Annotated in this window: 46 protein-coding genes and 1 tRNA gene (1 of these 47 cut by a window edge); 24 read left to right on the top strand and 23 right to left on the bottom strand. The window is 29.9% G+C overall.

Going from position 1 to position 47,389, the window contains the following annotated elements:
• Positions 1–15: 15 nt before the first annotated feature.
• A complete protein-coding gene (locus tag CALAG_RS07710; RefSeq protein ID WP_015233171.1) occupies positions 16–624 on the bottom strand; it encodes a LysO family transporter in 609 nt (202 codons plus the stop codon).
• Positions 614–913: a hypothetical protein gene (locus tag CALAG_RS07705; RefSeq protein WP_015233170.1), complete on the bottom strand. Its 300-nt coding sequence runs from the start codon at positions 911–913 to the stop codon at positions 614–616. Before CALAG_RS07705 ends, CALAG_RS07710 begins: the two co-directional genes overlap by 11 nt.
• 188 nt (positions 914–1,101) lie before the next feature.
• Between CALAG_RS07705 and CALAG_RS07700 the strand changes: the two genes are divergently transcribed.
• Complete coding sequence (locus CALAG_RS07700; protein ID WP_015233169.1) at positions 1,102–1,632, top strand: hypothetical protein; 531 nt, start codon at positions 1,102–1,104, stop codon at positions 1,630–1,632.
• Between the two features lie 185 nt (positions 1,633–1,817).
• Positions 1,818–2,327 carry a DedA family protein gene (locus tag CALAG_RS07695; protein WP_172633889.1) on the top strand — a complete coding sequence of 170 codons (510 nt, stop codon included), beginning with the start codon at positions 1,818–1,820 and terminating at the stop codon, positions 2,325–2,327.
• A gap of 10 nt (positions 2,328–2,337) precedes the next feature.
• Here the strand turns inward: CALAG_RS07695 and CALAG_RS07690 are convergent, their stop codons facing one another.
• Positions 2,338–3,219 (bottom strand): fumarylacetoacetate hydrolase family protein, encoded by an 882-nt coding sequence (locus CALAG_RS07690; protein WP_015233167.1) that lies wholly within the window; start codon positions 3,217–3,219, stop codon positions 2,338–2,340.
• 158 nt (positions 3,220–3,377) lie between these two features.
• On the opposite strand from CALAG_RS07690, the gene CALAG_RS07685 reads away from it, so the two are divergent.
• From CALAG_RS07685 to CALAG_RS07675, 3 genes are all read left to right on the top strand, one after another.
• A complete protein-coding gene (locus CALAG_RS07685) occupies positions 3,378–4,088 on the top strand; it encodes a creatininase family protein (protein WP_015233166.1) in 711 nt (236 codons plus the stop codon).
• Positions 4,089–4,277: 189 nt separating this feature from the next.
• Entirely contained in the window at positions 4,278–4,997 is a 720-nt protein-coding gene (locus CALAG_RS07680; RefSeq protein WP_015233165.1) for an ABC transporter ATP-binding protein, read from the top strand.
• 19 nt (positions 4,998–5,016) lie between these two features.
• Positions 5,017–6,429 carry a hypothetical protein gene (locus CALAG_RS07675; protein WP_015233164.1) on the top strand — a complete coding sequence of 471 codons (1,413 nt, stop codon included), beginning with the start codon at positions 5,017–5,019 and terminating at the stop codon, positions 6,427–6,429.
• 12 nt (positions 6,430–6,441) lie between these two features.
• Here CALAG_RS07675 and CALAG_RS07670 read toward each other — a convergent pair whose 3' ends face one another.
• The 3 genes from CALAG_RS07670 to CALAG_RS07660 form a co-directional block, all read right to left on the bottom strand.
• Positions 6,442–9,090 (bottom strand): ATP-dependent helicase, encoded by a 2,649-nt coding sequence (locus CALAG_RS07670; RefSeq protein WP_083859975.1) that lies wholly within the window; start codon positions 9,088–9,090, stop codon positions 6,442–6,444.
• A gap of 58 nt (positions 9,091–9,148) precedes the next feature.
• On the bottom strand, positions 9,149–9,931 hold the full coding sequence (locus tag CALAG_RS07665) for a CBS domain-containing protein (protein ID WP_015233162.1): 783 nt from the start codon (positions 9,929–9,931) through the stop codon (positions 9,149–9,151).
• A 173-nt stretch (positions 9,932–10,104) separates the two neighbouring features.
• Entirely contained in the window at positions 10,105–11,115 is a 1,011-nt protein-coding gene (locus CALAG_RS07660; protein ID WP_015233161.1) for an alcohol dehydrogenase catalytic domain-containing protein, read from the bottom strand.
• 191 nt (positions 11,116–11,306) lie between these two features.
• Between CALAG_RS07660 and CALAG_RS07655 the strand changes: the two genes are divergently transcribed.
• A complete protein-coding gene (locus tag CALAG_RS07655) occupies positions 11,307–12,788 on the top strand; it encodes a dihydropteroate synthase-like protein (RefSeq protein ID WP_015233160.1) in 1,482 nt (493 codons plus the stop codon).
• Positions 12,781–13,752 carry a mevalonate kinase gene (gene mvk / locus CALAG_RS07650; RefSeq protein ID WP_015233159.1) on the top strand — a complete coding sequence of 324 codons (972 nt, stop codon included), beginning with the start codon at positions 12,781–12,783 and terminating at the stop codon, positions 13,750–13,752. Before CALAG_RS07655 ends, mvk begins: the two co-directional genes overlap by 8 nt.
• A gap of 102 nt (positions 13,753–13,854) precedes the next feature.
• Here the strand turns inward: mvk and CALAG_RS07645 are convergent, their stop codons facing one another.
• A complete protein-coding gene (locus CALAG_RS07645; RefSeq protein ID WP_157463233.1) occupies positions 13,855–14,094 on the bottom strand; it encodes a MoaD/ThiS family protein in 240 nt (79 codons plus the stop codon).
• Between the two features lie 54 nt (positions 14,095–14,148).
• On the bottom strand, positions 14,149–14,865 hold the full coding sequence (locus tag CALAG_RS07640) for a hypothetical protein (RefSeq protein WP_015233157.1): 717 nt from the start codon (positions 14,863–14,865) through the stop codon (positions 14,149–14,151).
• A 75-nt stretch (positions 14,866–14,940) separates the two neighbouring features.
• On the opposite strand from CALAG_RS07640, the gene CALAG_RS07635 reads away from it, so the two are divergent.
• The 3 genes from CALAG_RS07635 (at position 14,941) to gcvT (ending at position 17,655) form a co-directional block, all read left to right on the top strand.
• The gene (locus tag CALAG_RS07635; RefSeq protein WP_015233156.1) at positions 14,941–15,891 is read left to right on the top strand and encodes an aldo/keto reductase; all 951 of its coding nucleotides are present in this window, start codon (positions 14,941–14,943) and stop codon (positions 15,889–15,891) included.
• A gap of 89 nt (positions 15,892–15,980) precedes the next feature.
• Positions 15,981–16,523, top strand: a complete 543-nt coding sequence (locus CALAG_RS07630; protein WP_048816914.1) for a ferritin family protein — start codon at positions 15,981–15,983, stop codon at positions 16,521–16,523.
• A gap of 16 nt (positions 16,524–16,539) precedes the next feature.
• Entirely contained in the window at positions 16,540–17,655 is a 1,116-nt protein-coding gene (gene gcvT / locus CALAG_RS07625) for a glycine cleavage system aminomethyltransferase GcvT (RefSeq protein ID WP_015233154.1), read from the top strand.
• A gap of 1 nt (position 17,656) precedes the next feature.
• Here the strand turns inward: gcvT and gatB are convergent, their stop codons facing one another.
• The 7 genes from gatB to aspS are packed head-to-tail and all read right to left on the bottom strand — an operon-like array spanning position 17,657 to position 25,775.
• Positions 17,657–19,090, bottom strand: coding sequence for an Asp-tRNA(Asn)/Glu-tRNA(Gln) amidotransferase subunit GatB (gene gatB, locus CALAG_RS07620; protein WP_015233153.1), 1,434 nt, complete (start codon positions 19,088–19,090; stop codon positions 17,657–17,659).
• Positions 19,083–20,510, bottom strand: a complete 1,428-nt coding sequence (gene gatA / locus CALAG_RS07615) for an Asp-tRNA(Asn)/Glu-tRNA(Gln) amidotransferase subunit GatA (RefSeq protein WP_015233152.1) — start codon at positions 20,508–20,510, stop codon at positions 19,083–19,085. The genes gatB and gatA overlap by 8 nt, the downstream gene beginning before the upstream one ends.
• Positions 20,510–20,803, bottom strand: a complete 294-nt coding sequence (locus CALAG_RS07610) for an Asp-tRNA(Asn)/Glu-tRNA(Gln) amidotransferase subunit GatC (RefSeq protein WP_015233151.1) — start codon at positions 20,801–20,803, stop codon at positions 20,510–20,512. Before CALAG_RS07610 ends, gatA begins: the two co-directional genes overlap by 1 nt.
• A 36-nt stretch (positions 20,804–20,839) precedes the next feature.
• Entirely contained in the window at positions 20,840–21,886 is a 1,047-nt protein-coding gene (locus tag CALAG_RS07605; protein ID WP_015233150.1) for a phosphate signaling complex PhoU family protein, read from the bottom strand.
• Between the two features lie 59 nt (positions 21,887–21,945).
• On the bottom strand, positions 21,946–23,505 hold the full coding sequence (locus CALAG_RS07600) for a radical SAM protein (RefSeq protein ID WP_048816845.1): 1,560 nt from the start codon (positions 23,503–23,505) through the stop codon (positions 21,946–21,948).
• 1 nt (position 23,506) lies between these two features.
• Entirely contained in the window at positions 23,507–24,439 is a 933-nt protein-coding gene (locus CALAG_RS07595; RefSeq protein WP_048816844.1) for a TerC family protein, read from the bottom strand.
• Between the two features lie 10 nt (positions 24,440–24,449).
• Positions 24,450–25,775, bottom strand: coding sequence for an aspartate--tRNA(Asn) ligase (gene aspS / locus CALAG_RS07590; protein ID WP_015233147.1), 1,326 nt, complete (start codon positions 25,773–25,775; stop codon positions 24,450–24,452).
• Positions 25,776–25,875: 100 nt separating this feature from the next.
• Between aspS and CALAG_RS07585 the strand changes: the two genes are divergently transcribed.
• From CALAG_RS07585 to CALAG_RS07565, 5 genes are all read left to right on the top strand, one after another.
• Complete coding sequence (locus CALAG_RS07585; protein ID WP_015233146.1) at positions 25,876–26,205, top strand: hypothetical protein; 330 nt, start codon at positions 25,876–25,878, stop codon at positions 26,203–26,205.
• A gap of 19 nt (positions 26,206–26,224) precedes the next feature.
• Complete coding sequence (hisS, locus tag CALAG_RS07580; RefSeq protein ID WP_015233145.1) at positions 26,225–27,529, top strand: histidine--tRNA ligase; 1,305 nt, start codon at positions 26,225–26,227, stop codon at positions 27,527–27,529.
• 64 nt (positions 27,530–27,593) lie between these two features.
• Positions 27,594–28,121, top strand: coding sequence for a cysteine hydrolase family protein (locus CALAG_RS07575; protein ID WP_015233144.1), 528 nt, complete (start codon positions 27,594–27,596; stop codon positions 28,119–28,121).
• 47 nt (positions 28,122–28,168) lie between these two features.
• Positions 28,169–31,090 (top strand): alpha-mannosidase, encoded by a 2,922-nt coding sequence (locus CALAG_RS07570; RefSeq protein WP_015233143.1) that lies wholly within the window; start codon positions 28,169–28,171, stop codon positions 31,088–31,090.
• A gap of 34 nt (positions 31,091–31,124) precedes the next feature.
• Positions 31,125–31,613, top strand: a complete 489-nt coding sequence (locus tag CALAG_RS07565) for a hypothetical protein (RefSeq protein WP_015233142.1) — start codon at positions 31,125–31,127, stop codon at positions 31,611–31,613.
• Here the strand turns inward: CALAG_RS07565 and ppsA are convergent.
• Positions 31,610–34,003: a pyruvate, water dikinase gene (ppsA, locus tag CALAG_RS07560; RefSeq protein WP_015233141.1), complete on the bottom strand. Its 2,394-nt coding sequence runs from the start codon at positions 34,001–34,003 to the stop codon at positions 31,610–31,612. The genes CALAG_RS07565 and ppsA overlap by 4 nt on opposite strands.
• Before the next feature lie 154 nt (positions 34,004–34,157).
• Between ppsA and CALAG_RS07555 the strand changes: the two genes are divergently transcribed.
• From CALAG_RS07555 to CALAG_RS07545, 3 genes are all read left to right on the top strand, one after another.
• The gene (locus tag CALAG_RS07555) at positions 34,158–36,644 is read left to right on the top strand and encodes a tRNA(Met) cytidine acetyltransferase TmcA (protein ID WP_015233140.1); all 2,487 of its coding nucleotides are present in this window, start codon (positions 34,158–34,160) and stop codon (positions 36,642–36,644) included.
• A 79-nt stretch (positions 36,645–36,723) separates the two neighbouring features.
• On the top strand, positions 36,724–37,203 hold the full coding sequence (locus CALAG_RS07550; protein ID WP_245529243.1) for a flavin reductase family protein: 480 nt from the start codon (positions 36,724–36,726) through the stop codon (positions 37,201–37,203).
• A 50-nt stretch (positions 37,204–37,253) separates the two neighbouring features.
• On the top strand, positions 37,254–37,790 hold the full coding sequence (locus CALAG_RS07545; protein WP_015233138.1) for a class I SAM-dependent methyltransferase: 537 nt from the start codon (positions 37,254–37,256) through the stop codon (positions 37,788–37,790).
• Here the strand turns inward: CALAG_RS07545 and CALAG_RS07540 are convergent, their stop codons facing one another.
• Positions 37,791–39,374 carry an AMP-binding protein gene (locus CALAG_RS07540; RefSeq protein WP_015233137.1) on the bottom strand — a complete coding sequence of 528 codons (1,584 nt, stop codon included), beginning with the start codon at positions 39,372–39,374 and terminating at the stop codon, positions 37,791–37,793. It lies immediately after the preceding gene.
• A 144-nt stretch (positions 39,375–39,518) separates the two neighbouring features.
• Here CALAG_RS07540 and CALAG_RS07535 point away from each other — a divergent pair, with 144 nt between their 5' ends.
• Positions 39,519–40,034, top strand: coding sequence for a hypothetical protein (locus CALAG_RS07535; RefSeq protein ID WP_015233136.1), 516 nt, complete (start codon positions 39,519–39,521; stop codon positions 40,032–40,034).
• Here the strand turns inward: CALAG_RS07535 and CALAG_RS07530 are convergent.
• Together CALAG_RS07530 and CALAG_RS07525 are read right to left on the bottom strand one after the other, a co-directional pair.
• Positions 40,031–40,813: a tRNA (adenine-N1)-methyltransferase gene (locus CALAG_RS07530; protein ID WP_015233135.1), complete on the bottom strand. Its 783-nt coding sequence runs from the start codon at positions 40,811–40,813 to the stop codon at positions 40,031–40,033. The genes CALAG_RS07535 and CALAG_RS07530 overlap by 4 nt on opposite strands.
• 14 nt (positions 40,814–40,827) lie before the next feature.
• Complete coding sequence (locus CALAG_RS07525; RefSeq protein WP_048816843.1) at positions 40,828–41,778, bottom strand: NAD-dependent epimerase/dehydratase family protein; 951 nt, start codon at positions 41,776–41,778, stop codon at positions 40,828–40,830.
• Between the two features lie 114 nt (positions 41,779–41,892).
• Here CALAG_RS07525 and CALAG_RS07520 point away from each other — a divergent pair, with 114 nt between their 5' ends.
• Positions 41,893–42,177, top strand: a complete 285-nt coding sequence (locus CALAG_RS07520; protein WP_015233133.1) for a hypothetical protein — start codon at positions 41,893–41,895, stop codon at positions 42,175–42,177.
• Positions 42,178–42,234: 57 nt separating this feature from the next.
• Positions 42,235–42,319: transfer RNA gene (locus CALAG_RS07515), tRNA-Leu, on the top strand.
• Here the strand turns inward: CALAG_RS07515 and rimI are convergent.
• Positions 42,320–42,751: a ribosomal protein S18-alanine N-acetyltransferase gene (rimI, locus tag CALAG_RS07510; RefSeq protein WP_281086589.1), complete on the bottom strand. Its 432-nt coding sequence runs from the start codon at positions 42,749–42,751 to the stop codon at positions 42,320–42,322.
• Positions 42,752–43,089: 338 nt separating this feature from the next.
• On the opposite strand from rimI, the gene CALAG_RS07505 reads away from it, so the two are divergent.
• Entirely contained in the window at positions 43,090–43,422 is a 333-nt protein-coding gene (locus CALAG_RS07505; RefSeq protein WP_015233131.1) for a hypothetical protein, read from the top strand.
• The gene (locus CALAG_RS07500; RefSeq protein ID WP_083859971.1) at positions 43,395–44,336 is read left to right on the top strand and encodes a NosD domain-containing protein; all 942 of its coding nucleotides are present in this window, start codon (positions 43,395–43,397) and stop codon (positions 44,334–44,336) included. Before CALAG_RS07505 ends, CALAG_RS07500 begins: the two co-directional genes overlap by 28 nt.
• Before the next feature lie 145 nt (positions 44,337–44,481).
• Here CALAG_RS07500 and CALAG_RS07495 read toward each other — a convergent pair whose 3' ends face one another.
• The gene (locus tag CALAG_RS07495) at positions 44,482–45,288 is read right to left on the bottom strand and encodes an MBL fold metallo-hydrolase (RefSeq protein ID WP_015233129.1); all 807 of its coding nucleotides are present in this window, start codon (positions 45,286–45,288) and stop codon (positions 44,482–44,484) included.
• Positions 45,289–45,352: 64 nt separating this feature from the next.
• Complete coding sequence (gene prpB, locus CALAG_RS07490) at positions 45,353–46,270, bottom strand: methylisocitrate lyase (protein WP_015233128.1); 918 nt, start codon at positions 46,268–46,270, stop codon at positions 45,353–45,355.
• Positions 46,271–46,441: 171 nt separating this feature from the next.
• Between prpB and CALAG_RS07485 the strand changes: the two genes are divergently transcribed.
• Positions 46,442–47,272: a putative RNA uridine N3 methyltransferase gene (locus CALAG_RS07485; protein WP_015233127.1), complete on the top strand. Its 831-nt coding sequence runs from the start codon at positions 46,442–46,444 to the stop codon at positions 47,270–47,272.
• Between the two features lie 15 nt (positions 47,273–47,287).
• Here CALAG_RS07485 and CALAG_RS07480 read toward each other — a convergent pair whose 3' ends face one another.
• Positions 47,288–47,389 carry the final stretch of an MBL fold metallo-hydrolase gene (locus CALAG_RS07480; RefSeq protein ID WP_015233126.1) on the bottom strand. Its footprint extends 516 nt past the window's final position, so 102 of the gene's 618 nt are visible here — the last part of the coding sequence; its start codon lies beyond the right edge, outside the window; the stop codon is at positions 47,288–47,290.

Genomic DNA, 47,389 nt, shown 5'->3' with positions numbered 1-47,389 from the left:
ATTTTATATGTTCATTTAATGAAGTATAATTGTAAATGGAAGAATAAAGGGAAGTATTATGGTTATAATCAATCCCTGCAATATTGCAGATGAACTGTTTTCTATCCCAGAGTATTTAATAATAACTCCTAATGTAGTGTCCATTGTGGTAGCTCCTCCCATCGCTATTGATGGAGTCCCAAAAAATGAATATATCAATGGGAATAAAGATAGCGTATACGCTTCTCTTAACAAGTTTGATACAAACCCTATTACACCAAAATATGGATTATAAAATGAAACGAATGGCCCTATTAAGGAATACCACCCAGAACCAAGTGAAATAGATAATGAATAATTTAATCCTTGTCTCAATATTAATGATATCAAAAATCCTGCAATTATATCACCTATAATTACCGATAATGTTAATAAAATTCCATTTCTTATTCCTTTAATTGCTGTTCTTAATAGATCTCTAAATGATACGCCTATAACTATACCGATAATTCCCAACAATATGTAAAGCCAATAAACTGCTATTGTTTCAACATCATATATTGGAAATTTAACAAATATCCCTAATAATAACCCCGAAGTAAATACTCCCAATGGGGGTAAAAATTCTTTAAATCTATTTTCCATGTCTCCCACCCATTATTATAGATGCTATAATAACACCAAGAAATCCTGGTATTATGGAATATAATACAATTGAATAAATCAAACTTATCCCTTCATTTCCTGTTAAATATCTTGATATATAGTCCCCAGCTGTTATTGCCATAAAGAATATTAAATCCAAAACTGATATTGTTGTTAATAAATTCAATGTTTTTACTACTTTTCTATTAGCTTTTTTGCTTAAATTTATTGAAACTCCTATTAAAATTCCTACTAGAAGAAAGGAATATAATAATACATCTGATATCATATTATTCCCACTCCTTTCTATTTTCTCCTCCTAATCTTTAGGCTTTCCACTTTTTAACTCTAATTTTTCTGCATGCCTTTCGCTATCATTGCATCATTTTGTAATTAATATCATTATTTTTATCCAAAACATTAAATCTAAGCAAAGCTTATAAACTCTGTAATACATGTAATACATAGGTGACAGATATGTCAGAAGATAATCAGAATAACGAGGAAAAGAAACAAGAAAAAACATATACGATTAGAGGTTTAAATGAAGATTTATATGAAAGCTTCACAAAAGCAGCAAAAGAAATGGGAACTACTGTAGGTGAATTAATGAATCAAGCAATGAGCCAATTTCTAGTTACGCTAGAAGCTGGTAAAGATGTAGGAAAGAAAATAAGCGAGAAAGCAAGCAAAGCAAGTTCTACCTTAGTAAAAGGACCATTTGATGCCTTTAAACAATTGTTATCTTATATAGGGGAATTCGATATAGTAAGTAATATAACTGAACTGACAGTTACTAAACAAGATTTAGAAAATTCAGAAAAACCTATAGTATTTTCAAATATTAAGAAGCTAGTATTCTCTCCAGATATAGACATAAACACATTTAACACTAAAGTTAGATCAATAAAAGTAGTTGATGAAGTTGTAGTACCATCAACATTACCCTTAATACCAGTTGCAAAAAAGTGCCAACTAGTAAAGAAAATAACCCAACTCAAACAGTAAAAATTGGTGCTTACAGTTTGCAAGAGAACAAAAAAGAAAATCTAATAATCTCAATAATTTTCATTTTATTAACAATTTTTATTTTATTTTATCATTTCCTCTTAGGGGGAAATATAACCCAAACTATGCTTAATTTTAGCCTAAAAATTTTAAATCAAGCCGGATACACGGGTATATTAATCCTTATGACGGCAGAAAGTATGTTAATTCCAATTCCAAGTGAAATAGTTATGCCGTTAGCAGGTATACTAGCCAAAATAGGCTCATTAAATATTTATCTAATAATTACATTTGGAACAGTTGGGAACTTAATTGGTTCTACAATATTATATTTTATTGGAAAATATGTTAGAAATCCTTTTGTTGAATTTGCAGTTAAATATTTTAGATTAAATATTAAATATGTAAAACTATCTGATGACCTCTTTGATAAACATGGTTCCTCAATAATTTTCTTTGGTAGGATTATGCCAGCTATTAGATCAATAATATCACTACCAGCTGGTTTTTCTAGAATGAATTTACCAAAATTTGGTTTATATACACTATTAGGTTCTATTCCATGGAACTTATCTTTAACCCTTATAGGATTTTACTTGGGGACAAACAAATCATTTATATTGAAGTTTGATTATGTTATAAGCGCTTTAACTTTTATTATAGGGATATATTATTTAATCAAATATATTAAATAACATAATTTTTCTATTTATACCTAACAACCTTATTTCTTAATGGATCTATACCAGTAACGATTACTTCAATTACATCCCCATCGTTAAGATAATTACCTTTAGCATGGCCTACTCCTGAGGGTGTTCCTGTAAATACCAAATCACCTGGATATAAAGTCATCAATTTTGATACCTCTAATACAACGTTGGCATAGTCATAAAACATTTCCGAGGGACAACCTTGTTGAACAGTTTTACCATTTAACCTTGTTGTTACACATACGTTTTCTAGTTCTGAATAATCATCTATAATTTTTATATAAGGTCCTGTGGGAGAAAAAGTATCTAGACTCTTGGCTTGGCTCCAAGGGAGACATTCTGTATTATTATCTCCATACTGAAGGTCTCTTGCAGTAAAATCATTTCCGGCTGTATATCCTACTATTGATTCCTTAGCTTCTTTTAGAGATGCATTCTTAACCTTTTTTCCAATTAAAATAACAACTTCTCCTTCATAATCGGGTTTTTTAATAAAAGATGGAACAACTATATCTGTGTTTGATCCAATTAAAGCGCTAGGCGCTTTTAAGAAAAATGCAGGTTTAATGCTTCCTTTCATTTCCTTCGCATGTGAAATATAGTTCTTTCCTATACCAACTATTTTGCTTGGAAATGGATTAGGAGGCATTAAAGTAGAATCTAGATTATAATTGGTTTTTAATGTAAATTTTTCATGATTTTCTCTGATATGCACCAATGATTTAGGAAGGTTAATGTAAAAATTTTTTATATCCAATAATTCATTATTTATTTCAGACTTATCTGATATGTAGAATAATCCATCTTTAAATAAAGATAAATGCAATTTATTTTCATAAAATACAGAGCCGATTTTTAAAGAGCTATAACTCATTTTTATCCCTCATTATAATTTATGAATAATTAATTTTAAGTTTTACTAAACACATCTATTAAGGATTCATAACCTAAAATATTGTTTAAAGAATCTTTAATATCATAGCAATGCATAAATATTGTTTAAAATCAATATTAAATAAAAAGGTGGAAAGGATGCAAAATAAAAACAATTGTATTGATTATAAATACATATCATCCAGCAAAGTAAAAGAACTCAATAACTTCATTTTCATTATACCAATAGGTAGTATCGAGCAGCATTGTGACGCTCCTATGGGCCTCGATTCATTAATAGCTGAAAGAATTGCTTATGGTTTATGTGGTGTAATGGAAAACATCGTTGTTATGCCAACAATTTATTATGGTTTCTCTCCAGAATGGAACAATGTTGATGGTACAATCTCATTAAATATAGAAACTTTTTCTGGTTTTATAAAATCAATTCTAGATTCTTTAAATAAAATAAATGCAAAAAGAATTGTATTTTTAAATGGACATGGAGGGAACTCTTATATTTTGGAAGCAGTATTAAGGGAATGGATCAATAACAAAACCAATACAATTATTTTGTTAAATTATTGGAAAGCTCTAGGAATAAATGTTGGTCATTCTGGCTCAATTGAAAGAAGCATTGCCAGAGCATTAGGCATTCAATTCGAAGAATCTAATTGTAATGGTATAATTGACTTCTATAATGGAGCATCTAAGATCATAATTAATGGGCCAATGATAGGATCAAAAACGTATGAAAAGGATAAGATAGAAATTACTCAAGAAGAAATCCTATTGAAAATCAAAAATGAAATCATAAATGGAATAAACTTTGCAGAAAAAATTAAGAGTAATTCCATGTTTGTTTTATGATTATTTTTGTTTACAAAAAATAATTAAATGTGATTTCATTCTTATTTAACATTTGATTTTTAAATTTATTTAAGTCTAATATTTGATATTCATATTAGCATTAACACCATAAATTTTTAATTTTAAACCAATATATAAAAACCTCTACCGTCTCAAATAAAGCATAGATTGAACTAACAGGTGCAATAAATGGACACAAATGGTTTTGATGCAATATCTTTAAACAACGTCGTCAAATTATATGGAAATTTTGTTGCCCTAAAAGGGGTCACATTTAGAATACCTGATGGGGGAAAATATGCATTACTAGGACCTAATGGAGCTGGTAAAACTACAACACTTAAATTGATTGCAGGTCTCCTCAAGCCAGATCATGGTGAGGTAAGGGTTTATGGATTAGATCCTATATCAGATCTTGAGTCCAAAAAGATTATAGGTTATTTGCCTGAAGATGCAACTCCCTATAGAAATTTGTCGGTAAGAGAAAATTTAGAATACATTGCAGCATTAAGAGGTATTGATGATGTAAAAGATAAAGTAGAGGAAATGCTTGATCTATTAAAATTAAGAGAATATGAGAGAGCAAAAGTAGCAAGATTATCAAGAGGTAATTTGCAAAAATTAGCAATTGCATTATCATTAATTCATAGACCTAAAGTGTTGCTTTTAGACGAACCCCTTAATTACTTAGATATACCAACACAAGAAGAAGTAATTTCATTATTAAATAAATTAGGAAGAACAATGTTAGTATCGACTCATATAATGGCAGTTGCTGGGAGGCTAACTGATAAAATAATAATGATATCAAGAGGGATAGTAATATGGAGTGGATCATTTGAAGAATTGAAAGGGATGGCCAACGAAGGAGAACCTATTGAGAAGGTAGTGGCAAGATTAATGGCATAGCTCATATAAGGTGAAAGAGTTGAGCAATGTTTTTAAATTATTGAAATTCGTTATTAAAACAAGAGTTTCAAATACAATGCTTGCGATTTTAATTATAGTTATTTTATATTCTATCTTCACAGGATTAGAACTGATGAAATCCGGGGTTAAAATAGAAACTAAGTTTCCTGAATATTATGCAGTCGCATATGCTACCTTTTTTATGACATTTTCAGCCTTTTCAGGAGGTTTAGCGGTTTTAAAATCTGATAGAGATTATCTTTTTATGCTTCCTATCAAGAAATCTAGGTTAATATTTTCCTTGTTTATTGCACAAATTATAGTCTTGGGAACTGCAGTAGTTGCATTTATAGGATTTTACTTACCATTTTTAGGATTAAATGCATGGGAAGCTGGGGTTTCCTATTTACTTTTCATACTCTTCATAACTTCTATTAGTACTTATGTAGGAGATTTGCCCACAGTTAGAAAGGCCTTAATTTCTGTTTTATTAGCCATATGGGGAATTTCACCATACTTTGGATTCAGGTATAGTCCAACTGCGATTTTCTTTGGCCATGCAATTAGTGGAATAGATGTATTATTTCCAATTACCATATTATCAATGATATTAACCATAAGGAAACTTAGCAATGTAAGTCTAGAATATCAAAGATCAATAACCAGAGAAGGAAATGCAGAATTTAAAAATACTTTAAAATTTGATAGATACAAAGGATTGAGGGCATTGTATTATCTAAGCATAAACTATATAACAATATCAGGAAGAAGTGGAGGCATTGGCTATGGGATTAGATATTTTTCAAATAGAATAAAGCTAACAACATTGTTAATTATAATGACAATATTGTCTTTAATATATTTTATAATATCATGGAAAATATTTTTTGCCTATCTTCAAATAACAACAATAGTAGTAACTATGATTTCAATATCATTTTTCTATAGCTTTACCCAATCTTCTATAGCTAATGAAAGGCCATGGCTCTCATTTACCTCAATGGATCCAGGTAAATATTTATCCCATTTCAGCCTTTCAAAAACAATTTCAACTTTTATTATAACAATACCCTTAATTTTAGCTAATGTTGGTCTTTACTTAATTGGAGGAAAATACGCAATCACCCAAATCCCAACTTTGGTAATTGCATTTCCCTCATTCCTAATCATATCTTTTTATATTATAACAAGGTTCAACATAATTCCTCAAATGAAAGAAGAAGGTGTAATGCCAGGTCAAATGAGAGGAAGACAAATGTTCTTTGCAATACCCATATATATATTAATTTTTATAAGTATTATATCATCAATTAATCTCTTATCGGGCATAATTGCATCAATGATATTATTAATAATTTCTGTTGCTACTCTGCTTAATAAGAAAATTTGGAGAAATGCAGCATTATCTTTGGTTGAGAATGGGTACATTTAAGCGAGTAATTGTTTATTTTAAATTTATATTAACATTAGAGGAATTTATTAATTCCATAATTTTATCATGTAATAAAGAAATCAATTTCCTCCTATCCTCCATTAAAACAACATCGCTAAATCCTTTGGCAACAATGCTATGAGCAAAAGGAGAAGGATATGGTAATGGCCCCTTAATATTAACCTTTATCTGATTATTTTCTATCCATTCAAGAACTTTGGTAGCTGCCTTTATATCCATATAATCTTCCAAAATTTCTCTAAGAGTTTCTTTAATTATTGGCAAATCAGGCATCTCTTCTAAAAGTACATCTAACAATTTTTGAGCATTTAATTGCATTCTTTCAGGACTTCTTTCCCAACCTTTGTATCTCCTTAGTATCATAAAGCTCCTCTGAGCCACGTGTCTAAACCTTCTTCTCATCATTTCAGTTCTCTTAATAGCGTTTTCCAATATATTTCTGAAGTTTTTTGGATTTACATCTTTAATTAGCATATTAATTACCTCTAAATTAAGGGTTTTTTCATTATATTGATATGAAAGCATAAATCCATTATCAGTTACAGTAATTTTTACTGGGACATTCAAATAATTTGATAAAATGCTTGCATAAGCTCTTGATAAGGCATCGTTTGCTCTTCTTCCAAATAGCATATGAAACACGATATTCCATCCTTCTTCATCTTTAAAATATTCTATAAGTATGTTTTTATTTCCAGGTATTATACCGACATAAGCTAATTGCTCCCAAATATACCTTATTACTTCATTTGATGCATGTTCTTCTAATAAGTATTCATTCATAAGAATTTTTTTAGCTTCATCGATTTTTTTATCCATTATTAATTTTCCAATTTTTTCTCTAAATTCACCTACTTTTATAGCACTATCAAAACTTAAAGGCAACATTTCACTAAACCATTCAGGTACAGTAGGCCTCTTACCTTCAGCGCTTTCCACAATAATTTCCATTCCTTTACTTTTTAGGAACTTAAATGTTTTACCTCCTAATATAAAAATATCCCCTTCTTCTAATATTTCAACAAATTCTTCTTCTAAGTTACCAACATATTTTCCATCTGTAGTCATTACCCTTACCTTAGCCTCATCCGGTATTGTCCCTGAATTCAGTTGATATATCATTCTTGCTCCTCTTTTCCTTCCAAATACCTTTTCGTTTTCATCATACCAAATTTTAGGAAATACTTTTTCGTTTTCTAAACCATATTTTCCAGATAAATAGCTTATAACAGACATAAAGTCTTCCCAACCTAGAGAATTATAATTATACGATCTTTTTATTAATTCATATGCCTCATCTAAATTCCATTTTTGGTCTATAGACATGCCAACTAATTGTTGTGATAATACATCCAATGGATTCATTGGTATCCTAACATTATCTATTTGCCTATCTAAAGCGCTTTTTGCCAATACAGTACATTCTATTAAATCATCCCTATCAACAACTATTATTCTCCCTTTACTTATTTGTGTTATATGATGCCCAGCCCTACCAATTCTTTGCAGTAATCTGCTAACACTTTTTGGACTGCTCAACAATATAACTAAATCTATGTAACCAATATCTATTCCCAATTCAAGGCTTGTGCTAGAAACTACAACTCTTAATTGACCCTTCTTTAATTTTTCTTCCACATTTAACCTTACTTCCCTAGATAAACTGCTATGATGTGCTTCTATCTCATCTAAATCAATCATATTTTTACTTGCCAAAAGCTTCTTTAATTTATAAGAAACCCTTTCTGTTGCACTTCTTGTATTAGTAAAAATTAAAGATGTCTTAGCGTTTTTGACCAAATCGGCTATAGTTTCATATATCTCATTGTTAATTTCTTCAGCACTTCCATGTATTAGATCCGTTTTAGGTGTTATTACTCTTATATCAAAAGGCTTTGAAAATCTTGCATCAACAATCTCTACTTCTCTTGGTTTTCCATCTTTATAACCCCCTAAAAATTTAGCCACTTCTTCTAATGGAGAAATTGTTGCAGATAATCCTATTCTTTGCAAATTTTTACCTGTTTTATTAGAAACTAAATAATCTAGTCTTTCTAGACTTAATGATAGATGGGCCCCTCTTTTGCTAGAGGCAATTTCATGAATTTCATCAACTACTACCCATTTGGCTGTAGAAAGCCTCTCTTTAAATTTTGGAGCTGATAAACTAATACTTAATGATTCAGGAGTTGTTATTAAAATATGAGGAGGAGATCTTAACATTTTTTGCTTAATATTAGCAGGTGTATCGCTTGTTCTAACGCCTACATTAATTTCACTTATATTATATTTTTCATTAGCCAATTGATAAATTTCCCTTAAAGGTATAAGCAAATTCTTTTCCATATCATTATCTAAGGCCCTAAGAGGGCTTATGTATATTGCATATATCTGATTTTGTAAAACACCCTCTTCACTCATTTTAAACAAATCATCTATTATGGCCAAAAAAACTGACAGTGTTTTTCCAGTTCCTGTTGGGCTAGAAATCAATACGTTCTTTCCTTGTTTAATAAGAGGTATAGCGTATCTTTGAGGATCTGTAAATGTGCCAAATTTTTTGATAAACCATTCTTTAACATATGGTCTTAATAGGTTCAGTATTTCATCATCTTCCATCATAGCTTCCTCTACTTTTATTAATCTATTATGCTAACCTTTATAGATGATGCATCCTCTTAAATAATTAAATATAGATTTAATCAATTCCCTCTATTATTTTATTGAAATTTCTCGTTAAAATAAGATCGTCAATTCCCCCACATAAATCATACGAGCAGAAAACTGCTATAACATCTGATCCTTTATTATACATAATTGATGCCAACTCAGAAATAGATAATCCAATACTTCCATAAGCTCCTTCGTTTATAGGAATATCATTAAGATTTGAATTAAGACCTTCTGATCCTAAATCAGAATAAATTTTAATTATATCTCTTATAGTTATTATACCAACATATTCATTGCCATCAAAAATAAATATACCACTCTTGTTTTTATCGACCATTTCCCTCATTACATCAATAACCTTACTTTTTCCTATATCAACACTCGGATAATCTTTATCTAAAATGCCATAAACCCCCTTTTTTATATTAGTAGAAGATAAAACAGAAATAATATCATGAGTAGTTAAAATGCCTTGTACATCATTGGCTTTACCAACTAATATTGATGTAACTTCTTTTTTATTCATCAGATCTACTGCATCTTTAATTGGCGTTGTTCCTCCAACATATATTGGCGATTCTAACTCAACCATAGAAAGAGTTAAATTTGATGGATCAGTTCCTTCCAATAAAATTTTTAATAAAGAAGAAATATTAAAAATTCCAGTTATTTGATCATTTTGCTTTACAGCTAATCTCCTTAACCCTCTTTCATACATAAACTTTACAGCATTTGATACATATTCATTGATATCTATTGAAATTAATGGCTTTGAGGCTATTTCATATATGCTTTCATTTATTGACAATTTCACACCTATTTTTATGTGCATTAAAAATGCTTTAAATATTATTTCTTAAAACACTCCTATAAAAAATCATCTTTTCTCTACACGATTAACAATTAATATGGAATAATTTTACATGTTTTTAATGGAAAATTAAATAATTTTTGCTATAAAAATTTAAAATTAAAAATTAATTATCCAGCAATTTTAAGTAAAATTCTTCCATTTCTTTCTCTTGAAAACAATGAATTTATCGCCGTTTTTACATCATCCAAATTAAATGTTTTCCATATAATAGGCCTAATTTCATTTTTACTTGCTATTTCAATTAATCTGAGCATTTCTTTTCTTGTCCCTCCTGTTACCCCTATAATCTTTATTTCTTTAGAGTAAACTTCACTTATAGTCATCCTAGCAGATATGCCAGTTAAAGCGCCAAAAGTAACAAATCTTCCACCTATATCTAAGAGTTTAACACTTCTTTCAACAGTTTTAGAACCAATAGAATCAATAACAACATCTGCAAATCTTCCATTGTTAACTCTTTGCAAAGCATTTAAAGCTTGATTTAAACTTACAACTTCGTCTGCTCCGATATTTTTAACCCAAGGCTTAGAAGATATTGCAACCACTTTAGCTCCCATCATTTTTGCTAATTGTACAGCAAACTGACCAGTATTTCCTGAGGCACCAACAATTACAACAGTTTCTCCAGGTTTAACATCTGCTTCTATCAATGCATGGAATGCTGTTAACGCAGCAACTGGAATACTTACAGCGCTTTCCCAATTTAGATTGTTGGGAATCTTTATAACGTTTTGATATCTTACAACTGCATATTCTGCAAAACCTCCATTAGTTATTCCTCCAATCAATCCCCCATTTCTGCATAAGTGTTCTTTACCGGATAAACATAAATCACAGATTCCATCAAAAATTCTAGGATAAACTATAACTCTATCTCCTTTATTTATCCCCTTAACTTTTGATCCAACCTCTTCTACATAACCACCGAATTCAGTTCCTGGTATATGAGGGACTGGATTAATAGCTCTTGACCCACTTATTATGAAATAATCAACGGGGTTAATTCCTGCATATGCAACCTTTATTTTTACTTCTTCATCTGATACGCGTAAATCAGGTACATTAGTAACAGATAATCGATCAAGACCAAAAGGCTTATCAACTAAGGCTGCTTTCAATTATAACACCATGTATATTTGATATCTGATAGTAAATAAGCTTTTTTATTTGCTTTAATATAAATATTTTTATTTCTATTAATATAGTCTTTAATATTTATACTAATTATATTTAAGAGTATATAAACAATATTTTTATTAGACACAGACAATATTAAAAAGTTGGATAGCGTATCCAGAAGTGATAAAAAATGAAAATAGCAGTACTAACAAGTACAACTGCAGAGGAAATGGTTAAAGACATTGTAACGAATGATAATAAACATGGTTATAATATAGAGGTTGTCCCCCTACCTGTTCCAGTTATTTCTATATTAGATACAAATACAATTTCAAAAATTATATCAAGGAGAAAGGATATACTAGAAAAAATAAGGGATTCAAATTTAGTTATGATACCTGGTTTGGTAAGAGGAGACTCAAGCATTATTGAAAAAGTAGCTAATGTTGAAACATATAAGGGACCCAAATCATTAGGGATTTTACCTTATGCATTGGATTTTATACATAATGGAGGAAAACTAGATAAACAAAAGAGTGCAGAAGAGGTTATGGGATCTATCACTCCTAAGATTAGCTATAAAACTGCTTTTAAGATTGATAATATTGAAATACCTATTAGAGGTCCTCCAGTTTTAATAGTTGCTGAAATTCATCCAAATACTAAAGTTGATGAAGTTGAAAGTTTAGCTAAAAGATATGTAAATGATGGAGCAAAAATAATCATAATAGGATCTAATTTAGAATCTGATCCATCTGTTATAGAAAAAAAGATAAAAATAGCTAGTAATTATGCACCCATTATAGCGGAGATATCTGATATTTCTTTGATAAATAGATATAGACAAGCGGGTATTGTTGGAATAAGCACATCAGCTCATTTAATTGAAAAAGATTTAGAAGATATTCCAAATGATTTAGTATTAATTATTGGGGACAGAAATATAACTAAACTTAAAAAAGTTGGAAGTGAATTGCTGTCTAAAGGATATAAATTAATTATAGATCCAGTATTAGGAATACCTTGCATTGATTTTGTTAAAAGTATAAATAGATATACTAAAATAATTAAATCACTAAATGCACCAATTCTCTTTTCGGCAGCAGATGTAACTGAAGAACTAGAAGCAGATACTATAGGTATACACTCATTGCTAGCAACAATTTCAATAGAACTTAGAGCTTCTTTATATTTAGTTGTTGAAGAGACTTATAAGTCTCATAGAGGAGTTGCTGAGGCTAGAGAAGCACTTAGAGTTGCAGAAACAGCCTATTCATTAAAGTCTACCCCTAGAGGACTTTTCAGTAAGTTGCTAGTTGTAAAGCAAAATGAAAAACCAATTACAATCAATGATCAATTAAATTACGAATATGTCAATTATATACCTCCTGATTACAACTTAAATGATTATATACAAATCTCAGTTGATTACGAAAAAAATGAAATAAAAGTAGTTTATAAAAGAAATAATAAAATATTAGCAGCATTGAAAGGCAAACATGCAATGAGCCTTGCAAGAGAACTTGTTAAGAGAGTTAACTTATCCTTAGATCATGCTGCATATTTGGGATATGAATTATCAAAGGCTGAAATAGCCTTAAAATTGGGAAAAACCTATATCCAAGATGAATCTATAATAATACCACCGTGGATGGGAGAAAATGGTGAATAAATCAATCGCAATATCACCCGGAAAAGTTATACTATTTGGAGAACATTTCGTTGTAAGAGGAACTAAAGCTATCGTGGCAGCAATAGACCTCTATGCAAAAGCTGAAATAGAGGAATCTAGTTGGCCATCAGAAATTATAAGTGAAGGGACAGAAATCAGAGGTAAAATAACTCAAGAACTCAAGGTTGTAGGATCCAAAGAACTTGAACCATTTGCTAGGATATTAAGCGTATTAAAGAATTGGGGTTTTCAAATAGCAGGATTCAAGGCTAAAATATCAAGCGAAATTCCAATGTCTGCAGGATTAGGGTCTAGTGCAGCAAGCGCTGCAGCTTTTAGCTTATCTTATGCAAACTTATTGGGATATAAATTAAATGATAAAGAACTTTTTACTCTTTCTCACGAAGCAGAAAAAATAACTCATGGAAACCCAAGCGGGGTAGATAGCGCTGCCGTTACATATGGAGGTATATTAGTTTTTAAAAAGGATGTTGGGATTATTTCTAAATTGAAATCTCTATTTTCAGATAAATATTCTTTAATAATTGCTGATACAGGTATAAAAAGGAGTACTTCAGTTCCAGTTAGAGACGTTTTAATATTATCTGAAAAACTTTGGCCCGCAGTCTCATTAATTTATGATGCATCCGATAGAATTGTTGATTTAGCCAATGAAGCTATAAATAATGAGGATTATGAGACCATTGGAACGCTAATGAATATAAATCAAGGTCTATTAAATTCCATGGGGGTTTCTTCTCTAGAGTTGGAAGAATTGATATATAGAAGTAGATTAGCTGGTGCAATAGGTGCAAAATTAACTGGAGCTGGTAAAGGAGGATCTGCTATTATCTTAGCTCCATCTAATAAGGTAGATAATATTTTGGATAGAATAAAATGTTGCAGCAAATGGGCAAGTAGGATAAAAATTAGCCAAGAAGGAGCTAGAATTATTTCGGGTTAAGAAATTGAACTATTATTTAATATTAATTGCTATTATTATAATATTAATTGCATACTCGCTAATATTAAGTTATAGAAACTTAAAAAGCAAAATAAATAAAAGTTAATTATTGCCTCCTCCTGTTTGTGGTAAAATAACTATTGTATCACCTCCTTTTACTTTATTATTTAATTTTGCTCCCTTCCCATTTACAACAATTATATAATCATCATCTCTTAACTTTTTCAAGAATGGAAGCAAGTTCTCAATAGTTTCCTCACCATTAATATTTATTTCCTCATATTGCTTACCAGAAAGGTCTGTAATATATCCTAGATATTTTATTTTAATTTTATTTTCCATTGTATCACCAATTATTATTGCTTTGAGAATGTACAAAAACTTTAATTTATACTGTTATATTAAATTTAAAACATTATTATATTTTCCAGATAAGATCTTCTTTGCCTCAGAATCTATTAGCCATGACATCCAAGTTATTTTTACTGGTTCTACATTAATATTCCTGAATATCTCTTCAACTTGCTTAATGTAATTTATAGTATTTTTATCTTGTTTTAGATCTATATTTGCATATTTGAATAATTCATTTATCACTTTTATTACTATTTTATCAGGCATAAGAGTATCAATACCACCCATTATTCTTAAATATTGATATGTAATAATGCCAACACCTTTTATTTTACTCAGATCTTCTTTCTTAAATTTATCTAAATCATTTAATGATGCCCATTTCCTTAATCTTTCCCTATCATTTTTTCCTTCAATTTGAGAAAGCACTCTTGAGATATTCTTTGCAACAAGCCATGATCTTTCATTTTTCCATGTTATTTTAAGTTTGTCTAAATTATAATTTGCTAGTTCATTAAAATTTATTATTTCATTTGTATCATAAAAGTTCTCCTTAAACCTTAATACAGCGGGTATAACAGCGTTAAAATAATTAACTCCAATGCTTGTAAAAGATGCATCTAAAACCATAAGGATTCCAATTCCTCCCCATCTCATAGAATTTTTACTTCTATTAACAAAATCATCCAGCATATAAGCCTTTTTTATGTATTCTGAGGTTATTTCTTTAAGCTTAACTAATGATTCATCATTAATCATAAGCTCACTCTAATAATTAAAACTTAATACATAACTTTATATTTTTACTGATTTGTATTAATATAGGTGAATATATTGGAGTTTACTAATTTAGGTAAAACTAATGAGAAAATTTCTAGAATTGGTTTAGGGGCATGGCAATTTAGTGATGCTTGGGGAGTTACAGAATATAATATAGCTAAACAAGTCGTATCTTCATCGATAGAATTAGGAATTAATTTAATAGACACTGCAATGGTATATGGAAGAGGTATGAGTGAATCTTTCTTAGGAAAGGCGTTAAGGGAATTAAATATCGAAAGAAGCAGCGTCTTTATAGTTACAAAAATACCTGGTGAGTTTTTATCATATGATGATGTATTTAAAGCTGTTGATAGATCATTAGAGAGATTACAAACAGATTATATAGACGCGTTGCTCGCACATTGGCCTCCTGTATGGCACAATCATCCTACTTGTGAATATATGAAAGCATTTGAGAGACTCGTTGAGCTAGGAAAAATAAGATACATTGGATTAAGCGACTATCCCCCAGAATTAGCTGAAGCAGCAAGGTATTGCTTATCTAAAAACGATCTACAAATTATGGAAATAAGATATAATTTGGTAGAAAGGCAGGCCGAAAAAGAAATTATACCATATGTTGAATCATCAGAAATGACCATGTTAGCATGGAGTCCATTAGCAAAAGCTGCAATTTTGGGGAAGTATAGTATGGAAGAAATAAATAATTTCCGTGATGTCAGAAGAAATGATGCAGTATTTTATCCTGAAAATTATAAACAGATACTGAAATTAGCAGATGTAATTAAAGAAATCGCTAAAAAATATGATAAGACTCCATCTCAAGTAGCGCTTAATTGGTTAATGAATTACAGCAAAAACATAGTCCCAATACCAGGTGCAAAAAGTAAAGAACAAGCAATAGAAAATGCGGGAAGTGTTGGATGGAAATTAAGTTATAGTGATTGGAGAAAAATTGATGAAATTAGCAAATCAATAAAGTTTACATATGTTAATTTCTAAATTTTTTTAATACCACCCTATAAACTTATTAAATTGTTACTCCTTAATAATAAAAGGTGAGCACATTGTCTCAAAGTGATCATCCTGCAATGACTGAATCCGCTTTGGAGTCTAGTTATGGAGGAGAATCGATGGCTCATATGAGATATCTAATTTTTGCAGACATAGCAGAGAAAGAAGGATTTAAAAATGTTGCAAGATTATTTAGAGCAATTGCATTTGCAGAACAAGTTCATGCAAGAAATCATTTCCAAAGATTGAGCAAGCTAAAAGATGGTAAAAAAGTTGTTGCAGACGCCCCATTTGGCCCAGGAAACACATCTAAAAATCTTGAGTTAGCTATAATGGGTGAAGAATTTGAAGTAAATGAAATGTATCCAACTTATATTGAGATGGCTAAATTCCAAAAAGATAAAGAGGCTGAAATTTCGTTTAGATATGCTTTGGAAGCAGAAAAAATCCATGCCCAATTGTTTAAAGAAGCGAAGAAATACGTTGATCAAGGGAAGGATATGCCAATTGATGGATTTATATGGATTTGCCCCGTTTGTGGACACACCCTTATAGCTAAAGAACCACCTAATAGATGTCCAATTTGTGCAGCATTTGGCAAAGATTTTCTTAAATTTTAACCCTTTGGGTGATTAAATGAACGATATACAACTAAAGCATATTCATCAAAAATTAAATGCAAGTTTTGGAGAATTTGCTGGCTGGAACGTACCGATGATTTATACATCAACTATGGAAGAACACATTGCTGTTAGAAAATCAGTAGGAATTTTTGATATAAGCCATATGGGAAGACTAAAATTAACAGGTAAAAATTCATTAGACTTGCTAGAAAAGGCATTTACTAAAAAGATTGCTAAAACAAAAGAGGGTTTTATGAGTGGACCTACTTTAGCATTAAATGAATATGCTAGAGTAATAGATGATGAGATGTGGTACAAAATTAATGATAACGAATGGCTCGCTGTTCCAAATGCTGCGTCTAGGGAGAGAATGATATCGCATCTAAATAAAATTTCTCATGAAAATAAATTTGATGTTGAGATTAAAGATTTAACATTCGATTATGTTTTGCTGGCATTACAAGGTCCTGAAAGCCAAAGCATAATGGATAAATTAGGGGCTTCTTGGACATCAAGCTTAAAACCCTTGGAATTCAGGTTAAATGAAAAAATAAAGGATGCTAATGTATTTTTAATAAGCAGAAGCGGATGGACTGGAGAAGATGGATTTGAGATATGGGCTGCTCCAAAAGAGGCAGAAAAATTATATAATCAATTCTTAAATTTAGGAGTTAAACCTATAGGAATAGCGGCAAGGGACACATTAAGAATTGAGATGGGTTTTGTTTTAGGAGGAAATGAATATGGAGAAGATCCATTAAAATATCCATGCGCATTAAGCCTTAGATATGGAATGGGGGCTATAGACTGGGAAAAGAATGGATTTATTGGAGAAGAAAGCCTTAGATCATGCCGTAAAGAAGGGCTTAGATGGATAAGGATCGGAATAGAAATGAAGAAAAGCTCAGCAAGATTCATACCAAGACATGGTTATAAAATATTAGTAGATGATGTAGAAGTAGGTTATGTAACTAGTGGAACGTATAGTCCAATAGTAGAAAGAGGTGTTGGTATGGGATATATTGATACAAGGTATTTTATAATTGGTGAACCAATTACAATTAGTGATGGAAAAACAAGATCAGGAGAAGCAAAAATATCTGAATTTCCATTAATAAAGAAGAAATAGTTTAACTTTTTTTAATATTAATTTCAATTATTTTTCTTATTAATTTAGGATCGATAGCCTTACCCTTTGCTTTCTTTAATACTTGCCCAACTAGATAATCTAAGGCTTCCTTTTTACCTGATATGAAATCTTCAACAGCTTTCTTTTCTTCATTTAACACTGTAATAATTAGGTTGCTCGGCTCTATTTTTTCTGGCAATGATATGTTAATGATTTCATTATTTTCTAAAAGCTTTGGTAAAATATTATATTTGATTTCATCATATGTGTATACTTTATTTCTTATCAAACTACTTATTTCTTTTAAGACTTCCTTCTTTGGCCAATTGTTTTTATCGTGAATATTTTTACCAGATTTTTTCATGAGACCTTTATAATCTACAGCTAAAATTCTCGCAGTTATCCTTGGATCTGCCCCTATTCTTACTGATTCTAAAAATAATTCAGCGCTCGGCTTAACCGTTATCAAGCTCCACGCAATTTTTTGTGTTACACCATACATAGTTATTTTATTCATAATCCTTTCTGGGGTATAGAATTCTTTTGATTTTGCCTCAACTAATAATGGTTTTGTTAGAATCGCAGGAATATCAGGATCTGGGAAATAAAGGTATTCTTCTTCTGTCTCTTTACTTCTTAAGGGTTTTGTTACACCTCTTATAGAGTCCCAATGCCTTGTTTCTCTTCTTATTTTACCTCCTTCTTCGACTATTTTAGATTGTCTAAATATCTCATATTTTAATGCCTTCTCGAGATCTAATGTGCTACCTATGTTTTTAACTTCAACCCTTTCTCCTCCTTCAACGCTAATGTTTGCATCTACCCTAAATGATCCTTCAAGCCTTGGATTTATTGCCCCTATATATTCCATAGTTAATAATAAATATTCAACGGCTTTTCTAGCATCTTTTGGTGTCTCAATTTCAGGCTCTGTAACTATTTCTAGTAAAGGAACTCCGCTTCTATTATAATCTAAATAAGCGAACTCACTTAATAAAATGTTACCTTCGCTATATTCTGTCTTACCTGGATCCTCTTCAATATTCATTCTCCTTAAAGTAACGCTTTTCCATATTAATTTATCTGGATCAAAAAACTTCAAAATACCTTTCAGACAAACAGGTATACCTCCTGCTTTTTCATATTGTGTTATTTGATAGTTTTTAGGTAAATCTGGATAAAAATAATGTTTCCTTGTAAACACCATGTATTCTGGAATTTGGCAATCAAATGAGTCTGCAACAGCTAAGGCAAGCTTTAAAGGATTCCTTCTGGGTACTGGCAATGCGCCTGGTAATCCTAAACAAATGGGACAAACATTTGTATTCGGCTCATATTTTCTGTAGTCAGAATCGCAATCGCAAAATAACTTAGTTTTAGATTCAGTTAATTGTGTATGTATTTCTAGTCCAATCTTATATTTCAATCTAATCACCCGCTATGATACCATACAAGCCTGTTTTATCTTCTATAAAGGAGCCTAACTCCAATAATTTTCTTTCTTCATATGGACCTGCCATAAATTGAATTCCTATTGGTAATCCATTATAAAAACCTGCTGGCATTGCTAAAGCAGGAACCCCCGCTAAGTTGGCAACAACAGTATAGATATCCATCGCATATAATTTCAATGGATCATTTATTCTTTCTCCTATTTTAGGAGGTAATATTGGTGATACCGATCCTGCTATTATACAATCATTAGTCATTTTTAAAATTTCATCCCTTATTATTCTTCTACCTTTTGTTGCAGCTATGTAATAATCGTTTATAAAACCTTCGCTTAAAGCAAAAATACCCATTAATATTCTTTTTTTGACCTCAAATCCGAAGTAGTTCTTTCTTGTATTTTCGCTCATTTCCCTATAAGAGCGGCCTTCATAATAATTGGGATATAATTTACCGTCATATCTTGATAAATTGCTCGCTGCTTCAGCAAATGCTATTGTATAATATGTAGAGAGAGCATAATTTAACTTATCAAATTTTCTCCCATATTCAATAACTATCCCCTCTCCTTCAATTTTTTCCAATAAATTATATATGGCTGACTTTATAGGGTTTTCTGATCCTTCTATGAATTCATCTGGAACACAAATTTTAAATTTTTTCTCATTAAATTCTCTATATTCAAAATTTAGACTAGTTGCATCTCTTGGATCATATCCTTTAATAACATCTAATATTAAAGAAACATCTTTAACGCTTCTAGCCATTGGACTTATTTGTTCTAGGCTGTTTGCATATGGTATTAATCCATATCTACTAATAGTTCCATAAGTAGGCTTTAGCCCTACTGTAGCAGTATAAGAAGCTGGTAATCTAACTGAACCTCCAGTATCGCTGCCTAATGATAAATCTGCACTTCCATATGATAAGCTTGCTGCACTTCCCCCACTACTTCCTCCAGGTACCCTTGTTATGTCCCATGGATTTTTTGTAACTCCATAAGCGCTAAACTCTGTTGTTGATCCCATAGCAAACTCGTCTAGATTTGTTTTACCTATTATTATTCCTCCTTCTTCTAAGATCTTCTCAACAACAGTTGCATTATATGGAGGAACGTAATTTTCAAGAATTTTAGATGCTGCAGTAGTAGGCAAAAAATTTGTTGATATATTATCCTTTACGCTAACAATTAAACCTGGAATTTTCATATTTTTGCCTGATGCTAATTTTTCTTTTATTTCCATGATTTTTTCTCTTATGAAATCTTCAGAATCTAATGATATATATGCATTAATTACATTATCCTTCTTTTGAATAATTTCAAGCTTTCTCAATGCATAATCTTCAAAATCAATGCTTCCATTCTTTAACCCTTCCAAAATAGATAATGCAGTTTCTTTTTTCACTATTCACCCCTCCAAGGTATTTTTACTTTTCTATCGATTGACCTTTCATTAGTAATTAATTCATGAATATCTATTTTTTCAATACCTATTTTAGCAGGTGGATTTAATATGTTATCCCAAACATTATATAATGGCTTCACATCTAATTTACTTAACACTGATACTTGGTTTAAAACACTTCTTATCTTTTCTATATCTTGACAAAGTTTTTCTATTTCTTCCTCTGTGAAATTTAATCTAGACAATTCTATAAGTTTATTTATTAATTCCATATTATTGCAATTTGCACTCATGTATGCCCACTTTTTGGATTTTATTCAACTACATTATTATGTTTTTCGTTTCTCATCAATTTCTCTAATAACTGATAAACCGACTTGAGCCTCTATTATATCTAAGGAATATGCCATAGCCCTCCTTAATCCGTCTAGTATTGGATATATTTCGAAAAACTGTTTTGATCCCTTGAGGGATTTTATTAACTCCAATTCTTTAATTATTAACTCATGTAAATTTGAATAGCTTTTTATAAGTTCATTTATGTTTATCTCCTTTCCTATGTTATTTACAACTGTTATTACTTCATTAAATACATCATTAATTAATTTATTCAATTGTTCTGTTATTTCTATCTCTCCTAACGTATCTATTATCCAACTAGACATAAAAACAACGTGGTCCGCTATTCTTTCAATGCTTTTTATTGTTGAATAAACATTTATGGCCTCAATGGAATTATTTATTCCTATATCTTCTAATTTAATCTGACCTTGCAAAGCTAGGTTTATTTGCTTATAAATATATAAATATAATTTATCCATTACATCGTCTCTTTTTATTATTGAATAGAATATTTCTTTATCTTTATTTTTTATACCTTCTATAAAATCCTCAAGCATTGATTTAAAGGTTTTTTGCATGTTATCCATGGCTAGTTTTTCTGGTATCGAACTTAAATCTACTACAACACGCAATGTTACATTGTTTTCTCCTTCTTCTAATACATCTAATCCTACGACCTTATTTCTTACCTCATTAATAATTTGATCCATTCTGCTTAACATGAGTGGAGAAAACACAAGTTTTATAGAATTATAGCCAGCTAAATAAGCTGATATAATTTCCATTACTATAGCAGAATCTATAAGGTCTTGGTTTACATAAATCTCCTTTTCCATAATAACAGGTTTTATTTCTCTTTTTGGAGAATATAATCGTAAGGAATTATCTCTACCCAATTCCATAACAATTTCTAGGCCTTTATCAATTCCAAGTTCTTTTGCCCATTCTTTTGGAATTGAAACTATATATGTAGAACCACCTGTTATTTGTACTTTTCTTAATAATTTAGTTTGTTTAATGTTTTTTCTTATCAACTCTATCCCTCTATATAGTAGAATATAATCTCTTTTTAAAAAATATATCTATATATAATTTAAATATCTAAAAATGAAACCGGTTCTCCTAACAAAGATCTAGAAGAATGAACTCCTAAAACCTTTACCTCACTTATATAATTAAGCCTAGGATATTTTCCTTTAATTAATATTATTAAAGGATAACTACCAACCTGTCTAGCATAACAATAGCCGTCTTGGCAATCTTCAACCCATAAATCCTTTAGTATTGTTCCCTTTGGAGCTATTAGGGATAGCATGTATGGGTCAAACTTTTTCCTAACATAATGAAGAAAAGATTTTGATAAACCTTCATTTTTATCTTTTATCCCATAATTCATCCTTTTTACTCTTGTTCCTTCAATAGCTAATAATTTCCTTATATTTACTCTCCTTACCAATAACTTTCTTTTTATTATTTCTTCCAAAAATTCCTTATTGTATCTATAGGTTTCTTTACTTTCACCAGGTAGGCCTAATATAAAATTGATTCCAGGTAGCAATTCAGGCATGCCATTATATCCTCTAATAGAACCTATTGAATTCACAATCTCTATTGCTTTTATAGCTTCATCAAATGACACTTTCAAATTATTGTTTTTTATCACCTTGGGATCTAAAGATTCAATACCAAATGCTGCCACATCTCCTGGAGTATGATACTTTATGATTTTGATTAATGCCTCTTTAGATTCATTAGGATAGCGAGAAATTGTCCCAGGATTAACATTATCAATATGCAATACATTTAAATTTGGGCAATTATATCTTATTCCATAAAATAGCTTCTCCAATTCATCATAATTTGGAATAGGCCATTCCTCCTCTCCTATTTTATTAGATCCATAAACTAAGATGTCAGCCTGCCTTCCTAACCTGAAATTTCTTGCACCATTATTACATAAAGCATTTATTTCATTTACTATTCCTTCTTTTGACCTTGTTATTGGTTTACCCCTTAATGGCTCTACACAAAAACTACATCCACCTGTTATCCATCTTGCGCATCCTCTATAAGTTTCTATTTCAACAATAAGATTTTTCCCATAATTTGGATGTTGTTTAATTATTTTTGATCCAATTATTGAAAACTTATCTACTTCATTATAATTTTCTCTTATTTTATATGGATTGGCATAGCTTTCCCCATATTTAAATAATTCATGAAAATAAATTTCTGGATCTCCCGTTATAAGTACATCAAATCCAGCCTTTCGAAACAATAAAGGGCTTATAGCTTCCTTTCCCCCTTCTTGACCCATACCCCATCTTGCTGAAGGACCTACTAATACCTTGAAGGAATTATTCATAATCTTTGCATAAAACAATAATTCTTCCCCAGTAATTGGTTTTCCTCCTATATATTTTCCTGGAACAACAACTCCTGCGGAAAAAATAACCAAATCATAATTTAAATTATTTTTTAAATTACTATTTCTTAGCTGATCTATAGTTAAATATCTTATTTTTATATCCTTATCAACGCTCCAAATTGCTCCAGCTATATATCTAGGATAAATATCTATATATGGCGGTACTCCTAATCCACCTGGCTCATCATTATATCCGTCCAAAATCAAGACTTTTTTGAAGTTCATCTTAATCACCAGGTCCTTGTGATGGGGTCTGTTTACTTGTTCTCATCCTATTATTCAAAAAAGAATATAATAAACCAAAAGCTATAATTAACACAACAACGATAACTGAAATATATTCTGGTATATAAACAGTTTTTATGAATTTATTTATGCTGTTTATTAGAGAACTAATTCCTATATACCCTAATCCAATAGCAAGAAATCCTTCTATATGTTTAATTGATGAGAGAGATCTATTAACATTGAAATATAATGATCTTATAATTAATGTCCCAAAAATCGTTGATGAATAAGCAATCAATTCATTTTTTGTTATAAGTATTATAGCCGGTATAGAATCAAATGCAAATATTATATCTGAAATTTCAATAACAAATATAACAAGAAGATATTTTGTTGGAACAATTTTTCCATTTTTCTTAACAAAAAACGAAAATTCATTATTAGAAAAATCTGTTTTTAAATATTTTTTAAAAAATTTTATGATATTTGATTCCTCTTTCTCTTTTTCATTATTAAATTCTTCTCTAGCTAATTCAAAAGCGCTAAATAAAACAAGCAATGATAAAATTATGGTTCCTAATTCAAATACATTTAAAAGTTCTATTCCGGCATAAACAAACAAAAACCTTAAAACAATTGCTGAATAACTCCCAATAGCAACCAATTTTTCTTGATGCTCAAAAGATATGGAAAACTGTGTAAAGATCAATAAGAATACTAAGATGTTATCGAGGCTTAACGATATCTCCAATAAATAAGATGTAAGAAATAGGTAAGACTCATAAAAATCAGTTCTGATAAACAATACCATAAAATAAACTAAAGATAAGGCTATCCAAATTAAAATTATATACTTAAAATTTTTCTTAAATAGAAACTCTATACTTATCCCAAATAAAATCAATGTTATCAAAAAAATCCATAATAACATTTAAATCACATTATGGTGTTATTCTTTCAGTATCCCTTGGTAAAAATCTTGCTTCTCTAACATTATCAAGATTTAAGAATTGTTTTACAATTCTTTCCAATCCTAAACCAACACCTCCATGCGGAGGAGTACCATCTTTGAAGAAGTCTAAGTAAAACTTGAATTTCTTATCATCTAATCCTTTATCTTTCAAATTTTTAATAAGCATATCATATCTATGTTCTCTTTGGCTTCCTGTTGCTACCTCCAGACCTCTAAATAATAGATCAAAACCGTAAGTCCATTGATCATCATCTTCTTTTCTCATCGTATAAAATGGTCTTACCTTCCATGGATATTCTGTAACAAAAACAAAATCGCTATTATATTCTTTTTTAGCATATTCTCCCAAAATTCTCTCTGATTCTGTATCTAAATCACTTCCGTAAGGTAAATGCTTATCGTATTTTTCCAATATTTTATAAGCCTCCCTAATTGGTATCCTTGGCACTTTTTCTGGTATTGATACGTCTAAGCTAAAGAACTCCCTAACTTGTTTTATTAATTCGTCTTTCTTAGATTTTTCTACCATTCTCCTAAAGAAACCTTCAACTGTATCCATTACATCGTTAACATTGTTGATATATCCCATTTCAAAATCCAAACCATGAAATTCGGCCAAATGTCTAACAGTATGAGAAGCTTCAGCTCTAAAAACTGGACCTATTTCAAATACCCTTTCTAAACCTGATATAACAGCTAATTGCTTGTAAAATTGCGGGCTTTGTGCCAAATATGCCTCTTTACCAAAATATATTACTGGAAATACTTCTGCTCCTCCTTCAGTTCCTGTTGAAACAATTTTTGGAGTAAATATTTCTACAAAACCTTTTTCTGTTAAATAATCCCTGAAATTCTTTGCAACCCATGATTCAAAGACAAAAATTGATGATATCTTTCTGTTTCTTACATCTAGCCATCTGTAATCTAGCCTCACATTAATTTGCGCATCTGTACTCGTATCAGGATCAAGAGGAATTGGTTCATAAGGCTTGTTTAATATGTTTAGCTTCTTAACTTGAACCTCATATTTTAGAGATGATTTTCCTTCTGTTAATACCCCATCTATACAAATTACAGATTCTTTTACTAAATCCTTAGATTTCATTATTTCTTCATCAGGCGTTATCCCTTTTTTAAAAACTAATTGCAATATTCCTGTTCTATCCCTTAATAATACGAACTTGACTCCACCTAAATCTCTAATATTGCTTACCCATCCACAAATCTTGATATCTTTATTTAAATAGTTCTGGGCCTGATCATATATGTCTTGTATAAAGTTGTTTTTTAACATTATTTTCCCCATACTTTTATCATTTATCTTAATTTTTAACTTTTTATGGAAAACTAAAAATTTATTTAACTTTCCTTAGAAATTATGATTAGGTAAGAAATTGAATTGGAAGCTTTGTGTATCAGATAATATAAGCGTTGCAATGAAAATTAAAAGTATGGGCTATGATATTCATGGCCATGATATAAAAATAACCTTATGTATTTGTGAAAAAGCAATTGATAATAAACCAGTAATTGATATGGAAACATTGCAAGAGAAATTATCAACATTTTTAAAATCAATTAACAGAAAACCTTTATGGGAAGTTACAGGTAATGAAGGGACATTTGAAGATCTATTATTTTATATTAAAGATAACATCAATATTAAAAATATTTGCCAAATAAGTGCTCAAATACCCAATAAAGAAATTTATTTGGAGATTTAACAATACACAGGGATTTAAAATGTCAAAAGAGTATAGGCCCCCAAGGGGTTTCAGAGATTTTCCACCTGAAGTAATGATACTTAGAAAAGAACTTATATCAAAAATAGAAAACGTTTTTAAAAGATATGGTTTTGATCCTTTAGATACACCAGCTGTAGAGTATTGGGAGACTTTAGCTGGAAAATATGGGGAAGAGGCGGAAAATAGATTAATATGGAAATTTAAGGATCCTTGGAGTGATAGAGAATATGCATTAAGATATGATTTAACAGTACCTTTAGCAAGATTTGTCTCCTCTCATCCAGAAATACAAATGCCATTCAAAAGATATCAGATAAGTCCTGTTTGGAGGCATGAAGAGCCCCAAAAAGGAAGATATAGAGAATTTTATCAATGTGATGCAGATATAGTTGGATCACCATATCCAGAAGCAGATGCGGAAATGATTAATCTTATTGTTGATTCAATAAAATCCTTAGGATTTGAATCTGGTTTTAGCTTAAGATTAAATGATAGGAGGCTTTTATCTGGAATATTTGAGCAGGAACTCAATATAAAGTCCCCTCTAGCAGTATATAGAATAATAGATAAGCTTGATAAAATAGGTATAGATAATGTAAAAAAAGAATTACTAGAACAAATAAACAATGAAGAGATTGTAAATAAAATAATTGAAGTAATAAGCCTAAGTGGTAAACCTGAAGAAATACTTGAAAACTTGTATTCTAAATATGGAAGAAACAAATTGGTAAATGATGCATATAATCATTTAAAAGAAATGCTAGATCTAATAAACAACAAAAATGATATTATAATAGATTTAAGTCTTGTTAGAGGATTGGATTATTATACAGGACCTATTTATGAAGTGGTATTGAAAGAGCCTAAGATTGGAAGCGTATCTGGAGGAGGAAGATATGATAACCTAGCAGGTATTTTTTCTGGTAAGCAAATACCTGCAACTGGAGGAAGCATTGGAATTGAAAGAATTATTGATGCAGGATTAGAATTGGGATTGTTTAATCTAAATAAGAAAACTTTTACAGAAATTCAAGTCATATTCATGAGTCAGGATTTATTTAAACATGCATGGCATATAGCAAATATATTGAGAAGTGAAGGATATAATGTTAGAATAGATCTAAATAGAAGTAAAGAAGAATTGCAAAGAAGAAAGGCTAACAAATTAGATATAAAACTGCTAATATTTATAGGCAAAAAAGAAATTGAAACAAATACTGTAACAATTTACAATACAAAAACAAACGAAAGAGCTAATTTAAATATAAACGAACTTAAAGATAAAATTAAGCAATATTTATAAGATTATAACTCATTATAACAAATCTTTATATATTTGGAGAACAACTGTTTTTATTGGTGAGAGCTTGAGGCCCGCTTTAATAATAATAGATATGTTAAACGATTTTATTTCTGGCACATTAAAAACTGAAGAAGCAATATCAACAGTGAAGCCCACAAAAAAGGCAATAGATGTTTTTAGGAGAAGAAAATATCCTATATTCTATGTAAATGATTCACATTACAATAATGACTTTGAAATACCCCTATGGGGACCCCATGCGATGAAGGGAACTGATGGAGCAAAAGTATATGAAGAAATTAAACCAGAAAAAGATGATTTTGTTTTAGAAAAACATGCTTACAGCGCATTTTTCCAAACTCCTTTAGACTACTTATTAAGAACTAATGGGATAGATACAGTTTTTTTAGCTGGATTAGATGCTGATATATGCGTTAGACATACAGCGGCTGATGCATTCTTTAGAGGATATAAAATTTATGTAATAAAAGATGCAGTTGCCGCAAGAATCGATAAGAATTGGGAAATATATTATAAAAAGGTTTATAATGCAAACATCGTATATTCTGAAGAATTAGAGAAAATAATTTAAATAAGGATATAAAAATCCTATATCTATTTTATACTAAGGGTTAAAAATTGGAAATAAGAGATTCAGCATCAATTGACGTTAAGCTTTTTTATCTATATGCAAACTCAATAATTGATTATCATGAAATTAACAAAAAAGAATGCGAATCTTGTCTATGCTATAATTTATCTCTAGATGAAAGCAAAGGAGTGCCTTGGCTATATATAGATATAGATGGAGAAGGTACATTAGAAATTGATAATGAGAGATACGCTATTTATGGTAATAAAGAAGTTACTGATGGAAAGTGGATCAAAGCAACTAAGCCTGGTATAATTAAACTATGTCCATCATTTGTAGGCTTATTAGGAGAAAAAAATATTTCCATAAATAAAATATATCTTATATATTTTGAACCATCAACTTTTAACTATTTAATTAAGGCAAAGCTTGTTAATGATGCCTCAAAAGTATTGAAGGAAATCTCATCTGAATTGTTAAAAGTCCTAAACGATTCCCTAGACCAAATAAAATCAGTTAAAATTAGTGGGGAAAAGTTAGATATAGCTTTAAAAACACAATTAATTAAGGCTCCTTGGTATTTGATAAGCCTCCAAGATTATGAAAATATAAAAAGTATTAGCTCTTCAAATATGGATTACAATAAATTAAGGGAAGAAACAAAAAAGGCAGAAGCAATATTAGAAGAGGGTTTAGATAGACTTAGAAACAAATTTGGACCAGTAGGTATTTTGGATTTGATTTCTCATGCTCATATAGACTTTACTTGGCTTTGGGATACTAATGTAACTAAACAAAAAGTTTATAGAAACATATCAAATGTTATTTCATTAATAAAAAATAATGAGTATCTAAAATATGGGATTTCAAATGTAGTTTATTTAAAATGGATTAAAGATTATTATCCTGATCTTTATGAAGAAGTTAAAAAATACGTCTCTGAAAATAAGTTAATATTGTTAGGAGGTATGTGGGTTGAAAGCGATACAAATTTACCAGGAGGAGAATCTTTAGTTAGACAATTTTTATATGGACAAAGGTTTCTATTAAAAGAATTTAATAAGATATCAAATATTGGTTGGCTACCAGATTCATTTGGATTTTCAGCCCAGTTACCTCAAATTATGAAAAAATCTGGCATAATAGGGTTTTATACACATAAGCTATATTGGAATACCATAAATAAATTTCCTTATTCCGTGTTTATTTGGAGAGGTATTGATTCAACTGATTTGCTATCAATTAATTACCCAACATATGGTAGTGACTTGTCTCCTAACCAACTAGTGAATGCATGGAATGATCATAAGATCAAGGATTTACCAGCATTTCTAGTATTTGGCCATGGTGATGGTGGTGGTGGGCCAACATGGCTTATGCTTAAAAGATTTGAAACATATAGAAACTTCCCAGGATTACCCAAATTGGTATTAGTATCACCGGAGACACATATAAACTTAATAAAAAATTCTATTGATTTGTTGCCAATATGGAATGGAGAACTTTATTTAGAAACACATAGAGGAGTTTATACAAATGGAATAGAATTAAAACAACTTATAAGAGAGAACGAAATGAATTTAATTCAGCTTGAGACGTGGAGCATACTATTAAATAAAGAGATAAATATAGAAAATTATTGGTTAAAACTATTAGAATTTGAGTTTCATGATGCTATATCTGCAACTGTTACCAATGCAGTATATAATAGCATAGTTAATGAACTTAATAAAATGAAAAACGAAATTAAAGAAATTTTAATTTCAATGCTTAAAGAATTATTAGTAGATGATGAAAAATATATTACTTTCTTCAATTATTTACCATGGGAAAGAAATGAAATAGTAGAAACTGATTACCCATTAAAAGGAAAAGTTTGTCAAAAATATAACAACAAATATTTAACCGAAATTAAAGTAAATCCATCAGGTTATAACTCTTATGAAATAGGTAATTGTTCAACCCAAGTAAATACAGAAATATCAGATGATAAGTTCATAGAAAATGAATACTTTATAATAAAAGAAGAAGATAATAAAATTAAAATTTATGATAAAGGAAATAAAAGGCTTGCAATTAATGATATTTATTTAACTATATGCGAGGACATGCCAAAAAAGTTTGATGGTTGGGATATTGATGAAAGCTATAATAGAATATGTGATCATATACCATTAAATAAACTGATTTTAACGGAAAAAGGATTACTTAAGAGTTGTATGACCTTTGAAAATAATTACGATTCTTCTTTCATAAAAACAAGGATATGCATATACAAAGGTAAAAATTATATAGAAATAAACCATGAAATTGATTGGAATGAAAACTTAAAGATTATCAAGGCAATATTTGAAGGAAATATTATGGGTCAATATAATAATGCTGAAATTCCATATGGAGTTATAGATAGACCAACTATGCCTAGTAATAGTTGGGAAAGAGCTAAATATGAGGTTCCAATGTGGAAATGGACAGATCTTTATGATCCAGATTATGGAATCTCAATTATAAACGTTGGGAGACAAGGATATAATGTAAGCAAGAACAAATTGGGTCTATCATTAATTAGATCACCTTTATTTCCAAATCCAAAATTAGATAGAGGTAAACAAAATATAACATATTGGGTTGTACCTCATAAAAATACTTGGAGAGATGCATTAATACCAAAAATTGCAATGGAAATAAATAATCCCATAATATACTTAAAAGGTAGGTCTAATAATAAGAGTTTTATGGAAATTGATCCTAGCCTTATAATGTTTGGTGCATTGAAAAAAGGAGATAATGATAAAATAATATTAAGATTATGGGAAAGCTATGGAAAAAATGTTTGCCCTGAATTAAGACTAAATGGATTCCTTATTATAGGAGAAACAAATCTAATAGAAACAGAAGATAATTATAATAATTTTAAAACATGTTTCAACCCTTATGAAATAAAAACCTTTATTTTGAAAAAGGTGTAAAAATGTTATTAGGAGTTAAAAAGATGGTGTAAAAATGTCTATTGAAGTAATAGGGATAGAAGATCTTCATAATAATTTAATTCAAGAAGCAAATAAGGAGAAAAACAAATATGATTATAATATGGTAAAAGAAGAAATAAAGAATATTGTTAACATATTAAAAGAAAGAAATCCTGAAATATTAAATATTGAAAAAGAAATAATTAAAGTAACACTAAAGAATTCTAAATCTTTTATAATAGCATATCCTCCAAAATATAGAATAAAAGCAGTTGAGACAATGAAAGATATTGAGATGGTATGGAATATTCTTGATAGATCATCTTATAATTTATTAATTTTCTATTCAAGAAAAGGCACATTAACAACATCTGCATATCTTTATTTAGGAAATGTTATGGAAGAAAATGAAATAGGTATATTATTTGTTAATGGTGATGAAAAAGAAATAAATGAGGTATTTGATATACTAGAAAAAACTGGGTCTTTTATACCTGAAGAAGAAAGTTATGTTGATGTTTAGGACTTTTTAATACTATTCTCAACCAAAATCCTTCTTTCAACGCTTGCCACATGCCTTCTAACTCTAATTACTGCATCAGGATTAACACTTATTGAATCGATACCTTTTCTAACTAAATTCTCAACAATTTCAGGATAAACACTAGGCGCTTGACCACAAATGCTTACTGTTGCATTATATTTATGAGCGGCATCTATCAGCATGCCTATTGATTTTAGAACTGCTGGATCCCTCTCATCAAAATATCCCATTTTAGCTAATAATGAACTATCTCTATCTACACCCAATGTAAGTTGAGTTAAATCATTGCTTCCAACACTAAATCCATCGACCATTTTAGCAAACTCTTCCGCCAAAATAACTGTGCTAGGTACCTCAACCATAATCCATACTTTGAAATCCTTACCTCTTCTTAATCCTTCTTCTTCCATAATCTTCATAGCCCTTTCTAATTCCCATGTTGTCCTAACAAATGGAAACATGACATATACATTTTTCAGTCCCATTTCTTCCCTTACTTTTTTAATTGCTCTTACTTCAAGTCTAAATGCTGGTTCGTATGGTTTTTGTATATATCTTGAAACCCCTCTCCAACCTATCATTGGATTTCTTTCATCAGATGGTTCATATTTATCTCCTCCTTTTAATCTGCTGTATTCATTAGTCTTAAAATCACTAAATCTAACAACTAAAGGCCTTGGTGATATAGCAGCTGCTACCTTTGCTATACCATCAGCTAGTCCATCAACAAATATTTCCGGTTTACCTTGATCTATTAAATACAATGGATGATACCCTATTTTACTTGATATTATAAATTCTACCCTCATTAATCCTATTCCATCAAATGGTAGATTTACATACCTATCTATTTCATCGGGCTCTCCTAGGTTCATGTATATTTTTGTTCCAGTAACTGGGTAAAGATCGGCTAAAAATTCAAGGCTTATTTTTTCACTTTCCTTTTTAGTTTCTTCCTTATGTGTTATGCCATAAGTTACAACTCCTCTACTTCCATCAACTGTAATTGGCATAGAATCTTTTATTACATTAGTTGCATTTCCAGTACCAACTACAGCGGGTTTTCCTAATTCTCTTGCAACAATTGCAGCATGTGCAGTCATACCACCTTCATCTGTGATAATTGCGGAGGCAATTTTCATATAAGGTACCCAATCAGGATCTGTCATTTTTGTTATCAATACATCTCCTTCCTTCATTTTTTCTGCTGCTTCATTAACTGTCTTTACTACCTTTGCATAACCACTTGCAACTCCAGGACTTGCAGGTAAACCTCTCGTTATGATATCCCCTTCTTTATTTTCTTTCATTTCATTTTTTCTTGACCAAACTGTTTCAAATCTTGCTTGTAATATTAATACATTGTATGGAAAACTTAGATCCATATCAACTGCCCATTCCATATCTAAAGCATGATTAAATGCTGCCTCTGCTTTTTTACCAATTTCTGCTAAATATTTTATTTCATTATCGCTCAATGAAGGGGATTCAGATGATATGCCAAACATTTTAAGCAAGTCATATAAAGGACCATTTGGATAATTTTCTGGATTATCTAATAATTCAATATCCACATTAGCTTTCTTAATAGGATCATAAAATCTTCCTATTTTCTTTATAGAAATTCTCCTTTCAATTATATTTAATGTATCCTTGTCTAATACAAAACTATCAGGCGTTACTATGCCCCCTACTATTAATTCTCCCAATCCCCATGATGATTCAATAACTATTTTATTAGATTCACCAGTTGCTGGATGAACTGTAAACATAACCCCGGAGCTTTTGCTATTAACCATTTTTTGTACAATAACAGCTATGGAAACACTGCTATGATCCATACCCAAGCTTTCCCTATAAACTAATGCTCTTGAAGTCCATATACTTGCCCAAACCATTTTTATATATTTAATTAGATCTTCAATCCCTTGTACATTAAGATATGTATCTTGAATACCAGCAAAGCTTGCATTTGAAATATCTTCTAGTGTTGCACTACTCCTTACGGCAACCCTAGGATTTTCTATACCTAGCCTCTTCCCTAAGTTTATATAATATTGTTCTATCAAGTCTTTTATCTCATCAGGCATAGGTTCAGTTTCAAATTTCTTTGATATTTCATTGCTTATTCTTTCCAATTCAGAAGGTTTCAATGATTTTATTTTCATTATTACATCATTAAGGTATTCTTTTAATCCAGTTTTTTTAACAAAATAATTATATGTTTCTGCTGTTATAACAAATCCTGGTGGAACAGGGAAATTGTTTTTTATTAATTCTACTAATCCTTTTGCCTTGCCTCCCAATAAACCAATATTAGCCTCTTTTATTTGATCTAGCCATATAGCATAAGGAACTTCTTCCACCACACTGCACCATATTTCAGAAAGTGAAAGGAGACGTTTTAAAATCTTTTGCTATCATTTTTATATTAATTGATAAATTACAAAATGAGACATGTTATAAAGAAAATCAGTTAGAGTTTATTATTTGATTTTGACTATATTTAATGGAGGAAAGAAAATGGATGAAGAAATAATAGAAAAGCAAGAAACAAAAGAAATAATAAAGAAAAAGGCAGAAGAATTAACATATGAACCTAATTTCGAAACACCAGTTAATTTCTTACGATTAACTAGACTATTAAAAAAATCAATAAACTTAGCAATAAAAACTAAGAAAAGAATTATGATAGTATTGAGCGGAGAAGACCAAGAAAAAATAGGCATATTAACTTCCAAATTAATTTTATTCTATGAAAACGTGTTAAGAGAAGAACAGATTTTGAAAAATATAAATTTCTTATACGTATTTTATGATAGTAGTGATGCATCTAAACTAAAAAAAGAGATAGCGAAAAAGCTAATAAAGGAAAGAGGAGGTAAATCAAAATTATCAATTTATAGAATAGAAGATTCAAGAAAGCTTCTAGGCCAAACATTTCAAGGTGCTGTAATAGATTTATTAGAAGACTTAAGGCCAAATTATATTGGTATCATATCAGGACTTATAGAAAAAGGAGGCTTATTAATTTTACAAACTCCATCCTGGGATAAATGGGATAATAAAGTAACGTTATTTAAAAGAAATCTTATCGTGCCTAATTATGATAAGCCAAGAAATATTTTTATAACATGGTTTAAGAAAAAAATAATAGATCATAAAGAAAACATGTTTGTTTACGATGCTGACAATGATAAATTAATTAATCAACCTGAATTTTCATATGAAATGCCTAAGGAAGTTAAAATAGAAATTCCAAATGATATAATTTTTCCAAAAGAAATTTACGAATTGGCTTTAACTCAAGATCAAGTGAATGTAATCAAAGAGAGTGAGTCATTAAAGGATTTTTCTGAAAAAAAGAAAGTCATTGTTGTTACAGCTAATAGAGGTAGAGGAAAGAGTTGTGCAATAGGCTTAAGCATATCAGGTCTAGCGAAAAAATTATCTGAAGATAAGAAAAGAGTTAAAATTGTCGTTACATCTCCAAGCTTAGAAAATACTCAAAGCCTTATGGAATTAGCAATTAAAGGATTCGAAAAACAAAACATGAAAATAAAAGTTGATAGAAACAAAGATGGCTTAATATATGGAATATATGGTGAAAACTTTGCAGTATCTTATTTAGAACCAAAAGATGCAATAGAAGAGCCATGCGATATATTAGCCATAGATGAGGCGAGCGGACTTCCAGTTACCATACTTGTCAAGCTATGGCAATATCATAAGAAGATTTTGATTGCATCTACATTACATGGTTATGAAGGTGCGGGTAGAGGCTTTAGTTTTAGGTTTTTAAACTATTTGAAAAAAGATGAAAATACCTCTCTAAAATTATTAGAAATGATTACTCCTATTAGGTATGCAGAAAACGATCCTATAGAAAAATGGCTATTTGATGTATTGCTTTTGGATGCGGAGCCTGCAGATATAGATGATAATGATTTAAGTGATATTAATAATGGTAACTTAAGTTATTTAATAGTAAAACCAGAAGATCTGTTTTTTAAAGATGAAGGGCTACTAAGGCAAATATTTGGTATATATGTTCAAGCACATTATAGAAACGAACCTGATGATTTAGCATTAATAGCTGATGCACCACATTATATTATAAGAGCAATAAAAACATCTAAAGGGAAGGTTGTTTCAGCTTCATTAATAGCTGAAGAAGGAGGATTAAGCTATGAGTTCAGTAAATCGTTGTTGCTTGAAGACAGAACCAGGGGTAATATAATACCTGATAGAATTATTAAACATTACAGAATCGTAGATTTTGGAACATTAAAAGGATGGAGAATTGTTAGAATCGCTACTCATCCTATATTGCAAAACAAGGGTTTGGGTAGTAAATTATTATCATACATTGTAAACGAAGGCCTTGAGAAAAAGCTTGACTGGATAGGAAGCGGTTTTGGAATTAATTTAGAACTAGCAAACTTTTGGTTAAAGAACGGCTTTCCAATAATTCATATGAGCCCTGATAGAAACCCCATTAGCGGAGAATATACTGTTTTAGTATTAAAACCATTAAGTGAAAAAGCTAAGAAAATACAAAATGTCATTATAAATGTATTCAAAAACAAGCTTGTATATAGCTTATATGATACATACAAAATTATGGAACCTGATTTGGCAGTTACTTTATTAAATTCAATTCCTATAGAATATAAAACTGTTGATCTAAGCGAAATGGAAAAACAAAGACTTTGGGCTTACTTATATGGAACGATGACATATGAAACAACAAACGATGTTATATTTAAAATAGTTAACAGCTACTTTAAATCGCTTCCAATAAATAACGATCTTCTAAATGATATAGAAAAGAAGGCTTTGATATTAAAGGTAATGCAAGGGAGAAGCTGGAAAGAAGTAAGCAAAGAAATGAGAATTTCTTTAGACAAGGCTGAAAAAATAGTTAAAATGGGAATATCTAAATTATCATACCATTACTATAATATTGATGAAAATTACAAAACTGGTATTGATTCATCAGAATTATAGCTTATTATAAATTTTTGTTATAAATATTCATCATTGAATGTTTATTAAATATCTATTACAAAATAATGTTGGTGAGAGCTTGAACGAACAAGATCTATTAAAGCTATTCATGAGACAATCTGCTCAACAAGTATATGTAGTTACAGCAAAATATAATAATGAGTATTCTGCAATAACTGTTTCAAGTGCTACTAGCATGAGTTTAGATCCTCCATTAATGATGATAGCTATTGATAAAAAATCGCATAACCATGATGTCCTAACAAAATCTGACTACTTTATAATTACATTGTTATATCATAAAGATGAGGAGATATCTAAAATAATGGCTGATAAAATAGATGCTAAAGAAAAGCTGCAAAAAACTGGTTATAAAGAAACTGATTATGGTCCAATTTTAAATATTGAAAGACCTTATTTAATATTATCAAGATATAAAGTATATGATGCGGGAGATCATAGCATAATTTTAGGAAAAATCTTAGATGGGAAAATAAGTAATATTGATTGCCCCCTTGTTTATTATAACAGAAATTATACCACAGTTAAAAACTGTTAAAAATTTTTATTTTAATTAAATATATATGAAATACGTAAAAGGGAGGAAGTATGAATAAAGAATTGGAGGAGGCAGAAAAAGAATTAGGGTGGATAGCAATGGCGTTCGGTGGTCCTTCGGTACCTTTCGTACCAACGAGAAAAGAAGTTTTTGATTTGGTTTTTGAGGCATTGGATCTTAAGGAAAATGATGTTCTTTATGATTTAGGTTGTGGCGATGGAAGAATTATTATAGAAGCAGCCAAGAAATATCCAATAAAAAAAGCTGTAGGAGTTGAGATGAGAGAAGAACTTGTAAAGGATATTGCTAATAAGATTAGGGAAGAAAAATTAGATGGTAGAGTGGAAATAATTCAAGGGGATTTCTTCAAAACTCCAATAAGTGATGCAACTGTTGTATATATGTATTTACTAACAAGCGTTAACGAAGCGTTGAAACCTAAATTAAAACAAGAACTAAAACCTGGAACAAAGGTTGTAACCTTAGACTTTCAAATTCCTGGTTGGAAACCAGTAAAAATTATCGGAGATAAACTAGGGTGGCAAAAAACTCTCTATGTATATATAATAGGTCAATCAGATAGCTAATCATTTCTTATTTAATAACCATTGTTTAAGTTCGTTTCTTCTTATTTTACCAGTTGTAGTTGTAGGTAATGAATCGACAAATTCTATTATGCTAGGATATGCATATAGAGCAAATCTACTTTTTACATAACTCTTTATTTCATCCTTTATATTATCGCTTTTCTCAACCCCTTCTTTTAAAACAACAAATGCAACAATTTTCATCCCTTTTTCTTTATCCTCTATTCCTATAACTGCAGATTCTTTTACGTATGGAATTGAATTAATTACATTTTCTATTTCTATGGGATTAATTCTGTACCCAGAAACCTTTATTATTTCATCCTTCCTGCCTATAAATATCAAATAACCATCAGAATCTATATATCCTAAATCCCCAGTTAAGATAATTTTATTATCAATAATTTTCTTCTGAGTTGCTTCAATGCTTTTATAATAACCTATCATAACTCCGGGATCTGGTAACCTTAGCGCTATTTCTCCAACTTCATTATTACTTAAAACATTATAATTATCATCAACGATTATTATATCATGACCTGGACATGGAACTCCAACTGTATTAATTTTTTTATTCATTATTAAGCTACTTTCACATGTTATTAAACCAGTCTCAGTTTGACCATAAGTATTATTTATACTTATACCAAGCTTTTCTCCCCAATCATATATATCTTTCGTTACCAATTCGGAACCTGTTAAAATTGATCTTATCTTCAAATCGTATTTATTTATCTCATTACCAATTTTCATAATCATTCTTAATGCAGATGGTACCAAAACAGTACCTGTTATCCTATATTTCTCATATTTACTTAAAAGATCATATACATCTAATTTCTTTTCTCTTTTATATACAACTAATGGTATTCCTAGGTATAATGAAGGTAAAGCCATATTTCCCAAGCCCCCAATCCATGCCCATTCTATTGGAGTCATGAATACATCATTTTCTTTTGAAGGAAATTCTAAGGAAATCTGAAATGATGGTAATATACCTAAAATCCAGCTATGAGGCAACAATGCCCCTTTAGGTTCCCCAGTTGAGCCCGATGTAAATAACAAATGGGAGGGTTTGGATTTTTCTATTTTAAAATCATAGTTAGAAACTCTTTTGATTTCATTTATATCATAATCTCCTCCATCATCGCTAACTATAATTAAATCATTTTTTGCTTCCCTCAATTTTTTTATTTGATTTGAATCAGAAAAAATCACTTTTGTATTTGTTTTTTCCAATCTTAGTTTAATAGAATCAATTCCTAATAATGTAGAAATAGACATGAAAATAGCACCTTTTTTATACGTTCCTAAAATAGATGAAATTAAATTAAAGCTTTGCTGCATTATACCCCCAACAACTTCTTCCTTCTTAATGTTTAAATCATCAAGAAACTTTGCAATTCCATTACTTTTCTCTTTTAAGTATTGATATGAAAAAACTTTATCCCCTTCTATTATTGCTACACCTTCATTTGAGTCAATTGTTTTAGGAAGATTAAAATCATCAGGCCATTGAAAGTTTTGCTTGATATCACTTAATTTGTTTCCAAATTTTCTTATATCAAATATATCTTTATTCAATTCCTACCCCCTAAAAATGACTCATAAATATTAATTACTAATGAAGTTTAAATTTTAATATATAAAGATTTTATGAATAAAATCCGTAATACTGTGTGTTCTACCTAATTAAATCACCTTGACCAATATTAAATAGGGATACCATTGAGTGATCAAACTACTGAAAAAGCAATATCAAAAGAAGAATTGATTGAATGGCTAAGAAAAAGGATTGATGAACTAAAAGATGAAATGAAAATGCTAGAAACTCTTTTAAGCTATATAGAGGATTCATCAAGACAAAACTTAAATGAAAAAGGTGAAGAAGTTAAACTAGGTAGAAGAAGGCTAGGAAAAATTTATAGAGGAGAAAGCTATGTTAGGCTTGTACCAGATATACCTATTCCTTTGCCCCAAGAACTTAAGGAGTATTTAGAAACGGTTGAAGGAGAATTAAGGACTACTCAAATTAAAAATGGCTTGCAAGAACAAGAGCAAGCAAAGCTAGTTATAAAAGAAAGACCTGATGCTAGCATTGCAGAGATTAGGTTTGAAAATTTAACTACAACAATAGAAATACTTAAAGCAAAAGCAGCTTTAAAATACACTGCTGAGGTTGCTTATCAAATATACAAAGCACAAAATAAAAATGAAGGAGAAGAAGAGAATAAAGAAGATTAAATGGCTTTTAATGTACGCAACAAAATAATAAAGCCAGTATGACCAATAGCTCTTATAGTAGGCCTTATTGCTTCCTTTCTAGGTTCCCATTCCCTTTTTATTAATTCAGAAATTTCTTGTATAACATATTTATTAATATCTACATTAGAAAGCAATTTCTCTATCTGATTAACTGTTGGAACAAAAACTATAACTGGAGAACTAATTTTCAATGAATCATGTATTTTATTTAAAGCATTCCATGGATCAGCCATATCTAAAAATGCTGCATCAAAATCTTTTTCATTAACTCCTTCTCTTACATCTTGGTTATTTATTATAACACAATTAGTGAAATTTGTTTTTTCCAAATTCTTTTTAGCTATTTCTATCATATCTTGTCTAATTTCATATGCGTATAATTTACCATTAGGACAAATATGCCTTGATATTTCTATAGTTAAGAAACCACTTCCTATGCCGGCTTCTAATACTTTCATACCATTTCTTATACCTGATATTGAAACTATGTAACCAGAGTCTTTAGGATATATAACTTGACTTTTTCTTTTCAATTCATACATTATTATATCATAAAGATTTGGCTCTATTAAATAAATCCTTCCCTTACCTAATTGAATTGATTCTCCAAAATTTCTATCCAAAATATCCTTTCCCTGAATATTACCTAAAAAAGTTGAATATGATTGTTTTGAACTAACTTTAAATAAATACAATTTTCTCTTACCTAAATTATTATCAGCAATAACTAAGACGTTTTGGCCTTCTGAAATAGGCAATTATTAGCACCTATTTATGAATTTAAAGCCTCATCTACTGCTCTTTTAACTGCTTCATAACTATTTAATTTGGGCCTCCATCCTATTGACTTAGCCTTTTCAATACTCAATAGCATGTATTTTACATCTCCTATCCATCCTCTACCTCCATCTACTCCTCCAGTTAAATAAATCTTAGGATTTAACCCCATTTTCTCTATAATGATTTTAGCAATATCCATAACAGTTACTTGATCATCACTTCCTATATTATATACATCATAAATTATGTTTTTCTCCAAATTTTTATTTAATAAATAATGCATACCCTCTATTACATCACTAACATGTATATAGCTCTTGCTTTGAGTCCCATCACCTAAAATTTCCAGCCTCGTTTTATCCTTTTTTAACTTTTCTATGAAATCATGTATTACTCCATGGTTCGATCTTTTCCCTATAACATTTGCTAATCTAAATGAAACTGAATTAAGCTTAAATGTATGAGAATAGCTGCTTATCAACGCCTCAGATGCGAGTTTCGCCCCTCCATAAACGCTTATGGGCTCTAATGGTCCATAATCTTCAGGGGTTGGTATTTTCTTTGCCTCTCCATATACTGTGGAAGAAGAGGCAAAAGCTAATACCTTAACATTATTTTTTCTCATTGCTTCTAATATATTATAAGTTAGGTAAACGTTTAATTCATACAATGAACTAGGGGATTGAGAAGATATTCTGACCTCTGGATTTGCTGCTAGATGATAAACTATATCTATTCCTTTAACAGAATTGTTTGCGATTTCTGGATCCCTTAAATCCCCTTTGATAAATTCAAAATTTTTCTCCTGAATTAAATCTTTTAAATTATCAACGCTTCCAAAGCTTAAGTCATCTACAACCCTAACGCTATAGCCTTTACTTACTAGATAATCTGCTAAATTAGAACCTATGAATCCTGCGCCACCTGTTATTAAAATTTTCATGTTAACCATCCTATTATTTTCCGAGTTTGCTAATTAAAAAACTTAACTAAGATTTACATAAACAGTATTACTGCCTTTAAATCTTGTAGTGTAAAAAGCTAAAGGGGGATGGTTTTGATAGAAGAAGAAATAGTAGAACCAGGTCTATGCCCATATTGCAATTCACCAACAGATTATACCTATCATATAGAAGGACCTATTATGAACGATAATGAGGCTTATGTTGAAATTAAATATAAAATAAACTGCAAATCTTGCGGGTATAGCAATTCTAAATCTTTATACATACCTCTAAATAGTTTTTATCTATTAAAATACATGTTAACCCCCAAGGCACGTATCGTTTTAGAAAAAATAAAGATTGTATCTGATATAAAAGTTGTGGAGAAAACTTCTTAATCAATTCTCAAGAAGACTAAAATCATATTTATCCCTTTCATCAATTTGTATAAATGCGCGGGGGTGCCCGAGCCTGGCCAAAGGGGACGGGCCTAGAACCCGTTGGCGTAGGCCTGCGTGGGTTCAAACCCCACCCCCCGCATTAAGTAAATTCCTTAATCATCAATATGCCATCTCTATTACCATAATACATGGGTAAGAGTTTAATCATTTTATAACCTAGCTTTTCATATAATTTTCTTGCATTATTATCAACAGACACTTCTAATTTTATTAATTTTGCCCCTCTTGATTTCAGCTCATTTTCAATGCTTTCCATTAACTTAGTTCCTATACCATTATTCCTATATGCTTTTTTAACAGCTATAGATACTATATGACCTACTTCTTCATCTTCCATGTATCCTAAAGAATAACCAACAATATTATTATCAATGCTTGCAACTAATAAAATGGCTTTCTTAAACATAATATAATATAAGAAAATTGATCTACTATATCTTTCACCCTCAGCAAAACTCTCTGATTCTATGCTCAATATATGTTTCATATCATTTGATGTGCAAGGCCTTATTTTAACTTCCAGCTTTAATCCCTCATATTTATATTGAAAAAGAAATAATATTTATGATTTTTTAAAATTTTAAATTTTTAAAATTCTTTAATGTAAAAATAATCAAGATATCTTTTATTTAACATGAATTATTTAATAATAAAAATTAACAATATCTAGGTATTCATATAATAATCTCGTGATATACTTTAAAATGAAACCAAGCAACTAGTTTTATATATACAAAATATATGCGTATATAAAATACCCAAATCTGTATAAACTTCTGTATTTACTAAATAATCATGTTGTTTCTAACGGTAGCATGCCTTACAATACATATGGACTTTCAGTAAATAATGGTAAAAAATCTATCAATAAATAACTTCTATTCATCAGAAGGAATTTCTATAAGCTCTATAGGCAATATTATAATTGAAAATGTTATATCAAATGTTAATAATGGAAATCAAGGTGATATCTATATTAATAACAACAATAATTTAAACATATATAACATAACTGAAAACATTTACAATGGTACTTTCTTCCAAGATATAATTACAACTGGTCTAAAAATAATTAACCTAAACAATGGGGTTGATAATCTACAAAACATAAAAATCAATGCATATTATAGTAATCCCAATGCATCAGCTAACGGATTGAATTATCTAATGGAAATTATATAAACATTGAAAATTCTTATATTAACTTACCTTTTGTAAATGCGAGTTCATCAGGCTATGATATATACATTGATTCATCAAAAAACGATTCTTTAAGCAATTTAGTGTTAAATGGTGCAAATTCAATATTTATAAATAATGGAAATACTATAACAATAAGTGAAGTAAGCCTAACATACTCGTACTCAGGAATTAATTTAGCTAATAGCTTATCAGCAATTATTTATCTAGTAAAATCAATCGTTAATGGAAATACAACCAAAGGTAGCATATATGCTTATCCAAACATTACTAATCTTAAAATCTTTGAAACATTATCTATTGGAGGTTTATATGGAATTTTAAGCGGTGCCTACAATTCATTAATTTACAATAACACGATTGAGAATTCTCATTATGGTATAATAGCAGGGCTTGGTAAAAATATAACAATATTTATGAATTACGTTAAAAACAACACAATAGGTATACTTTCCGGATATTCTACAAACTTAAGTATATTCTCTGATGAGATTATAGGAAACAAAAATGGTATAGAATTAACAAAAATTAGTCATGCATTTATTTACCTCAATTATTTCAATAATAGCAAAAATGTTAATATTAGCAATTCAAATGTAACATACAATACAAAGACAAAGGTAAATTATGAATTTAATGGAAACAATTTTACAAATTATTTGGGTAATTATTGGTATGGTTACAAAGGAAGTGAAATCGATAGTGAAGGGATTGGATCTAAACCATATAACACAACCTATGGATTAGATAACTATCCTTTAACATCGATACCCTCACCAAGTATCAGGCATTTCAACAACTCAAGTTACCCCACCACCGATTACAGTAACGACAAGCACTCAAACAAGTTCAACGACTTCTTCAATAACTTCTTCGACAAGCACTCAAACAAGTAGTACTCAAACGCAAACTAAAAGTGCATCAACCATTAGCGGTAAATTACCGTCTATTACAAGTACTTTAAGCATAGGTATTGTTATAGCAGTAGTTGTTATAGCAGGAGCAGTATTTTTATTGAGAAGGAAAAAATAAATTATTTTTTTAAATTATTAATTCTTTTCCAACACCTGCATCTTTAAATGAATTTGGGAAACTCCTCTTAAGCAATGAAATACCATCAATTCCAGTACAATGAGTTCCAGCTACAATTTTTGGGGCCTTTTTATTTAAATAAGAAACTATTGTATTTAATCTCTTATCATCAAGCCCCATAAAGTGAAGTCCTCCTATAATTCCCTTAAGTTTGTTTAAACCTGTTATTTTTAATCCATATTCTACTATATTTTCTATACCTGCATGTCCACACCCAGTTAAAATTAAGAGTTCATCATTATCTATTATATATAATGCCATATCATCAGGTATCTCATCAATCAATCCTCCAGCATGGCTTGGCCCCCAATTCCTGGGTATGTATCCAGATACTATTAGATTCTCTTTTAATTTATATGGGGAATCAATAAGAATTAATTCCGCATTCTTTTTTTCAAGTTCCTCTTTTGTGAAATTAACCCCAACGCTAACTTCCCCCTTTTCATCCTTTGCCCTTGCTGGAGCAAAGAGGTTTTTATGAGCAATAACTTTTATGGGCTTATTCCTCTGGTTTAAAAATTTCATTAGTCCCCCAGTATGATCTAAATGCCTATGGCTCAAAACTATGTATTCTGGCTCATTTAAATCTAAATTTAAGGCCTTCATGTTATTTAACAAAACATCCCCACTTAAACCTGTATCATATAATACCTTATAATCATGAAGATAAGCAGCAAAACCCCATTCACTCATCAATCTATCTCTTAGTGAAGTTAATGAGGTAACATAGTTATCTACTAAAATTGTAAGTTTCATTAGTTACACCCTTTTAAAAATAGATTTTAAACCTTAAATTTATTTAAAAATAATTGTTTATAATTTAACTCTTTTTCTTTTTTATTATAATTTCATCCCCTTTCTTTGCAAACTCATTATCTCTTTTCTCATATTCATAATAACCTATTAAATTATAAAACTCCTCTCTGCTCATAATTTTATCTAAAATGAACTTCTGTGTTCCCTTATCTCTAATTTCTATCAATGTATCTTTCATAGCCTTCATTGCTGCCCTAAATGTTGTTACAGGAAATATAACTATTTTAAAACCTGCTTCTTTAAATTCTTGAGCAGTTATATAAGGAGTTTTTCCAAATTCTGTCATATTAGCTAATAATGGTGCCCTAACTTCTCTGGCAAATAGTTTAAATTCATCAATACTAGTTAAAGCCTCTGGGAAAATTATATCAGCACCCGCTTCCAAATATAACTTAGCCCTTTCAATTGCTGCTTCAATGCCCTCTGTTGCCCTTGAATCGGTTCTAGCAACTATTAGCATATCTCTTCTTGCATTATTTGCTGCAACTATTTTCTTTACCATGTCTTCAGCAGAAATTGTTTTCTTGCCTGATAAATGGCCGCATTTCTTAGGCATATCTTGATCTTCTATTTGTATTGCAGCTGCTCCTGCCTCTTCTAATTCCTTAACTGTTCTATAAACGTTTAGAGATTCTCCAAAGCCTGTATCGCTATCTACAATTAATGGTATATTTATTACATTAGTTATTCTTCTTGTTGTATCAAACAATTCTGAAAAAGTTATTAATCCTAAATCAGGCATCGCTAAGCTACCAGTTAATGCTGCGCCAGATAAATATGCTGATTTGAATCCAAGGCTTTCCACTAATAAAGCCGATGCAGGGTCAAAAACTCCCGGGGTTATTATTATATCTTCCTTTTTTAGTAATTCCCTAAGCATTTCTCCAGGATTTTCAAGTCTTCTTTTATATAAAAATGCCATACTTTCTCACCAAATATAAAATTAATTTAATAAGTATTAATTGTTTACTCCAAAATAAAGCTTATATTTATTGCTTATATTATAATTATTGGTGATAAATTTGGGAGGAAGACAAAAAACAAGTCTATTTTCAACAGGTAAGAAGGAGGAAGAAAATAAAGGTAAAAAGAAGTGAGTTGTAACGAATTCCCTCCTAAAAAGAGAAACAAAAAATTATTGGTTTTATTACCAATAAGCGTTTTATCAGTAGAAGATAGTCTAATAGATAAAACATACAAGGCTGGATTTATTTCCAGAATATTATCAATATATAAAGTTGATGAGGTTATTCTTTACAGAGATGATGAATCAAACAGCTTTGATGAAAAATTTCTCCAATTAATATTGAATTACCAAATTATTCCTCCTCATATAAAGAAAAAAATAATTAAAAAAAGCAAATTATTAAAATATGCAGGTATTTTACCACCATTAAGACTTGTTAATCATGATCCTCCCAAAAAGGCTGAGATAGGAAAAATTTTAGATGGATATGTTGAAAAATGCGATGAAAATTATTGTATAGTATATTTAGGTATGATAGGAAATGGATATCTAGATAAAAAAGAAGTTGATGATAAAATAATAACTGTAAAAATAAAATCAATTAAAAATAAAATTATGCTAGAAAAAGCATCATGGGGTAATTTATATACAGGATATAAGGTATCCAAAATAAAAAATCTTGATATAAAGAAGTTTAAAGATGAGGGTTATCTTATTGTTGGTACAAGCAAATTAGGAGAATGCTTTAATGATAAAATTAAAGAAGAAATAGATAATAAATTAAGGAATAGCAAAGGAATTGTTTTTGTTTTTGGAGGACCTCACGCAGAATTATATAATGAAAAAGAATTTGATTATATTTTAAATACAGTTTTAAATCAGGGTACATTAACTGTAAGAACTGAAGAGGCATTAGCATCAACTTTAGCTATATTTAATTACATTAGCAATTGTTAACCGGGGAGTTAACAATTATGTATATTCAATAGCTTTCCCATGACCAGGTAATATTATAATTGGTTTCATGTTCTTTATTAATTCTGCTGATTTCAAAGCTAAATTATAATCTCTAGC

Source organism: Caldisphaera lagunensis DSM 15908 (genome assembly GCF_000317795.1).
Classification (GTDB): Archaea; Thermoproteota; Thermoprotei_A; order Sulfolobales; family Acidilobaceae; genus Caldisphaera; species Caldisphaera lagunensis.
Note: the sequence above shows the minus strand (reverse complement) of the source record. Positions and strands in the feature narration are given on the sequence as shown.

Excerpts from the sequence above, each read along its gene's own strand:
- CALAG_RS07710 (WP_015233171.1), bottom strand. The coding sequence starts at position 624 with ATGGAAAATAGATTTAAAGAATTTTTACCCCCATTGGGAGTATTTACT.
- CALAG_RS07705 (WP_015233170.1), bottom strand. The coding sequence starts at position 913 with ATGATATCAGATGTATTATTATATTCCTTTCTTCTAGTAGGAATTTTA.
- CALAG_RS07700 (WP_015233169.1), top strand. The coding sequence starts at position 1,102 with ATGTCAGAAGATAATCAGAATAACGAGGAAAAGAAACAAGAAAAAACA.
- CALAG_RS07695 (WP_172633889.1), top strand. The coding sequence starts at position 1,818 with ATGACGGCAGAAAGTATGTTAATTCCAATTCCAAGTGAAATAGTTATG.
- CALAG_RS07690 (WP_015233167.1), bottom strand. The coding sequence starts at position 3,219 with ATGAGTTATAGCTCTTTAAAAATCGGCTCTGTATTTTATGAAAATAAA.
- CALAG_RS07685 (WP_015233166.1), top strand. The coding sequence starts at position 3,378 with ATGCAAAATAAAAACAATTGTATTGATTATAAATACATATCATCCAGC.
- CALAG_RS07680 (WP_015233165.1), top strand. The coding sequence starts at position 4,278 with ATGGACACAAATGGTTTTGATGCAATATCTTTAAACAACGTCGTCAAA.
- CALAG_RS07655 (WP_015233160.1), top strand. The coding sequence starts at position 11,307 with ATGAAAATAGCAGTACTAACAAGTACAACTGCAGAGGAAATGGTTAAA.
- CALAG_RS07645 (WP_157463233.1), bottom strand. The coding sequence starts at position 14,094 with ATGGAAAATAAAATTAAAATAAAATATCTAGGATATATTACAGACCTT.
- CALAG_RS07640 (WP_015233157.1), bottom strand. The coding sequence starts at position 14,865 with ATGATTAATGATGAATCATTAGTTAAGCTTAAAGAAATAACCTCAGAA.
- CALAG_RS07630 (WP_048816914.1), top strand. The coding sequence starts at position 15,981 with ATGACTGAATCCGCTTTGGAGTCTAGTTATGGAGGAGAATCGATGGCT.
- gcvT (WP_015233154.1), top strand. The coding sequence starts at position 16,540 with ATGAACGATATACAACTAAAGCATATTCATCAAAAATTAAATGCAAGT.
- CALAG_RS07610 (WP_015233151.1), bottom strand. The coding sequence starts at position 20,803 with ATGAGTGCAAATTGCAATAATATGGAATTAATAAATAAACTTATAGAA.
- CALAG_RS07600 (WP_048816845.1), bottom strand. The coding sequence starts at position 23,505 with ATGAACTTCAAAAAAGTCTTGATTTTGGACGGATATAATGATGAGCCA.
- CALAG_RS07595 (WP_048816844.1), bottom strand. The coding sequence starts at position 24,439 with ATGTTATTATGGATTTTTTTGATAACATTGATTTTATTTGGGATAAGT.
- aspS (WP_015233147.1), bottom strand. The coding sequence starts at position 25,775 with ATGTTAAAAAACAACTTTATACAAGACATATATGATCAGGCCCAGAAC.
- hisS (WP_015233145.1), top strand. The coding sequence starts at position 26,225 with ATGTCAAAAGAGTATAGGCCCCCAAGGGGTTTCAGAGATTTTCCACCT.
- CALAG_RS07565 (WP_015233142.1), top strand. The coding sequence starts at position 31,125 with ATGTCTATTGAAGTAATAGGGATAGAAGATCTTCATAATAATTTAATT.
- CALAG_RS07555 (WP_015233140.1), top strand. The coding sequence starts at position 34,158 with ATGGATGAAGAAATAATAGAAAAGCAAGAAACAAAAGAAATAATAAAG.
- CALAG_RS07545 (WP_015233138.1), top strand. The coding sequence starts at position 37,254 with ATGAATAAAGAATTGGAGGAGGCAGAAAAAGAATTAGGGTGGATAGCA.
- CALAG_RS07525 (WP_048816843.1), bottom strand. The coding sequence starts at position 41,778 with ATGAAAATTTTAATAACAGGTGGCGCAGGATTCATAGGTTCTAATTTA.
- CALAG_RS07505 (WP_015233131.1), top strand. The coding sequence starts at position 43,090 with ATGGTAAAAAATCTATCAATAAATAACTTCTATTCATCAGAAGGAATT.
- CALAG_RS07495 (WP_015233129.1), bottom strand. The coding sequence starts at position 45,288 with ATGAAACTTACAATTTTAGTAGATAACTATGTTACCTCATTAACTTCA.
- prpB (WP_015233128.1), bottom strand. The coding sequence starts at position 46,270 with ATGGCATTTTTATATAAAAGAAGACTTGAAAATCCTGGAGAAATGCTT.